Here is a 56,588-nt window from a genome sequence, read left to right as displayed (position 1 = left end):
AAAATGCGGCCGATTTTGGACGTTTGAGAGAACTCGGAGAGAACAACGAAAACCAGCCCACTCCCTGCCATTGACAAATTAACGAAGAGGCCGCTTCGGGGAGGGTTAATATGAGACACGCAACGACGATCACCGTCGCTAATCAAAAAGGCGGCACTGGCAAAACGACCACCGCCTACAATTTGGCTTACGCCTTATCCCATGAAGAAAAAAAGGTTCTGCTGGTGGATTTCGACCCGCAGGGTAATCTGACCTTATGTTTCGGCATCGAGCAACCCGACAAGTTGAACGTTAGTATGTTCAACATCATGAACGCCGTCATGGAAGATGAGCCTCTCCCCGCCCCTGACCAATACCTTCATTCCCAAGGGAACTTTGACCTCATCCCGGGCAATCCCAGCTGCGTTCAGACAAATCACATCTTGGCCGGACGACCAGCTCTGCCTTGGTCAGACTGCCCGGCTCGACCATGCTGAGACCGCAGCAGCTCGCCTTATATAGCCTCCCAAAAAAGAACGTCCCTTCTGCCAACCGGCACAAGGGACGTTCTTCGTCTCATTACACAAGTATGGAATTAATGCCCCATCATCATGGCAGTATCATTTAACCGTCAATTTTGTAGAGATTAGCGAGCCCGCCTTCTGCAGTCTCACGGTAACGGCTACTCATGTCCAAGCCTGTTTCATACATGGTCTGTACAACCAGATCAAAAGATATCTTACGGGTATTCGACAAGAAATTTGCCAGGCTCAGCGCATTGATTGCCCGCATGGCACCCACGGCATTCCGCTCGATGCAAGGAATCTGAACCAGTCCGTTAATAGGATCACAGGTCAACCCCAAATGATGCTCCAAAGCAACCTCCGCTGTATACTCAATTTGATCAATCCCCATATCTGACATGTCTGCCAGTGCAGCCGAGGCCATAGAGCAAGCAGTGCCAACCTCCCCCTGGCAGCCGCATTGAGCACCGCTGATGGAGGCATTCTGCTTGACCAGGTTGCCAATGAGCCCGCCTACGGCCAGAGCCCGGAGGACCTTCTCGTCCGGGACCTGTTTCTTTTGCTGCATATAAAGGAGTGCGGCCGGCATGACACCGCTGGCTCCACAGGTCGGGGCCGTTACGATTGCACCGGCGGCGGCATTTTGTTCGCTGACGGCGAACGCATATGCGCTGACGATCCTGTTCTCCCGGTCTCCGGGCTCTCATCAATATGCCGCTGATTATACAGAAGTTGCGCCTTGCGTTCAACCCGGAGACCGCCTTCCAGAATACCGGTGACTGAAATCCCTTCGTTGACCGAACGCTTCATCGCTTCCCAAATCCCATTGAGAAAATCCCATATCTGTTTGCCTTCACACTGCTCGACGTAATCGCTTAGGCGGATATGATTCGCTTTACAAATTTTACTGATTTCTGCAAAGCTGTTCTCTGGGTAGACTTCGGGCGCCAGCATCTCCTCCCGTCCCTCAATAACGATGTCCCCGCCGCCGATACTTAAAGCACGCATGGATGTGGTTTGCCGCCCGTCTTTATAAGCGATAAAATCAACGGTATTGGGATGCGGCAGAGTAAAATCTGCGTGTGGAACAAATTCAATCTCCGTTGGAACGGGTGACAGTGCTCTAATAATGGCCTTGTCTGTCATATGTCCTTTGCCTGTTTTGGCAAGGGAACCATAAATCAGTGCCTTGAATCGTTCGGCATCCTCATTTTCTGATTTGAAGATTCTGGCGGCTTTCTCCGGCCCCATGGTATGGGAACTGGATGGTCCCACTGCCAACCTTATAGAGTTCTGTCAACGATTTCATAGTACCCTTACACCCTTTCTGACTATTAGTCATTCCTCTGAAAACGTTCCTTGATGTTCATCAGCCTCTCATGTATACCCTCTTCATCAATGGCCATGTCATACAATTGGTGCGTAAGCTGGAGACCCTGATCGTTCGCAAGGGCTTTTTTCCATGAGCGCGACACAATCGGATGAGTAAGCTGTCTTACAGAGCGGGGGGCCTGCATGATCATCTCTGCCAGCTCCCACGCACGTGGAAGAAGCTTTTCACGAGGCAGTACCTCACTAACCAGACCAAGGTCTAATGCCGCTTGAGCATTAATGTTCATCCCCGTGTATGCGTAGTATGCCGCTTTCTTGGTTCCCAGTATATTCTGAAGTGCTAAGACGATTCCATCTCCAGGCGGTACACCGCCCAGGTAATGAGCATCGAAAAACTCTGTGCCTTCAGCACAAATGGTAATATCACAAAGCGTTCCCAGTTGCCAGTGTGAGCCTGTGCCATTGATCGCCCCAATGGTGGGAATGCCGATGCAATAGATCATATTTTCAATCATTCTGAGCGATTCATGATAGAAATCCAGTTTCCGGCTATTCGGTCAATCCATGAATTTTGTTGTCCAGACTTCAGGATTGCCTATTTGCCACAAATCTCCTGTCCCTGTAAGAATCATCACCTCATTCTCAGGGTCACGGCCAACATCTGACCATACATTGCCATATGGAGTTTGAGCCATCCAGTCAAATTGAAGCGGTCCCCCGTGAGTGAGCATACGTACTTCGAGTATGCCGTCACGGCGGGTCATGAAGAACAAGTCCTTGTACTTCTCCGAGTATTCTTCGAATCGTGTAGGTCCCGCCATATCTCTATTGAACATCTTTGCCCATTAGACGTCCTTGCATTTTTTTCAGCCGCTCCAGAGCTCCTTCTTCATCAATGGCCATGTCATACATTTGGTGGGCAAGCTGGAACCCTTGATCACTGACCAGGGCTTGTTTCCATGGACGGGATATAATGGAATGGGACAGATGTCTCGTTGAACGCGGTGCCTGCATAATCATCTCCGCAAGCTCCCATGCGCGGGGAAGAAGCTTTTCGCGGGGCAGGACTTCACTAACGATGCCCAGGTCCAATGCGGTTTGACCATTGATATTCTTGCCGGTGTATGCGTAATATGCTGCTTTCTTGAAACCGATCATGTTCTGCAGTGTGAGCAGCATTCCATCTCCGGGAGGTGTGCCTCCCAGATAATGAGGATCAAAAAAGTCCGCGTCTTCAGTACAAATGGTAATATCGCAGAGAGTTGCGAGTTCACAGTGCGTTCCCGGCCCGTTGATCGCCCCGATGGTGGGGATGTCAATGCAGAATATCAAATTTTCAAGCAGTCTCAGCGATTCATGATACTGTTCGAGCTTTTTTTGCTTCGGCCAGTCCATAAATTTTGTATTCCAGACCTCAGGGTCCCCTATTACCCATTTATCCCCTGTTCCTGAAATAATCATTACCTCGTTCTCAGGGTCGCGGCCAATATCTGACCATGCATGGGACCATGCCGTATGGGCTTCCCAAGAATGCTTGTACGGCCCTCCGTCGGTATGCAACCGTACTTCGATGATTCCGTCACGGCGGGTCATTAATAGAAATTCCTTGTATTTCTCCGAGTACTCTTCAAATTTGGTTGGTCCAATCATACGTCTCTCTGTCATTTCAATTCCTCCTGGTTTTGTTGAGATATTATCTATTACTTTCAAGCCAATCTCTGGCGAAAGCAGCGTAAGCCGCAGCCCCTTTGTACAGCACCTCATCCGAGAACATCGTCTTTGGATGGTGCACAGGGTAACCATAACCTTCCTCGGTATTGCCTGCGTTAAGAAATACTGAGGTACTTGGCACCGCTTGTGAGACAAATGCGAAGTCTTCCGATCCCATTAATTTCCCGCCGGGTATCAATTGGGTTATACCGATTAAGGGACTGGCGCCAAAAGTGTTTGCAATCGTAGTTCTCATTTGACGGTTAAGCCCGTTGTCCGTTTGCACCTCAGGACATCCCCTGGTATAGATCACCTCCACCTTTGCCTGAAAAGTTTCTCCAATACCTGCAGAAATTTCGTGGATACGGGTTTCCATTTTATCCCGCAATGTGGCGTTAAATGAACGTACGCTTCCTTTCATTCTGGCCGTATCGGGAATCACGTTGTTTGTACTTCCGCCTTCCATCACGCCAATGGTAAGGACGGCACTCTCAACTGGCGGAATTTCACGGCTGAGAATACCCTGCAGCGCCAGATGAAGATGAGCAGCCACATTTAACGGATCGACCGCGGCACTCGGCATTGCTCCATGTGCACCCCTTCCGCGGATGATGATTTCGAACCAATCAGAGGAAGCTGAGATAGCTCCACCGGCCTCAGGCACTACAAATTGCCCGATAGGAATTGGCATTCCAGTCAACACGTGTAGCATCATGGCTGCATCCACTTTAGGATTTTCGAGAATCCCATTCTCAAGCATCATCTTTGCCCCGTGCAGAGTCTCTTCACCCGGCTGAAACATAAGCTTAACCGTCCCGTGATGCTGCTCTTCGTTAGCCTTCAGATCTCCGCAGCTCCCAAGAGCATGGAAGTATGCAAGTCGTGGCCGCATGCATGCATGTTTCCGTTCAACGACGCAAAAGAAAGATCCGTTTCCTCTTGAATGGGCAGCCCATCCATATCCGCCCGGATAAGAATCACCTTCCCGGTATGTTGTCCGCCGATCGTAACCGTTAGACCTGACTCTCCTACGGGAGTGGGCTTAAGCCCCATCGACTCTAACACCTCTTTTACGTAGGCCGTTGTCCTGGGCAAACTTAAATCAAGTTCCGGAACCGCATGAAGATGATGCCTGTACATGACCAATTTTTCCTGCAGCTGATGGGCCATACCCAAAAAGTCTCCAGCTTCTTCAATCACAATGAACATCTCCCAAAACACATATTGAATGAACGTAAGAACAGAGTGAACATCCCCCTTTATATTTTAAGACTTTTTAAGAACGATTTTATCGTACTTTTAAAGGTATTCGATGTCAAGAGAAAATAAGACATTTTAAGAACACTATTTTGGGGGCTACCGGAACATTGATATATCACAATTATTGTGATATAACTCTTTTGATTGAACTGTTTATGAAAGGAATCTACCATGAAAATCAAGCTGGGTATTATCACGCCTGAGACCCATATGGACTATTTCCGTGCCATTGAAGAAGAAATGCGGCCCTTATGTCAGTTCAGGTTTCTTACAATCAGCAACTTCCGGGAAACAACAGACATCTATCTCAAAAACTTAGGTTCGGTGGATGGATTTGTGATCAGTGGCAGGATGCTTTACGAGTCAATCGATAAGGAATGCCTGGATGAAAAAGTACCTGTTCACATTTTGCAGGATGATGAAAACCTACTTTATAGGGAACTTTTCCGGCTGCTGGTTACAGAACCTGGGCTTGATATATCCAGGATCTATGTGGATTATGCGTATATAATCGAGTCCTTCAGTGAATTCCAGCAATACCTTACTCATGAGGGAAAGCCCATTGACAGCGGAGATCTGCTCGAACGGGTGGAAACAATGCTCGACAACCATATCACTCTGTGGGAAGACAAGAAAATAGACCTGTCCATCACGGCGTTCGGCCACTTTGTTCCGGAACTCAAAAAGCACGGAGTCAGATATATCTTAATCCGGCCCACTTTGGAAAACGTTAAAGAGACCATAAGCGAGATCATCAACGAAATTACCATCCTCAAGCTTAAGAGCCAGAGGGCAGTTGTTGCATGCTTATCGGCCAAAACGGCGGAGTCGCCATCTGAAGAGCAGCTTCATGAGCTGAAAGTCCTTGTCGGCAGGTTTCTGCGCAGCGTGAATCTGGCAGACACGGCCCAAATTTCAGAAGGCTTTGTCAGACTATACACCACCTACGGAAATTTCATGAAAATCACCTCTAACGCGCATAACTGCACCCTGCTGGAGTATCTGGAAGGATACATAAGCGACAAGGTGAAAATCGGGTGGGGCTCGGGGCATGAATATTTTCAAGCTAACGTCAACGCCACCAAAGCTCACAGACAGGCGGAAGCCTTTACGGGCAGCTGCAGCTTTTTTATAAACGAGGATCAAAAGGTTATCGGCCCAATGCGGAGTATGAATGTCATACAGTTCTCTGAACAGGGGGACCCGGAAATCATGGCGTTAGCCAAAACCATCGGAATAAACAACATCAATTTGCAAAAAATCATGTCCTATGCAGAAATCATGAGAACCAATAAATTATCCTCTGAGGATGTTGCTGAGTGCCTGTCCATGACCGTCAGAGGTGCAAACCGTATTCTTAACAAAATTGAAGAAAGTAAATACGTACAAACGGTATTTGAAAAACGGGACAACAGTAAAGGACGGCCCAAAAAATACTACGAGCTGTTGTTTCTGGACAAAGAAGGGCGCAAAATAAGCAGATGATACGCATTGGCAAAAAAGGCACATTTTCAAAACTGAAAACGTGCCTTTTTTGCACTTATTTACCAAGTCAAATCATTTCCTGGTCGGACGACCAGCTCTGTACATGCTGCAGGAACCGCCGCGTTGCAGGGGAAGCATATTTCATCGAGTTGACCGCGATGCCAAGGGAACGGAAGCTGTGCTCCTCCAGCTCGAGCATGGCTACATGCTCATGCTGAAACTGGGTGACCAGCTCCGGTAGGATGCTGATGCCCAGGCCTTTCTCTACCATAGCTATGATCGCATAATCATCCCCAGCGGAGAACTTGATGTTCAGCTTTATCCCGGCCTTCTCCAGTACCCGCTGCACATCATAGTCCGAGCCGGGCTTCGGAATGATGAAGTCCTCGTAGGCGATCTGGGCCTGTGGCATATAAGTGGCTTTACTCAGCAGATGGTCGGTGGAGTGAGTCGACAGCATCCGGTCCCGCTTTACCTGCTGCTTGAGCTGCTCACTCCATTTCAGATTCTCCCGGATGGGCTGAAGAACCTGTTTCCCGTTCACCGTCAGCTACACCAGAACGGCTGCGCACGAGCAGCGGGAAGCCGAATTCTTGCTCCAGGCTGCTGATCGTATGGCTGATGCCGGATTACGTGAAGCCCAGCGCCTCCGCCGCCTTCGTCAGACTGCCCAGCTCCACCACGCCAGGAACACTTCATAATGAGCAATACCTTGCAAATTTCGAGTATGCAAAAAGCCCTTGAATCTCCTCGACAGGAAACTCAAGAGCTCGTTCATTGTTAAATTGGTGCGGTCGAGAGGACTCGAACCTCCACGGTATTGCTACCACACGGACCTGAACCGTGCGCGTCTGCCAATTCCGCCACGACCGCATATAAGTTGTCGTTTATCCTCGAAAGATCAATCTTTCTTAGCGACAAGATAGATCATACCATGCTCATATCAAGATGTCAAACCTTTTATATTTGTTAATTTCCTCTTGATAAAAAAGGAATAATAAACTAAAATAAGAACATAAGTTCTTGGGAACGAATGTTCCTTTTCTTCATTCGGTTATGAATTATCATCACATTTTCCTAAGGCGGTGAATGGTAATGATCTCTTCAGATACTACTCAGCATGAATGGTCTCTTGTGAAAAGTTATCTGCTCCTTACCTTTATTCAAAAAGTATTTGAGCGGGACAGCCTAATTCTTGAAGAAAGCGGTATGCTGAAAACCCCTGGTCTTTATGTCGAAATGGTTAATGCAGGTGTAGATCGTACCGGGATCCTGCTGTCTGAAATAAAACATGAATTTAATAAATATCACATTCATGTTCTGGACATACAACAAAACCACTCCGGCGTTCACGCCACCTATATAAGTAAAGGCAATAAAGAGCAGTTCAGTATGGCAATGCCAGCGTTCCGCAAAGAAATGTATGAGCGGATGCGAGCATATCTCGGGCTCTCAACCTCTATGCCCCATACAGCTGCCCTTCCTTTACTAGAGAAACATCGCTCCGAATTACCAAACAATTCAACATCCAAACCTCTACGCATCGTTGAACGAAGTTTGGTTACATCCTCTTTGGCTTATAAGCGTAAAACGTCTCGCCCTGCTGCTTTTGCCGCAAGCGGAAGAGCATAATCCCCGCACAACCAACACGCAAAAGAAAAAAGCTTCCGCAGACACCAACTGTGCGCGGAAGCTCCATTCCATATTCATCATATATCCAAATCGATCTATAGCCGCTATGACGAAGTATAAGCTCATCAATTAATGATTCGCCTTATTGCAACGCCTTCTGTACACGCGTTACCCCTTGGCTTAGAGCATGTCCTCCACCTACTGCTGCGGCTACAGCAATGGTCTCCATAATTTCCTGATCACTGGCTCCTTTGGACCGCGCCTCGTCCACGTGATAAAACGTGCATACCTCATTGTTGGCAAATAAGCCAATGCCTAGCGCAATCAGTTGCTTGGTTTTCTCATCTAAGCTGCCGGCTTGAAAGCACTCTCCGGTAAAACGATGATATGCATGAACTACCTCGGGCAACCGATCTTCCAAATGGCTGATTTGATCCTTGTATGCATGTACTTTTTCGTCCATAACCGTCATTGACACAGCACGTCCTCTCTGTTGGATTTTCCTTCATTACTGTGTCCGATTTAGAGTTTCTGTATGCCTAATGAATCACCCAGTTATTTTTATCCAACACCCATTTGAAAACCCATTCCTAATCCAGATCTATCGGATTGTGACGCGGCTCGCTGAACGACTGGTATGTATAGCTGCGATCCAATTTGACCACACGTCGATTCTGGCGACGAATAAGCACCTGTTCCTCATCCCATGCCAGTACAATGCCCACAACATCGTTGGACTCCAATCCATCGCGTACGACACGCACCTTTTCACCGGAGAGTCGATAAGCATCCAATTCTTCGTCCATAATCATCCTTGTCCCCTCCTTATTCACTTTTTTAACATAACGATCATGGTTCTATATACATGAAAAAAGTTTAAAAAGAGACCTAAACGAATCATTTAGGTCTCTTCTCTCTTACTACTTATATGGATTGCCAACAGAGCGACAAATTATCCCGACTGATTCACACTGTGATCATGTTCTTTTGTATCATTCTTCTCATACCAGAAGTCCAGCACTTGTGCAGACAACACTCGCTGATCTACATACTCCACTTGGTGAGCAGTAAATTCTTCTTTCCAAGAGAAGGACAATTCTTCGCATAGGTTAACCAACGTCAACAACTCAGACCAGGCCACATAGCGTTTATACCAAAAAAACTGAGGATGTTCAATCATATAGGGATACAAATCGTCGAATTCCGTATGCTTACAATCCAAGGCACGCTCAAAGTGTACTTTAGCCGCTGCCAGTTTTTCCAGAAAAAACTGTTCGGTCAATTGTTCTTTCCCCATGTTGCTGCCTCCTCTCCAAAACCTTATATATATTATAAGCGAAATTGAAGCTCATGCAAAGGTTATTATTAGAAATAAGGATCAGGAGTTTTGAATTGTTACTATTCAGCAAACTCAATCTTGCCGTCAGCTAACGACGAAATTTTGACCAATGACTCTACACGAATACCCTGCTCACGGATGGTTCTCGCTCCGGCCTGAAAGCTTTTTTCCACCGCGACACCAAATCCAACCAACTCCGCTCCGGAGCGTTGAATGATTTTAACCATACCTCGCGCCGCATCACCATTAGCAATAATATCATCAATGAACAGAACACGGTCATCTTCGTAAATAAATTGACGAGACAGCATAATATCCGTAACAATACCTTTAGTAAACGAAGGTACACGTTCACACAGCGCGTCTGGATCAGCTAATAGGGTCTTTTTACGACGAGCAAATACCAACGGTACACCCAGTTCCAATGCTGTCGCAAACCCGATGGCAATGCCTGAGGACTCCACGGTCACTACTCTGGTAATCTTCTCTTCTCGGAAACGTGCTGCGAACTCTCGTCCCATTGCCATTGTCAGTTCTGGATCAACCTGGTGATTAAGCAAACCATCCAGCTTCAGCACCTGATCTGATGCAATCACGCCTTCATTTAAAATTCGTTTCTTTAATACTTCCATTACATGACCTCCCACGGCAATCCTATGCGGTAAAAGTACCATACTTCACCCGCCGCTTTCAAGCTATAGCTGCTTTCCATGCGGTCATGTGACATTTTTTTTACGCTTGTTCCAGAACCATGCAGTGATTCCTCCCGCAACGATTAAAAGAATAACGACCAGCCCTACCTGATGCGTCACCTTCTCCATTAGTTTCGCCACCTGCTCCCAATGCATGCCCACCGCATGTCCAATCCCCAAAAATGTACCGCACCACAGCAAAGCTCCTGCTGATGCATAACTGATATAGCGAAAAACGCCTAGACGGGTTGTACCTGCTAGATATGAGGATACATGTCTCAAGCCGGGGACAAAATATCCGAACAGGATTCCCCAGGTACCATAGCGCCCAAACCAATTTTCAGAAGAGGCAATCCTAGAAGGCGTAAGCCTCACCCATTTTCCGTATCGATGCAAAAGTGGTTTGCCCAGCAGACGCCCCAGTGTGTAGCTAAGCATCATACCCGTCATACTACCGAAAAATGTGACTGCCAGTGCAGCAATGAAGTTGTAGTGCCCTTGAGACACGAGCCCGCCGAAGGCGATCATTAGCACTTCGTCGGGTATCGGCATACCCGCTACTCCAAGTGCAAGCAAGCCGAACATTGCCAAATATCCGTATTCCAGTATCCATGCAAGGATTTGACCCATAAATTACGCTCCCGTCAAGCTATTCATTAATTCACTTTAATTATTTTCAGTCTCATCCAGTCATGTCCTATTTCAGTTGAACATAGTTTGTATTATATGCTCGCTGCAGCGTTATTCAAGCAGGCAAGGAGGGACTGGGAATGAAACGTAATATTCATGTTTTTCAAATTGCTTTTACATACATCGGTACAATCGTCGGTGCCGGATTTGCTACCGGACAAGAAATTCTGCAATTTTTTACGCAGTATGGTCGTTGGGCTACACTCACTATTATGCTATCCACAATCATATTTGTATGGTTGGGTACGAAAATGATGCTGATCGCTCATGATATTTCAGCCAAATCCTACGAGGACCTGAACAAACATCTTTTTGGTGCCAATGCCGGGAAATGGATTAGCTGGTTCACACTCATCGTGTTGATTGGCGTAAACAGCGTCATGCTGGCAGGAGCCGGCTCTGTTTTTGTAGAGCACCTTCACCTGCATTACCAAACCGGACTGCTTATTACACTGATTGGTACTTATTTGCTGCTAAGTAAAGGCATTAAGGCCATCTTGCACATGAACACCGTGGTTGTCCCTCTGATGATCATCATGTCTCTTCTGCTCGTTCACAGCACGCTCTCCATGCCCAATCCTCAGAGTTTTATTACGAATACGACAGATCACAGTACATTTCGAACCTTGCTCTCTCCACTGCTGTACACGTCCTTTAACCTAACTATGGCCCAAGCCGTACTTGTACCACTTGGCAGTCAAACCTTTTCCCGAAGAACCATCCGCTGGGGCGGAGTTTTGGGCGGAGTTGGTGTCGGGTTTATGCTGATGGCTGCACACTTTGCCATGTCAGCACATATGCCGGGTATTCAGCAATTTGAAATCCCTATGGGAAGCATTGCTTACCGTCTGGGTGCCTTTGTCGAAATCATATACATTCTACTCATTTTCATGGAAATCTTCAGTACCTTTGTAGCCGACATTTATGGAGTCAGTCTGCAAATTCGTCAGCATGTCCAAATTTCGCCCAAGCTCATCACACTATTCATTATGCTGACCTGTTTTTTAATCAGTCAGTTCGGCTTCAGTTCACTGTTATCTGTCCTTTATCCTATTTTCGGAATGCTCAGTCTGATGTGGGTTAGCAAACTGATCATAGCAGGACGCAGGAGACCTTTTCGTTCCTCACGTCCTCGCTCCAGCTTTCGGCATTCCGATTCCAAACCAGGTGGTACTCGTCATGGTTAATGTGGAAATTTCAAATACATTTTCTTCAACTCGTTAACCGCCCGACTTAAAGAATAGCTTGATTTAGCTTTATCGCAGGCAGATCTAGCCAGCTCATAACGATAGGCAGGGTCAGCAATGACCTTTTCTAATGCGTCTGCCAGTGCCCTCGGATTGTCGGGTGGCACGAGCAGACCATTTACCCCATCTTCAATCTGCTCCGGTATTCCTCCCACTTCTGTACCTACCAATGCCAGACAACTTAACGCTGCTTCCGCAAATACCGAACCAAAGGCCTCCGCCCGAGAAGGCAAGACAAATACATCAAAGAAAGGCATAAACTCTTCTGGATGAAGGGTATATCCATAAAAAATCGTCTCATGGTATATATCGAGCTGTCGCGCCATCTCTTCCAGCTCAGGGCGAACCGGGCCGTCTCCAATAATATGAAGCACAAAATCCAGATTTCTTTTTTTAAGTTCAGCACAGGCCCGCAATAAAATATCCAGTCCTTTCGCCGGAACAAGGCGACAAACGGTTATGAGCTGTGTCACTTCATTTTCGTGTGGAATGGGTTTGAAGCGCTTCTCATCATATCCATTTGGAATGACTGCAATGTCTTGCGGATTCTGAACGTAAGGAGTTAAGTAATGCTGAAAAGAATGAGATACCGCTATCAGGCGATCCGCCTTCTGCTCCATTTCCCCATACAGTGACACCAAGAATTGGTGTTCAGGCCCGTTCTCCTCTATTTTCCCGTTTAGAATTAACTCCTTTTCATAGGAAGAGTGAATCGTCTGTACGAGCGGAATGTCAGGAAAAACAGTTTTCATGGCGATTCCGGCAATCGGATGATGAGCATGAATGAGGTCATAGGGCTTCTGAATACGAAGCCGGGTCCACCACAAATAGTCACGGTACGTCTGAATATATTTTTGAACGATTGGATATTGTTCATATCTCGTCCAGTCAAAGGTGTCAAAAGTTACTTCGTCCCTACCCTTGTTACGAATCCGTTTAGGGATTGAAAATAGCTCCATTTCCCAACGGGGGGATGTAAATCGCTCTTGCAGATATGGAATCATGGATGAAACGCCTCCCGGTTGCTCGGGTGGGAAAAAGAGAGCCTGTAGCAATTTCATGACGTGCTTCCCCTTTCAAGCATTAAACTGCCCGGATCATAGATTGTATGTATAGGTTTCCGGATTTTCTGAAAGATGATATATTGAGAATAAATGTTAGTCACAAAAGAAAATTATAACATTTTAAATAGGATAAATCCTGTCTATTGTATCGGAACGATATCAACCGTTCAATAGATTGACTATTTTTGCAAATGGAGTCGGTGATGTTGACGTTGTTGTCCTTATCGGGAACCTTGGGTTCCCCATCTCTGGCCGGGGCCGTAAGTGCAGCCTGCGGTTTGTATATTATACTCATGATGGCACTGATGTGCGTGATCATATATAGCAGACAACGAAAAAAAGCCTATATCCTTTTTTCGGTTGCCGCTATTATTATTATGACATATGAAGCCATGAATCTCTATTCAGCAGGTGGAGGCAAGATGCAACTCCAAGGAATCGTGTGGAAAAATATGCTGGAGGCGTCTGCCTTCGTGCTCATCAATGCCGCCGTATTTCAACTCTACCGGAAGCTGAAACGTGTGCAGACATGGACCTTGCTGCTGCTGGGTGCGTTATTGATATTGCCGGTTATTGCCTGGACTGCAGGTTTGTTGCCCGCTTGGATCAGCGCATCGAAACTAGTTGGGTTCACTCTGTTTTATCGAGTACTGGTACTTATACTGAGCCTTGTGTTCATCACCCCACGAATCGGACAGCCAAAGAAGTATGTAGCGGGCTTATCCATGTATTTGCTCTGGCTCGGCTATTTGTGGCTGCGAAATGACATCCCTGAAGAAGCTGGAAGATCAAACACAGTCCTATATATGTCATTTTTACCATTGCTGTACTACACTACGTTATTCCTCATCCTGTTTGAACGGATTGTGGAGCTGCTCCAAAGGATTTACCGTTCTTCCATCACCGATGGCCTGACAGGGCTATATAACCGTAAATATTTTTCGGGACGACTACGACGATATATGGATCAAGGAATCCGCGTGTCGGTCATTTTTTGCGATATTGACAATTTCAAAAAGTTGAATGATACGCAGGGCCATGCTCGTGCGGATGAAGTACTCAAACAGGTGGCACAGATTATGGAGGATGAACTGGATGAAATCGGACTGACCGGACGATACGGTGGCGAGGAACTGGTCGCAATGGTTGTGGATCGACGTGCCAAGGTTGGACATGTTGCAGAACGTATCCGCGAGCGGGTCGCGGAAGAAAGCATTGTCACCATCAGTGTCGGACACAGTACAGTGAAGAAGGAAATGAACCCGGATGAACTGGTCAAGCAGGCCGATCAAGCGATGTACATATCCAAAACGACAGGTAAAAACAAGGTTACAGCTTATACAGCAGCCGAAGTGAAAAAGAGTCGGGCAGCACGCGCACAATAATTCGTAAACTGCGATTCAGTGTTGAACGTTGAGTTTGAATAATTCTCTGTCTGGTTGTCTATATCATAAAATGACGCACAGGAATTTCATAAGAGCCTGTGCGTCATTTATATTTAATCTCCCATCAAACTTCTGACGTTGCAGGTGCTATATCCCGGCCGATCCATGCCAGTTCTTCACTAGTCAGCTCTCGATAACTGCCCAGTGGAAGCTGTTCATCCAGCTTTAATGGCCCCATAGCTATTCTTTTTAAATAGGTAACCTTTTTACCAACCGCTTCGAACATACGCTTCACTTGATGAAACTTCCCCTCATGGATTACAAGTGAAATATAAGAAATGACTTCCCCATCTGCCTGGTGCGGATGTTCATGGCGAAGAATGGTCAACTGTGCAGGAAGGGTAACATACCCATCATCCAGTTCCACTCCTGCTGTAAATTGATGAATATCCTCCTCCGTGACATCACCCGACACGGTAGCCTCATACGTTTTAGGGACATGCCGCCGTGGAGAAAGTAGTTCGTGCGCTAGCTTACCGTCGTTGGTCAACAACAATAGCCCTTCTGTATCTTTGTCTAAGCGTCCTACTGGAAAAGGCTCAAAGTGTCGTTCCTCCGCGCTCAGCAAATCCAGCACCGTCCGCTCCCTCGTATCTTCAGTTGCAGATATAACGCCCGGTGGCTTGTGCAGCATGATGTAAATATACTCCCGAAAAACAACACGTTCCCCGTTCACTTCAATCTGATCCTGGTATGGATGAACCTGTAAGCCGCTATCCTTGGTGATCCTCCCGTTTACCGTGATCATCCCTTGCTTCACCTGTCGCTTGATATCACTACGGGAGCCATATCCCATATGGGTCAAAACTTTATCCAAACGTTGCGTTTGTCTCCCTTTTCCACTCATACCGATGTCCACCTCCAACCTGTAGGGTATTCATTTTTGAGCATGCCGTCCTGCCATTTGCCCCACCCAGCCGAATAACCATCAATGCACACGAGAGTATAGCCTTTGGGCTGGACTTCGTTCCGCAGTGCCATTCTCTCAACGGGGATGGACAAGGTCTCCCCTTTTAAATACCGGATGGCCTCAGCATCTGAACTGGAGAGATTGATGCTTCTAGCCGCCTCTGAAGGGCGTAATGCCACCGCCAGCGGGTGTGAAGGCACAAAGCGACCATTCTTGTCGGTACCCATAAACCAGCCTGGTCGCACCACCTTAAGGCCGTCCAAACGATGTGATGCCAATGGCGACTGATAAATACGATCTCCATAGACCACCGTATAGCCTGTAAAGGACACCTCCAGCTGATCCTTCACAAATTGGTGATAGGACTCCAGCACATCTTGTGGGGAGCGTGCAGCGGATTTTACATTCTCTTTGCCAGAACGAGACTTATTGCCACCCAAGCCGCGCGCGGACTTTCCTTTACCGGACTTCCCTTCCATTCCTTTTCCACTTCGTTTAGGCTCACCAGTCGCATGTCTTCCTTGACCGCTTGGCGTCAGTGCTTCCTTGACGGACAAAAACTGCTTCTTCCGTGGATACGCTGCATTTATGTTCAATGCCCTGTCATTCTTGCCCTCAAATGGAGTCAAATCCCCGGATTCAGTGTGATCTTCAGTCCCAGTGACACGACCACCTTGGTGTTGCAACACAGCGATAAAATGGCCTTCACCCTCTACGAGATGCGGCCAAAGGCGTGCTGTTCCCCGCAGTTCGGGGTGTGATGCCGAGACCTCTTCACTCATCCATTCCGGGTGGCCTGGTGCAAAACCTGCTTCCGATGGAACAGGGACTACGTCAAAATCGGGATGAGCCTCCAGAAATTCTGCGATCATTCCTTCATTTTCTTCTGGTGCAAAGGTGCAAGTCGAATAGACAATTCTCCCTCCTGTGCTCAGCATCGAGGCCGCTACACGCAAAATGTCCCGTTGCATGACTACACATTTATCCACCGAATGCGTTTCCCATTGTTTTGCCATATCCTCATCTTTGCGGAACATACCTTCTCCCGAGCAAGGTGCGTCAATTAGTATCTTGTCAAAAAAATGAGGAAAGGCATCGGCGATTCGATCCGGGCTTTCATTCAGTACCACGGCATTACGCACACCGTACAATTCCACATTTTTAGCCAACGCTTTGGTTCGGTCCGCGCTAATATCATTGGTCACCAATACGCCGCTTCCTTGTAGTTTGGCAGCTATTTGGGTCGATTTCCCGCCCGGTGCGGCGCACAAGTCCAATACAGCTTCATCTTGAGCTACATTGAGCAGTTCAACCGGAGACATTGCACTCGGTTCCTGTATATAGTACAGTCCCGCATGGTAGTAAGGATGTAACCCCGGCTTCGTACCGTGAGGAATGTAAAAACCCGTGGCACACCATGGAATCGGCCGCAGTTCGAACGGAGAACGTTCCTTAAAGTCCTTCACCGGAATTTTTAACGTATTGACGCGAATCCCGGCATGGGGCGTGTGGTCATAGGCGGTCATAAATGCTTCAAATTCGTCGCCGAGCAGTTGCTCCATGCGCTTTACAAATGCTGTGGGGAGCTGTACACCCATAATCGTAATCATCCTGTCCTTTTAAAATAAATTTTATTGTACCATATTCAACCTGTTATCCTGCAATATCGGTGTGATTTACAAACTTTCACTACAATCTGTAATGTTGTATAATAATGAGATTCATAGCTACATATTTTGAATTTTGATAGGAGAGATTGCATTGAACGCACAAAAATCCAACAAAAAAAAGCTTATACCTGTCATCGGCTTTTTTGTTGTGCTGGTCATTTTGCTTGGAGTACTGCTCGCTTTAAATTCAGGCACTAAAAACAAGCTGTATGGCGTTTCCACAGCCTCGTTAAATCCTGCTACTCAAGAGCTGCTAAATGACCCGAACTATCAGCAAATTATTAAGCCGGAAGATCTACAGAGTAAAATTGACAAAAAGGAAAACTTCTTCGTCTATCATTTCGCGTCCGACTGTGTGCATTGCCGCGCCACTACCCCTAAGCTCTTGCCTTTGAGCAAGCAGGAGAACATTACGATGCACGAATTTAACCTGCGTGAGTATGAGGATGGCTGGGACAAGTATAAGATTGAGTATACCCCTACGCTCATTTATTACGAAAAAGGCGTGGAAAAGGAACGTATGGTAGGCGGATTGAAGGAAAGTCCTTCGGACAATGGGTACACACTCGACGATTTCAAAGCCTTCTTTGAGAAATATAAAAAGAACGTAACCTCCTAGTCAAACGTTCACAGACCTGGAACGATAAAGCAGCCCGATCCTCATGAAACGGATCGGGCTGCTTGCTTATCATGTGCTTCAAACTCAAGGCGTATCCTTCGTTTCCGCCGAGACAGAGCCTGAGCCGTCAGCGGCCTGTCTTCGCCTAATTGAAGCTGCCAGCGCCTGCTGACGCTGCTCATGCTTCTCCCCACGCCGAGGACCTCTCTGCTGCGGGATGTTGACTGGAATGGACGACGATGCCTTCTCCACGGCCCGACGCAGCCCGGGCTCGACGATTTCTATCGTCAAATCCCGATAAACCGGCGGTTGGTGCTGAAGCTCTTCCGTACCGCTCATATCTGCTTCAGCAAGCTGACGGGCGCAAACGCGCGCCTCGTCCACCAGCTTCGCCATATTAATGCCCAGCGCCTGCGAAGGAGCATGCTCCAGCCTGTGGACCGCACTATTCAGCATCATATGTCCACCACGATAGTTACCATTCCGGAAATGATACAGTCCTACAGCAACTTGCAGCAAGCCTTTATATACAGGGTCACGGTCCAGCTTAAGCCACAGCTCTTCCAGTACCTCATGACATTCAAAGTAATCCCGATCCCGATTGAAGTATACCAAATAAGTCACGTACAGCGGTTCGTAGGAAAGGTTTTCCATTTAATACTCATCCCTGTCTTCTTCCTTGGTAGAGGCTTCTAGCATCTCTTTGACCTCATCGTGAAGCAGCTTGATTCCTTCCATGTCGTGCCGTTCCCACAGTTCATTAAATCTGCGCTGCGCATCAATCGTTTCACTGATCTTATGGTAGAAATACAGCCGGTGCATACCTGTTAGCACTTTAGAAACGATATTGGCTTCATCCTCGAACTTTTTCTGCGCTTCCAATATTTCAAGACGCATAGAAGACATCTCATTATCCAATACAAAGGCTGCCTCAGCTGCCTTTTTCAATCGTGTGCGCATATTATCAGGCAAGCTTTCACGATACTTATAGCTAAGAGAATGCTCTATGGTTGCCCAAAAATTCATAGCCAAAGTACGGATTTGAATTTCTGCCAGCACAATCTTCAGCCCCACTGCTGTTTGAACCGGATACTCCACAATCATATGAAAGCTGCGATAGCCGCTATCTTTATAATTGGTGATATAGTCCTTTTCATACAGTACGGTCAAATCCTTACGTCTTCTGATATATTCGGCCACCCGCCGAATATCCTCTACAAATTGACACATAATGCGAATGCCTGCAATATCCTCGATTCCCGTCTCCAGCTGATCAGAAGGAACCTGTAATCTCTTTGCCTTATCGAGGATGCTTGATATTTTTTTAACCCGTCCGGTTACGAATTCGATAGGAGCGTATTCCTCGCGCTTTTTCAGCTCCGCACGCATTGTTTTGAACTTGACCTTAAGCTCTTCCACCGCCTGATCGTATGGCAGTAAAAATGTTCCCCAGTCTCTTCCGTCCATCCCCGTACCTCCTGTCTCTTCCGACAACGCTTTTTTATCTGTGATCTGCACCAACAGCCTCGGTAATGTGTCTAAAGCCGTCCTTTCGAAGCAGCTCACGCAGGCCAGCATGTATAGCCCTATTTACTTCCGGCCCTTCGTAGATCAATGCTGTATAAATTTCAATCAGGCTTGCGCCTGCTTTAATTTTGTCATAGGCATCACGACTCGTGAAGATGCCGCCTGATCCGATAATAGGCAGCTTACCTTCCGTCTGGCGGTACACCCGTCCGATGACCTCTGTGGAACGGTCACGCAGCGGCTTACCACTCAGCCCTCCTGTTTCACTCGCATTTCGGTGCGTCAGACCAGCTCTGGATATTGTTGTATTGGTCGCAATAATGCCGTCTACTCCACTGGCAGCAATCGCATCTGTCATATATTCCAATTCCTCATCCGATACATCTGGCGCAATTTTAACCAGTACAGACTTGGCATTGCCATACTTTTTCGCCTGAACTCCCATCTCTGCCCGAACCGCTTCCAATAGCGACTTCAGTTCATTACCATGCTGGAGCTTTCGTAAATCCGGCGTATTCGGCGAGCTAATATTCACTACAAAGAAGTCCGCATACGGATACAGTGCGGAAATACACTTTTCATAGTCCTTATGAGCATCCTCATTGGGCGTGATTTTATTTTTGCCGATATTAACTGCGACCGGAACAGGTCGATGTTTGAGTGCAGCCAGACGTTTGGCCATGCTCTCAGCACCCAGATTGTTAAAGCCCATCCGATTGACTAACGCCTCATCGGGAGGCAGTCGGAACAACCGGGGCCGATCATTGCCGGGCTGTCCCACAGGTGTCACCGTTCCCACTTCCATAAATCCAAACCCGATGGAAGAAAAACCAGTAACCGCTTCTGCATTTTTATCCAGTCCTGCAGCCAGTCCAATCGGGTTGGGAAAATGAATGCCAAACAGATCAACGGCAAGATCCTCCGTTTCCTTGACTCCGTACATCCCTCGCAGTGTCGCTGCTCCACCAGGGAATGAGCCCGCATGTTTTAAGCCGTCAATGACTACATGATGGGCCGTCTCTGGACTCATTTTAAAAAAAACAGGTTTCGCAATCCTTCGATACAACACGATTCATCCACTCCGTTCTATGCCCTTGCACAATCCTAAAAAAACATCTCTACAAAATAGTTTAGCTTTTTCCATACCAAAAAGAAAGTAATTTGCGAGGTGTAGCTCCAGAACAATTCAGTTGTCATAGAGATGTCATTGAAAATGTATAATCAAACCATTTACAATGGACATAGTAAGACAAGACCTTAGCCCGTTAGAAAAGAGGGATTGCTGATATGAAGACCAAGCGCAAGCCGCCTAGTCTGCAAAAGAAAAAGGATGAGGTGAACAAGAAAGCGATTGTATGGACCGCCGTCAGCTTTGTTCTCCTCATCATTGTGATTATTCTGGTCATTGTTTTAGCACAAGCAGGAAATCGTTAAACACCAAGTAGCAATAGCATCAAAACGTTAATTTAGCCAGTGATAGGTTTTGCGGGGATTCGTCTGGTCATGCTGCGGCTCACTTGTAAATCGAGAACCAGGCACAAGCACTTGATCAGGCAATTCCCCGTTACCAATAACTACCTCCGTACCCGAAGGTACGAGTGCAAACAATTCCTCCACATCCTCTTTACCCATTCGGACGCAACCCAACGACTCATTTTTGCCAATGCTGTCCGGCTCGTTCGTGCCATGAATGGCATAATTCGTTGCAGACAGTTGCATTCCACGGCTGCCAAACTCACCGTTGGATTTGCCGTTCGGATTTACTACTTTATCGGTAATCACAAACTTCCCTTCTGGTGTTCTTTCTCCGCCCAAACCGATAGGATAATTTCGAATAAGTACATTGCCACTTACCAGGGCGAGCCTGTGCTTGGATTTGTCCACCACAATTCGCAGCGGTTGCCCCAGAAAAGGTCGTCCGTGCAATGACGATGCCAGTAATGGACTACTTTCGGCCGACGAGTCAGCGTCTAAATCTACTGCCTTCCCTGTTCCCTGTCCTGGTGAAGCAAGTAAATTACGCATAGGTGTAAAAGCCTTCTTCATCCCGTCTGTCGTACCGTACATCGTGTTAGCGGGAAAGTCTCGAGTCAGTTCATCAAGACTCTGGGGAAGACGTTGATGCTGTGAGCGAAAAGCACGCATGGAGCTATTCAACACAGCTAATTCCTCCTGTCCAGCAGCCCATTTTAGACCTGCTTTGCGAAGATTTTCACTGTCTGACGGCTTGCAAGCACACGCAGCGGCATCGTAAGACTGAACAGCTAATCCACCGTTTCCTTTGTTCTGTACACTAAGTAATGGCTTCATACCCTCTCTCCAGAGCAGCCATGAGCCCCCTTGCTCCATACCCAACACTGTAGTCTTGGACGGCAGTCGGCTAGTCTTAGCCAACAAATCAGTAAGCCCCGTTCCAGCTCCACTCCCTTTTCGAGCTTGAGCCGTAAACACACCACCAACCACACCGATCTGGGCCATCTCCTTCGGATCAGCAGTGGCCACTTTCGTAACTTCAATATTATCAATTGCTGACTGCTCAGTTCCAGATGGAACAGATGCATTTTCATTTGAAGGTCTCGGTGAATTGGCTGAAGGAACCCATATGAGCAGTAGTACCATTAACGCAGTTAACAGGTGGCGTGTTCGAGTCGTCCTTCGCTCCTTCTCCTTGGACATTTGAACCAGTTTATCCTGATATTCCATCCATACGTCTGCCGGAATCTGTTTATGCTCGAAGGCTTCGAACACTTCTCCTGCGCGATTAAAGCAATAATTTGCTTTGCCCTCTTGACCGCTGCTCTCATACTCTTTGCCGAGTAAATACCAGGCCATTTTATTATCAGGGTGTTTTTTTACATACGATTTAAGATGAGGCGAATGGTTCATCGGATCCTCCTGATCGTGTAATCTTGCATACTTCCTATTATGTATATCGGCAAAAATAGACTCGATGGACAGCACATAAAAAAACGTCTATCGACGCACTTTCACGGAAGCTAGACCGCGCTTGGCAGAAGTTTTTCTTGCGATTATAGAATAGTTCACCTCCGCTGAACCATTCTATAATCTAAAAAAACAGCACCGACAGCTTACTTTCACCGTTATACGGCGAAGGGAGCTGTCGGTGCTGTGCCTTCAAAGAAGCCTACGCTTAACCTTCTTTATTGAACGGCTCGTCTGCTACTTTGATGGAATCTGTAGGGCAACCATCGCAAGCATCCTGCATATCATCAAACAAATCTTCTGAGATTGCCTTGATGCCTTGGTTTGCATCCCCTTCAAAGATCACTTCTGCCAAACCTTCATCATCATAATCATAAATGTCTGGTGCTGTAGCGCCACAGGCTCCGCAAGCAATGCATGTATCTTTTTCTACCCAAGTGTATTTAGCCATAACTTTTCTCTTCCTCCTATACAATCAAACAAACCAGCTTTTGCATTCTATTCACATATTAATACAAACCCAATATTATTACAAATTATTTTCCTTTATCCTTCATGCAAAAAACACTTATAACGTAAGCTTCTGATGTTTGCAATAAATCACCCAGAAGTTCACTCCGGAGTTGGTAGATTGTCTTTTTGCAGCGAAGTTCCGCGCAACTTGGAGTTGCGAAGAAGTACCGAAGGATCATCTCCCAGCATCCCAGCGGTCAAAATTGCATTTTCACCAAACTTATCGCGCAGTGCATCCATCGTCTTCAATAAGCTTTCTTTCTTAGGCTGATCCTGGTATTCAAATAGATCCATTTGAACGGCCGCTTCCTCCTTTGGAATGAGCTGCTGTAGCGTAATCCCCAGCAAGCGCACAGGCTTATCTTCTCCCCAATGGCGACGATACAACGCACAAGCTTCCTTATATATGTCCTCTGCACTTTCCGTAGGAGTGCTCCTTACTTGAGAACGCGTAAAGGTCTTCATATCCGGCGTCCGAATCGTCAGTTGTATACCTCCTGCCAGCATACCGTGTCGTCGAAGCCGCCGGGCTACCTGATCACTAATGTTAAGAAGTACCCGTTGGGCTTCTTCCAGCTTTACCACATCCATAGGCAGGGTAGTCGTGTGACCAATGGACTTGTTTGGCTCCCGTTCAGTGCTGACTGGAGAATGGTTAATCCCATTAGCGGCCAATTTTAACCACGAACCCGTCACACCAAATACGCCAACCAGCATATGCTCATCAGCCTTAGCTAGTTGTCCAATGGTGCGAATGTTCATTTGTAGAAGCTTATCTGCCGTTTTGCGGCCCACACCAAACAATTGACCACAAGGAAGGTTCCACAAAATGTTGGGTACATCACGCAAACGTAGAATAGATATCCCGCGTGGTTTTTTCAGATCAGAGGCCATTTTGGCCAGCAACTTGTTGGGAGCAACTCCAATTGAACAGGGCAGACCCAGTTCGTCCTCTACTCTGCGCTGGATTTCCTCAGCAATTTCCATAGGTGTTCCAAACTGTTTGGAGCCAGAAATATCCAGATAGCACTCATCGATTGAAGTTGCTTCCAGCATAGGCGTATATGAATAGGCAATACTCATAAATGCCTTGGAATAACGACGATACAAGTGAAAATCAGGCTGTATTACGATGAGCTGCGGACAGATCCGACGAGCCTGCTGAACGACCATCCCTGTTGAAATGCCCAATCGTCGAGCTTCATAAGAGCAGGTTACAATTACACCTTTGCGCAGCTCACTACTGCCTGCCACCGCGGTAGGCAGTCCCTTATATTTCTCCGGCTCCTCCGCTGCATGAACGGAACAATAAAATGCATTCATATCCACATGCAGAATAACTCGTCCACCAGCCGGATAATAAGCACTGACATCTTTCATGCTCAACCCTTCTTTTTAACTGTAAATTCACCCGTCATCGCGGAATATGTGTTTTGATTTTATACTTGAAATACCCTTAAATGCTATTTCTATTTTACATTAAAAATAAAGGTTTTGCGGCTAAAAATGATAATTATATATTACAATTGAAGTCATAAGTTGATATAATCGACTAACATACAAACACGACCAACTAACGCTTTCCTGTTTTTAAGCGTTAAACAACTAAATTAATGTGCTTAAAAAAAGCAGAGCATCACCAATCTGAGCAATCCGCAAAGGAGGAGTCCCTCATGTCCACCGCTATTTCTATCTTTGACACAACGCTGCGAGACGGCACTCAAGGAGAAGGAATTAGCTTGTCTGCTGATGACAAATTGAAAATCGCCAAAAAACTCGATGATCTCGGTGTTCATTATATTGAAGGCGGGATTCCCGGAAGCAACAGCAAGGATATCGAATTTTTCAAACGGGTACAAGAGCTGGGCCTTCAGGCAAAGATTGTCGCCTTCGGCAGCACGCGCCGCAAAGATAGCATCGCAGCACAGGATGTCAATCTACAACGAATTCTGGAATCCGGCGCTCAGGCTGCTACACTTGTGGGTAAATCATGGGATTTTCATGTACACACCGCCCTACAGACGACACTGGAGGAAAATCTGTCTATGATTTACGACTCCATCGCCTTTTTAAAGCAAGGGGGCATGGAGGTTATTTTTGATGCCGAACATTTTTTTGACGGATATAAAAACAATCCCGAGTATGCAATGGCCGTTATGAAAAAAGCAGAAGAAGCAGGCGCGGATTGGCTCGTGATGTGCGATACAAACGGCGGTACCCTACCGCATGAGATTCAGGAAATTGTCACTATGCTGCAAAGCCAGATAACGAGGTCGCAGTTGGGTATTCATACACACAATGACTGCGAATTGGCAGTAGCGAACTCTTTAAGTGCTGTACAAGCAGGCGCAAGGCAGGTTCAGGGTACCATCAACGGCTACGGTGAACGGTGTGGTAATGCTAACCTGTGCTCCGTCATTCCTAATTTGCAGCTCAAGCTGGGCTACGACTGTCTAGATACTGAGAAGTTAAATCAACTCCACAATACAGCCCGCTTTGTGAGCGAAGTCGCCAACGTCAATATGCCTGTGAACCAGCCTTATGTAGGCAATGCAGCTTTTGCCCATAAGGGGGGCATCCACGTGTCAGCCATTCTGCGCGACTCGCGAACTTATGAGCACATCGCTCCTGAACTCGTGGGGAACAAGCAACGGGTCTTGGTCTCCGAACTGGCCGGGCAAAGCAACGTGGTATCCAAAGCGCAAGAGCTGGGCATCACCCTTGACCCATCTAGTGATGAGGCACGTGGCGTAATTAGCCGCATCAAGGAACTGGAGCATCAGGGGTACCAGTTTGAAGGCGCGGATGCTTCGTTGGAACTGCTCATTCGTGAAGCAGGTGGTGAAGTGAAGGAAATGTTCTCTTTTGAATCCTTCAAAGTGCTGGTAGAGAAAACTGCCGGCCGCCCGGTCGTATCCGAGGCATTTTTGAAACTGAATGTCGCAGGGACGAGTGTCTATACCGCAGCTGAAGGTAACGGTCCTGTCAACGCGCTCGATAACGCACTCCGCAAGGCTCTTTCTCAATATTTCCCTGCCTTGCGGGACATGCATTTGGCTGACTACAAGGTACGTGTGCTTGACGAAAAGGATGCCACCGCCGCCAAGGTACGTGTGCTCATTGAGTCTAAAAATTACGAGGACGTCTGGAGTAACGTAGGTGTATCCGAAAATGTAATTGAAGCCAGCTGGGAAGCTCTCTTGGACAGTTTCCGTTACGCATTATTGGAAGCACCGACTCCAAAAAACGATCAGGCAGAGCTTACTCATCATGGATTAGTTAATCACTAATCAGGTGCTCGCATGAGCTTTTAAGGTGTCTTTGGGGGTCTACTCGGCTCCCAAAGACACCTTCTTTTTTTCAAGAGTTTCTATTTTGCGTTCCAACTCCTGCTCACTGAGCATGCCGATTATGATTTCGCGGACCTGTCCATGATGATCAACCATTACATGGGTTGGAAAAGCTACCCCTCCAAATCGTTCAAACAATGCTCCTTGCTCATCAAGTAAAATGGGAAATTTGAGATCCAAAGAGCGGGAAAACTTCTGTACATCCTCCAATCGATCATAGCGAGTTACATTGATACCATACACATCCACATCATCTTTGTACTTACTATACAACTCATTCAGCATAGGCGCTTCTAATCGGCACGGATCGCACCACGAAGCCCAAAAGCTAATAACCAAAGCTTTATTGCGCGTGGCCCCTACATCGTAGGTCTTGCCGTTTAACCCCTTTAAAATCATAGAAGGAAGCCGCTGCCCAGGCTTTATCTTTTTCATTACCTCTACCGCATCTGCTGTTTCATCCTCTACCTCTTTCTCAGCTTTAAGTCTTTCTCTACCGTATTCCTCTTTTAATGGTGCATTTTCCATGGACAGGATTGCTGCATAAGTTGTGTTTTCAATAACTCCCCACGAAGCCCCAACCACAACCAGCATAACCATCGCTCTGATGAAAAGAAATCTTTTCACAGTCTTATCACCTGTCTTTCGTCTAAATAACCCTTACCTTCTTCATAGGATGCCCATACTGTTCCCACCTCTAACCTTCTAAATCTGAACAGGACGCAAAAAAAAACAGCAAACCCACGAAATCGCGAACTTGCTGTTTTTATGCTATGCCTTGTACTGAATCAGGCATGACTTAAATGCGCGTAGACATCTGCCAAATTGGTCACATTACGCTTCAACATTTCCTGAACATAAGCAACCCACAGCTTAGCCGTCATTTTCGCATCCTCTAACGCATGGTGCCGTCCTTCAATCGGAATGGATTGATAGGTCAACAATTCATCCAAACTGTAGGTTTGATGTTGCTGTGGCTCAAGCCATTTGGCAAGCATCATCGTATCCAGAACACGGTGAGTCAATTGAACTTTAGATGTTTTCCATAACGCAGCATTCAAAAAGGCCTTGTCATGAGCGCTAGCATGTGCCACAAGTACTCGCCCACCTACAAAGGACATAAAGTCGTGCAGTCCGTTCATAAGCGGTGGAGCTTCATCCGTCATTTCCCGGGTAATCCCAGTTAGCTCGGTAATATGCTCAGGAATCACAGTCCGTGGATTAACAAGCGTATAAAACTGCTCTTTTTCCATAATCATGTCCCCGACAACCCGAATCGCCCCGAACGATAAAATCTCATCTCCATGCTGTGCTGAAAATCCCGTTGTCTCCAGATCAAAAACTACCGTCTCCAAACGATCCAGCGGGGTCCGCAATACTTCAGAGCGCCGTTGCTCCCGGGTTAAGGAGCGAATAAACGCCATCTGCTGAGCCGTAGGAGCCCCCATTACAGATGCGATCGCAGACGGCACTCCTCCTCTGCGGAGAGCGCTCCAGAAGCCACTTCCCTGCGCTGGTTCCTTCATGACCTTCTCCCTTCCATAAATCGCAACTGCCTTTGCAACGCACGATGCAGCCGCCGTACTGTCGAAAGCGCCTCGCGCAACTCATGCCAGCCTTTACTTTGTTTGAGCGGCTTTACAGCCAGGTAGCCATTGCTGACCAGCAATCCATCATTCTTCTTCACCGGAGTAGCCATTCGAAGCTGAAGCGCGATCCGAAAGGCTCGCTCGCAAGCATCGAGTAAAGGCAACGGCGCCGCTTCCAATGATGCGAGACGACTGAGCCTTTTGAGGGTGGAGGTTTCCTCTACACCATGTTGCAACGCCAAAAAACGGACTGCGTTCACCAGCGGAATGTACAAGCCGTATTTCACATCAAAATCGCCCGCATGCTCACCGAAGCGCTCGGTAACAATCTGACCTAAAATATTAAGTGTCGCTTTATGCCTCACCGTGTTCCGAAGTACCGCCGAGGGTAAATCAGGATGTTTTCGGAACAACTCATAAAAACTTCGTTTCCAGTTTGCAGATAATTGCTCATCCCCAGCGATATGCCTCATATCAGACGAGATAATCAGATAACGGATTGGCTCCCAAGCAAAATCGTCCGACCATTTTGTTAGCTGTTCTTGCCATCCGGACAATGTTTGGCGCCACAACGGCTCCGAGCACATTACTTTCCCCTCACATTTGGGATATCCCAAATACTCTAACATCGCAGTCACTCTGCGACCAAACTCTCTAAAATACAATTCTTTATCAGCAGATATTGTGTCACTGATAATCATACCGTTATCCTGGTCACTCCACAGCGTCGATTCCGAGCGTCCCATGCTTCCGAAGGCTATAAATGCATAAGGGACGGGAGGAGGGCCGAAGCCATCCTCAACCATCCCTTTTTCACACATTTGTACAGCTCTGGCCGCGATGCGGTCATGCATTTCATTCGCCGTTCGTAACCAGTCTGATAACGGAGCGGAGGCTTGGGAAGCCAGCAGCCATTTTTGAGAGTCGACCCTGGCCTGCCTTAGCGATTCAGGCGTATCTGCTTGATCAATCGCTTCAGCGGAACTCACCCAAGAGGCCATATTTTGCAGTTCCATACTTCCATCTCCTCCGTACTGGTTCTTTATATTTTACATATTAGTTCACAATTCCAGAACGCTTTTCAGCCTCGGCAACCAACTTCATTTGCTCAGGATAGCCGTACGTACCGTGTTCACTGATATCCAGTCCCATCGTTTCTTCCTCTTCCGTAACGCGGATACCCATAATCGCTTTCATCGCACCCAGAATAATGAAGGAAATGACGAACACGAAAGCCAAGGTGCCAATCAGTCCAAGCAGCTGTACTCCTAATTGGGTAAATCCACCACCATAGAACAGACCCGCTTGACCTACACCTGTTATTTTTACAAGCTCAGGAGTAGCGAAGAACCCTGTGGACACTGCGCCCCACATCCCTGCAACACCATGCACGGAGAAAGCATATACCGGGTCATCTACTCTTGCACGCTCGAACCATTGCGCTGTAAAGAAAGTGACGATCCCTGCAACTGCACCAATGACCAGTGCCGCCCAAGGGGCTACAAAGGCACAAGAACCAGTAATAGCAACCAAAGCCGCCAGCACACCGTTTAGCATAGCAGGAATATCTGCTTTTCCATATACCATCCAGGATACGAGCAAAGCGAAAACCCCACCTGCCGCAGCAGCAATATTGGTAGTCAAAGCCACATATCCAAAGAATCCGTCGTTCATAGCCGATACAGCACTACCTGGGTTAAACCCAAACCAACCAAACCAGAGAATAATAACACCCAAGATAGAGTACACCTGATTATGACCAGGGATAATGTTCGGCTTGCCATCTTTATTGAACTTGCCCAGACGCGGTTTGAGCAGCAGTGTAGCGACGAGTGCCGCCGTAGCGCCTGTCAAATGGACTACCGTCGAACCGGCATAATCCTGCATGCCTAACTTACCAAGCCATCCGCCGCCCCACACCCAGTGAGCTACAACCGGATAGATCACGATAGAGAACAAAATACCGAAGATAATGTATACACTTAATTTTGCACGCTCTGCCATTCCCCCACATGCGATAGAAAGTGATACCGCAGCGAAAGCAAAGTGGAACAAAAACATAATTGTAATCGGAACATCCAGACCTGAAAGAGCATCAAACGATGCAGCAGCATTCGTACCACTCATGAAGAAACCTGTCAGTCCCATAAATCCGTTGCCGCCATCATTACCAAATCCGAATCCAAATCCAAGTGCCCAGAAGGACAAAGCCGCAACACCTGTGGTGAGAATCGTTTTACCAGCGACATGGCCTGCATTCTTCATTCGTGTCGAGCCTGCCTCCAGCAATGCAAATCCCGCTTGCATAAAAAATACAAGTATAAATGCCAAGAACGTAAAGGCCGTGTTTAGCCCGGCTTGAAGTTGAATATTTGTCGGACCGTCAGCAGCAAACGCACCTACCGGAAAAGCTAATACTGTCAGCATGGCCAATAATACAACTAACCACTTTTTTCTCATGAAGCCCACTCCCTCGAATGTTAAGTTTCTTTACATTTCGTGAAATTCTTATTGTCATTATAATCAGAATACATGAAAGTTGACAAGATTTTTTTTATTATGTTAAAAAAATATGGTCCCAAACACTTCATGTCATATTTACTAACTATAAAAGTAGCTTGTTTCTGTCCAGAAAAAAGCATGACGTTTGACTGTATGGTTGGGAATCATGTAAAATATTCTTTATATACACTCCGTTTGCAAATGCTAATATTGAAGGTTGAACGAAGAGCGCGAGGTGAAGACAGATGGGAATATGAAGCTGTATCGAATTGGTGAGCTAGCCAAGGCGGCTGGTGTCAGCGAACGAACTATTGATTATTACACAAAGCTTGGTTTGATCACACCTGAAGAACGATCATTGAAAAATTATCGGCTTTATAATGATGAAACCTTAAACAGGCTTGAACGTATTAACCAAATGAAACAAGAGAAGTATAGCCTTGAGGAAATCAGACAGACACTGATTAAATGGAACTCGGTCGCGGGGGAAGAGCACGTCACTGACAAACTAACGAGTCTAGAGATGCACATGCAGCGTCTAGAACGTGAAGTCAATGAACTACAGCCTCTTTTGGGGCAGCTCAAGCCCGTTCAAGCGCGCAAGTTGCTTACTGGTCTACTACCACAAAGCGCCGCTTGTATCGAAGCTCTGAAGTATCTGCTGGAGCATAGTTCTATGATGTAGATGCCCGGGCTATGACGAACAATAATGGAGGGTTGCTTTATGATGGGTATGTATATATTGATTATTCTTGCGTTCGGATTATCCTTATGGGCGCAATTCCGTGTAAAAGGTACTTTTAATAAATGGTCTGATGTCCCAAATGAAAATGGGTTGACCGGTTATGATGCAGCTCGGCATATGCTGGATCGCAATGGTTTGCATGATGTACCTATTGAACCAGTACCTGGTGCGTTATCTGACCATTATGATCCGATGCAAAGAGTCGTACGGCTGTCCGAGCCCGTTTATTATGAAAAATCGATTTCTGCAGTTGCCGTAGCTTGTCACGAGGTCGGTCATGCCATTCAACATAAAGAGCATTATCCCATGCTAGCACTCCGTCATCGGATCTTTCCGATCGTAAACTTCGCTTCCGGGATTGCACCATTTCTGCTGATTGCCGGTTTCTTATTCAGCTACACGAACCTGATTGGCTTGGGTATTATCTTTTTCTCGGCTACTGTCGCTTTTCAATTAATTACATTACCGGTTGAATTTAATGCTTCCAACCGCGCCCGGGAAATTATGGTTTCCGAAGGGTTTATCCGTAGTGATGAAGAACGGGGTATCGCCAAAGTATTAAATGCTGCTGCATTAACTTATGTGGCTGCAGCTCTCGTTTCCTTGCTGGAACTAATTCGCTTAATCGGTATCTTTAACAGCCGGGATTAATTGCTTGTGTTGCAAAAAAGGTTGTTCCTCCACCAAGTTAACGGTAGAGGAACAACCTTTTTTTCTTTATCTAAAACCAACCAGCTATACTCACTGCCCTAAATCCGCTTTTGCACTTCCATTCGGAGTAGCAACACTACCTTTAAGACCAAAATATTGCAACAAAAAAGTTCGGAATGACTTTGCAACTAATGGTAGCTTGTCATCTTTGCGATGAATCAAGCCTATAGTTCGCGTGACCTCTGGATCAACAATTGACACTCTTGCAGGTTGAAGCGGGTTGGTCTGAAACAACGCCATTTCAGGCAAAAGACTGACTCCCATACCAGCCGCAACTAATCCGCGAATCGTATCTGTCTCTTCACCTTCAAAAGCAATATCTGGCGTAAATCCTGCCTCCAGACAAGCCTGCCAGACAATCGGGCGTAACGAATATCCATCTCTGAACAGGATGAATTTTTCTCCTTTAAGCTGACTCAGCGTGATGTGTTTGGCCGTGGCTAAAGGATGATTGGGCGGGAGAACAGCAAACAACTCCTCGGTCAGCACCACGTCCCCCTCTACATGATCATGACGATCTGGAAAAGGAGATACAAAAGCCAAATCCACCTCACCCGCTAACACATCACGAATTAAACTCGGGTACATCCCCTGTTTAAATCTGAATTTAACATTGGGATACCGCTTTCGGAATTCAGCCACCACCGTAGGAATAAGATGAATCCCCAAACTGTGCGGAAAACCGATGCGGATTTCGCCCCCCTCAGGGTCCAAAAACTCATGAACCTCCAAAACAGCTCGCTCTAGATCTTTTATAATCGTCTCAACCCGTTTGCAAAATAGCTGTCCCACTGGCGTTAGCTGCAAATTGCGACCCTTTTGCATAAAAAGATTAACTCCCAGCTCCTCTTCAAGCTGATGAATTTGCCGGCTTACCGCAGATTGCGCCACATGTAGCTCCTCGGCTGCCTGAGTGACATGTTCTTTTTGCGCTACCTTCATGAAGTATTGCAACTGTCGTAATTCCACTCCGATATTCGCTCCAATCTGTTTTTCAACATCCGGAAGAAGACGTCAATCGAACATCATCCTCTTTCTTACCCTGCTAACTTACGGTAAAACTGTCTTTAGTGACGTTTGCGTTGGCCAGTCAATCTGATCATTAATCCATAAAGGAAAAACCCACTGAGTAATCCCCCGAAGTGAGCCGTCCAGTTAATGTTCGCTACAGCGAAAGAAAACAGGATACCAAACCCAAGCAGCGTGTACAGCGTTTTGCGCGAGGCGTCATCCATCAGTGACCGCTGGAACAGGGCAACGTATAGGAATGCTCCATAGATGCCATAAATCGCTCCTGAGGCTCCTACAGAGACTGTCGTTTCCGCCATCATGTTGTAATGCGCGATGGACAGTATGTTCCCTACAATGCCCGTGACCAGATACAATAGCACATAGCGGAAGGCCCCCAGCAAACGCTCCAGCGGAGGAGCGAATACGAGTATGGCGAAGGAATTGAACAGAAGATGATCAAACCCTGCATGTAAAAACATGGCTGATACATATCGCCACAGCTGATCAGTGAATGGCGCTTCATTAATCAAAGCTCCATATCGGATCAGCGTCAAACTATTTTCCGATCCACCCTGTACGGTGAGTACAATAAACATCACAATATTAATGAGCAAAATCAGACAGGTCACTGGGTAAAACCGCAAATAACTTTTCCAGTTCTCATAACGTAAAAAAATCAAGGCAATCCTTCCTTCATGGGTGTCTCCACCTTATTCAAATTGGACAATGTCTTTTATAAAAGATTATAATAGATTTCGGCAACGATAACCAATGCTAAAAACCAAGGAGGCTATTACATATGGCACAAGAACGTACAGGAGCTGCTACTTTTAAAGGCAATCCTTTGACACTCTTAGGACCTGAACTGAAGGTTGGAGACCAGGCACCTGATTTCAAATTACAGAAAAACCTGCTAGAAGCAGCTACGCTCCAAGACTTTGCGGGCAAAGTCAAATTGATCAGTGTTGTTCCTTCTTTGGATACAGGCGTGTGTGACGCACAGACTCGACGTTTTAACCAAGAAGCTGATTCCCTTGGGGATCAAGTCGTGGTGCTAACTGTCAGCGTCGATCTGCCTTTCGCTCAAGCTCGTTGGTGCGGTGCTGCCGGTATCGACCGCGTATTGACACTGTCCGACTATAAGGATCATTCCTTCGGCGAAGCTTATGGTGTGTTCATCAAGGAATTCCATTTGGATCATAGAGCTATTTTTGTAATTGATCAAAATGACAAAATCGCTTACGTAGAATACTTGAGCGAAATGTCCGAACATCCTGACTATGACCAAGCGATTGCAGCAGTGAAAAAACTCGTCTAAATCAGACGAATATTAAAAAAGCGAGTGAAGGGTTGCCTTCCTCGCTTTTTTTGACGTTTATCTGCCACATCACTGCTCACACATCTACAATTACTGCACGACCTTATGAGCGGACAGCTTCTTGTCAATCACAGCGAACAGTTGCAAAATGATGCGGTAATTCGCGCCCAAGTCCCCTAGCGATCCGCGTGAAGCAGAATAAATATCCACCGCACTCCGAACTGGCGAGACGGACAATATGGAAACGGTAATGTCGACGGTTCTACCGAACGCCGTTCGCTTCTCTAACGTAATCTCACCTACAGATGCTACCTCATGGAGTACCTTGTAGCCAGGAATTTTTTTCAAAATAGATGATACTTCTTCCCAAGCCTTGTCTCTCGATAAGTTATAATAGCGTGTCTTCATTTGGGGGTCCTTGACCCGGTCGCTTGTACCTTCTTGGCTGCGCACAATCCCTACCAGAGTCCTCTTCAACGACAAGACATTTCCTCCTTCACGATAATCGTTGCCATAAATGCAGCACATCGGTTTTTTTGCTGCAAGCGCTTTATAAAAACGTTAAACAACAAAAAGTTAACCGACCATACCTGTGGTATGCGACCTTAGTACCTCATGTCTTAGTTTAACATTGTTGCATACAAAAAACACCCTGTTTCTGCACGAAGCATGAACAGAGTGTATTCATTATCTTTGGAGTACCCGCCGATGCCGTCCGACCATAGCGTCTTCTGAACCTGCTTTAGCAGGTGGGTGACCGCAGAATAAACTTTTGAAGTCCCCTTGTCAGGAATTGACAGGGCTTTTCAGCTATTCATCCGTATAGATCTCCCTAGACATTGTCATTGGTTCAAAACAACAAATGACCGTAACGTACATCGCAGGATGTGACCTTATTATAGCGCTTCTCACTCAGAAAGTAAATGCTAGGAGAAATATGATTTATTTTTAGAGGTTATCACTTTTTTTGTCTTCAATGCTTGCCGTATCTTCATCTTTCTGCTTCATCTTTTCCATTTGATCCTGCATTTTGAGGAACGTTCCGTAAAAATTAAAGAAAGCGAACCAGGCAACCACGCTGCCAATGAAGAATAGGAAAAGCACAGGATATTTGACTCCGATAAATATAACAACAGCGCTGCCGAGCAGGGTAGAAAATACACGAAATGGTCGAATCAGCGTCAGTAACACCGCATTTTTAATAATTTGTCCGGTAGACATATGATAATGAGCCACCATCGAAAAGAAGTTAAACATAGACACAAGCAAAATAATGATAAGAATAAGCATAATTACGCCGACGATTTGCAAGTTGCTGAGTTGTGTCATATACACGGTATAATCCACATACATGATGACAAACAGCAACGTGTAAAAGATACCCCCGATCAAACTTTGCTTATAATTCTCTTTATACCCTTTAAAAAAGGTACGAAACACGCCCGTATCGGTATCGCCCATTACCCATTTGCGAACCACTGTAAACATAGCCGATGTGGCTGGAAATAAAGTAAGCGGTGCCAAAATAGCCATCGCCCAATTCATTTGTAAAGACTCATTAGCCAAATTCTGATTCATTACAAGTAGTTTCAGTATGAGGCAGAACACAAAAGGCGACGAACATAACACCCATAACAAATTTGTAGCCGCCAGTCGGGTAATCCACTCGGTCAGGCGGTAAATACCACCCATAGCTCCTTTAAACTCCAATGTCAGTCTCTCCCTCCGCAAGCCTTGGCAGTTCCAAGACTCATGTTGCTATGCCTATAAATTCCGGCTCTTGACTATATCATACCGTATTTCAGCCCTAATACGCCAGTGAAATCAATACGTGACCCATTAAAGCAGACCTCTAAAAGGTTCATACATACTGATTAATCATAACAAAAAAGCCGAAGCTTCATCTGCTTCGACTTTTCATTATTTCATTTCTTATTCGGAAGAGGAATCTTCACGTCTTGCAGGACGACGAGTTTCTCCATTGCTGCTCGGGCGTGGTTTGCGATCTCCACTGTAGCGGCTTCCGGAATCACGGTTGTAGCCACCACCTTCTTTGCCACGGTTGTAACCGCCATATCCACCTTTGCTTCCACTACCGCCGCTACCGCCAGAACGGTTGGAATTGTAACCACCGTTGCTGCGACCGCTATAGTTGGAAGGCTTGCGACCGCCAGAACGTACATCTGGTTTACGACGTTTTGCACGGATCGGATCTTCTGGAGTCAGTTCAATCGATGCTTCTCTCTTCTCACCAGTCATCAGCTTCAGAGCTGCGGAGAGAAGTTGTACAGAATCATATTGCTCCAGCATTTGAATAGCCAAACCTTTATACTCGTTCAGCTCACCGCTTTCTACAGCCTCTAAGAGACGTTCAGCAATGATACGTTGTTTACCTTCCAGAGCTTCAGCCAACGTTGGAAGCGGCTTGCGTGGAATGCGGTGACGAGTTACACGTTCGATAAAGTGCAAATGGTCAATTTCACGAGGCGTTACGAAAGACCAAGCTTCCCCTTCTTTACCTGCACGTCCAGTACGTCCAATACGGTGAACATAGCTTTCTGGATCTTGCGGAAGGTCAAAGTTCACAACGTGAGTTACGCCGGAAACGTCCAAACCACGGGCAGCTACGTCAGTCGCTACGAGCACGTCGATGCTTCCGTCACGGAATTTACGCATTACAGCATCACGTTGGTTTTGAGACAAGTCACCGTGTAAACCGTCTGCAGAATATCCGCGTTTTTGCAGAGCTTCAGCCAGCTCGTCTACCCGACGCTTGGTACGACCAAATACGATAGCAAGTTCTGGGGATTCCATGTCGATCAAACGGCTCAATGCTTCGAATTTTTGACGCTCAGGAACTTCGATATAGGCCTGATCAATCAGTGGAGCACTAACTTGTTTAGGAATAACTGAAACATGCTCAGGATTTTTGAGGAATTGCTCAGCCAATCTTTTAATATTAGGAGGCATTGTAGCCGAGAAAAGCATCGTTTGACGCTCGTCTGGAACTTGCTTCAGAATGGATTGAATATCTTCCATGAAGCCCATATCCAACATTTCATCTGCTTCATCCAAAACAACTGTGTTTACATCTTCCAGCTTGATGGTTTTGCGATTAATATGGTCAAGCAAGCGTCCTGGCGTACCAATAATAATTTGAGGTTTCTTTTTCAAAGCACGAATCTGGCGTACGATATCTTGTCCACCATAGATTGGCAAAGTACGAAGACCTTTGAAACGGGAGAGTTTTTCGATTTCTTCAGCTACCTGGATAGCAAGCTCACGTGTTGGTGCCATGATCAGGGCTCTGATTTTTTCGTCGCTTCTAGAAATTTTGTTAATCAGCGGAATACCAAACGCAGCGGTTTTACCAGTACCTGTTTGGGCTTGGCCAATCATGTCTCTGCCTTGCAGTGCAATCGGGATGGATTGGGATTGAATTGGTGTTGCTTCTTCAAAGCCCAGTTCTGTAATCGCCTGAATTACTTTCGGTTCAAGATCAAATTCTGCAAATGTCGTCAAATTTATTCAAACTCCTTCATAATGGTGGATGTGGTGGACAATCCACAATGTTGTCTGTATTCTTAAGTAGCGATATTATTGTATAAGTTTTCCCCAATACAGTGACAGTTTATTTAGACCTATAACTGTATCTTTCTGTAATAAATTTGGGGAACCTATCCGATACATCTTAAACGAATTTATCCTTTTTAAAACAGTTTAAATTTTAAGTGTTTCTCTGGACATAGGTCCCTACTCAAGAATATCCACATCGCATTATAGCACAGAACAATTCATGAATACCAGCAAGTTGCTTCCCGTATAATTTAAATGAGGTGAAAATAAGTTGTTAAAAATAGTGTTAAACTGCTTAACTGTCATTCTTGGAGCCGCTGCCATTGCATGCGGTTTTAATCTGTTTCTCGTGCCACACCACTTGCTGAGCGGGGGAGTAGCTGGTCTTTCCATGTTAATTGGCTACTTCACAAAATTTGATATCAGCGCGATGTATTTTATTATCAATATTCCGATGCTTATTGCAGGCTGGTTTATTTTAGGCAAGCGTTTTATTAGCCTGAGCATTTTATCCGTTGTCGTTACAACGTGGATTTTGGCCTGGGTGCCGGTGCAATCTGTCGTGTCGGACCCCCTACTAGCCTCCGTTTTTGGTGGGGTGATGATCGGCGTTGGAGCAGGAATTTCCTTTCGGGTAGGGGGTTCTACGGGCGGTTTTGACATTATCGGTTCCATCGTCACTCGTTATCGTGACTTCCCCGTAGGAACTGTACTTGTTGGCATGAATGGACTGGTCATTCTTGCAGCAGGATATTTGAACGATGATTGGAATATTGCACTTGCGTCCATGCTATCTATTTTTGTGACTGGCAAGGTATTGGATCAAATCTATGTCAGTCACACGAAGATTACCGTCTACATTATTACAGAACACACCGACAAGCTACTGGAGCGGATGTTGACCACACCACGCGGTGTTAGCAAAATAAAAATTGAAGGCGCATTTTCACATACCGAAAAGGACATGCTGATGACTGTCACGACACGCTACGAGCTAGTTGAATTAAAACGGATCATTAAAGAAGTGGACCCTTCAGCTTTTGTCAATATTGTGGAAACGGTTGGGGTGATGGGTTCATTTCGCCGAAGATAAGCACAAACCCAAGTGTCAAAATACAGTTTCTGTGGTACACTATATGTGCGCTGTTCCCATAGTATATAAAGACCAGCTTTACCTGCTATTTCACAGGCACTTTGCTTTTCCGAATCGTATTGAATGATTCTTTTGGAATGATTCCGAGCAGGAAAGGGTGATTTTTGTGGAAATGGAAACGGTAAAACTGTCCGACATTGTCTTAAGATGGTACCCGGAAATGCTCCCTTCTCTCAAAAAGGATGAGCTGAACTCGATGATTGTGCTTCGGGACGGGATGGCCATACTCAAGCCAACGGATGCGCTAGAAATTATTCAGTACAGTATTTGCGAGCATCAAGACAATAATTATCTTCAATAAATTTCTTTACCAAGTGCCGCTTCTTCCGGTTACATCTACAACCGCGAAGAGAGCGGCATTATTTATGCATTTTTATGGATTCAATGAACACAGGTTGGGTTAATCATGTAAGACTGTGCCTGATGATTCCAGTATTGGTTACAAGCGTGTTGTTTTTCGATACATAACTTTACGTATAATCAGGTAAGCGACATACATAAGGGAGAGAGTTAGGAAATGAATATGATTTGGGCAATTATGCTATTGGCGATGGGGATAGGCGGAAACGGCGATCAGTCAGCCAACGCTCCAAATGTAAAAGATACGGTGGTAACAACAATTAGTAGCGCCATGATCCAGGCTCAGCACAATAATATGAAGGTGGATGCCTCCAATCCCCCAGTTAAAATTGACCCACAACCGACGACTCCTGCTATAAAGGGCATCTATGTCACGGCTTATAGCGCAGGCGGTTCGCGTATGACTCAGCTGCTTGAACTGCTTGACAAGACAGAGCTCAATTCCATGGTTATTGATATTAAAGACGATGCAGGTTACATCACTTATCCAACGACCAATCCCGAGCTGCTCAAATTGGGCAAGCCGCAAAAATTCATTCGGGATATTTCCGGTTTGATGGACCGATTGAAAAAGCATAATGTTTACCCGATTGCTCGTATTGTCGTATTTAAAGATACGGTACTAGCTAACAAAAATCCCGAGATGTCTTTCCGTAACCCTGACGGCTCTGTCTGGAAAAACGGCAAAGGAGACGGGTTCGTCAATCCCTATAATAAAGAAGTATGGGATTATAATATCGCCATCGCTAAGGAAGCAGCCAAACTTGGTTTTAAGGAAATTCAATTTGACTATGTACGTTTCCCCGAAGGCTTTGAGAAAAGAGCAGACAAGCTGAAATATACCAAATCAGATCAATCCCGCTCGGATGCAGTCGCTGAATTCGTACAATATGCCCGTAAAGAGCTTGCTCCATTAGGTGTACGAGTATCGGTAGATATTTTCGGATATGCCGCATCCGTTCCTGCTGCGGAGGGGATCGGACAGGATTTCACTAAAATCTCCGAAAATGTGGATGTCATTTCGCCCATGGTTTATCCAAGTCACTACACCACAGGCTGGTTCGGTGTAAAAGACCCCGATAAGAATCCATACCAGACGATTAAAGGCTCCATGGCCGATACACACAAAAAGCTTGATCCGACGGGCAAGCTAAAGCCAATTATTCGTCCTTGGATCCAGGATTTTACCGCAAGTTGGTTGGGGAGCGGACATTATGCTAAGTATGGAAAAACTCAAGTAGAGGACCAAATTCGAGCGCTTAAGGATATGAAAGTGAACGAATATTTACTTTGGAATGCCACAAACCGCTATACTAGCGGAGTAACATACAAATAATTTATCTCTCCGGACTTTTTATTATTTTATATAAAATTTAGAAATTATATAATCATTTCGAAGGCTGTCCCGTTGTTTGGCGAACGGGTGCAGTCTTTTTTATTACTGTTCAAATGTATCGGTATCCCTTACAATAAATACTTACATGTTATGATACATACGAATAATCAATCCCTAGTAAATGAGGAAAACAAAAATGCAATTGACTCTAACAACGGGACAGAAATGGAAGCAACTTTTCTACATTTTGTTCCCTATCCTGATTACCCAGCTTGCACTATCTGCCATGACTTTTTTTGATACGAATATGTCGGGACACTTTTCCCCTGCCGATCTGGCTGGAGTAGCCATTGGAGTAAGTCTATGGGTTCCTGTACAAACAGGCCTTAACGGAATACTTATGGCTATCACGCCCATTGTATCTCAATTGGTAGGAGCACAGCGCAAAGATAAAGTCTCCTACTATGTCATTCAAGCACTTTGGCTCTCTCTCGCCCTGTCTATGGTCGTTTTGATTGCTGGCATCATTTTGGTCAAGCCTATTTTGAACGGTATGAATTTGGAATTGAGAGTTCATAATGTGGCCCTGTACTATCTTTGTGCGATGGCTTTCGGGATTGTTCCTCTATTTGCCTACACTGTGCTCCGAAGCTTTATGGATGCATTGGGACAAACCCGCTTTACGATGTTCATCACGCTCATGTCGTTACCCATTAATGTATTGTTGAACTATCTACTTATTTATGGAAACTGGGGTTTTCCGCGTCTGGGGGGTGTAGGCTCCGGGGTGGCAACGGCAACCACCTACTGGATCATCATGCTGGTCGCCGGTATCACTACGCATCGTGGAAAAATATTTACCGAATACCGAATCTTCAGCAAAATATACGGGATTGCCGCTGGTGCTTTGAAAGAGCTCATCAAGATTGGCGTACCGATTGGATTTGCTATATTTTTTGAGACTGCCGTCTTTTCAGCCGTCACTCTCTTCATGAGTAGCTATAATACAGCTACCATAGCCGCACATCAGGCCGCCATGAACTTTGCATCTACGCTGTATATGATTCCACTCAGCATTTGCATGGCACTTACGATTCTAGTTGGCTATGAAACAGGGGCTGCTCGTCCGCGGGATGCCAAAGCTTATAGTGTAATGGGGATTAGCAGCGCAGTAGGTCTATCACTGATTACAGCTATTGTACTGCTTATCTGGGGTGAACAGGTCGCTCGACTTTACTCCACCGATCCGCAGGTCATTCAATTGGCACAGCATTTTCTAATCTATGCGATTTTCTTTCAGATATCTGATGCTGTCGCTACACCTACACAAGGAGCGCTACGCGGGTATAAAGACGTCAATCCAGCCTTTTTGCTCACATTCCTCTCCTATTGGGTCATTGGGCTTCCTGTAGGATATATACTGGCACGCTGGACTTCATTGGGGCCCTACGGCTACTGGATCGGTTTGATAACAGGGTTGGCAGTAGGCGCTATTTTACTTCTCTGGCGTCTGGTGAGAGTACAACGTCGTTTCGCCGAAAAAAAACAACACGCAGAGGCTATTTAGCCTTTGCGTGTCTCGATTACATATGCTGCGCCTAAAGTTATTCGTTTTTTCTCCACAATAGCCACTTCGTTCAGCTTGGGAGGATATAGAAAGTGTCTCTCCACATGTTGTTCAATCTCTTCAAATGCCTGTTCTTCATTTTCAGCAGCGAGAATGACGGTCAGCGCTCCTTCCGAACTGTCCACTTCGATTTTGAATAGGTACATATATGACTACCTCCTGATAGGACTCAAAGCTAAAAAAATAGCGGATGACTCGGGTCATCCGCATACTTTTGATCATTTCCAATATCAGAGCCGATCTATTTTACATAAAGGCTCTTATTATTGGGACAAACGCAAGGCCAGCTCATAAAGCTCCATATTGAAATCTTTTTTGGTATTTACAACCTTGTCAATATCTGTAGCTACCAACTTACCGTCGATCATTCCGCAAGCCTTGTCAGATATGCCCTCGATCAATTGGCGAACAGCAAAGTCACCCAAACGGCTCGCCAGGTTGCGGTCAAACGCTGTTGGTGTGCCTCCACGTTGGATGTGTCCAAGCACTGTAACACGAGGCTCATAATCCGGACAGTTTTCTTGGATAACTTGTGCTACTGTTTCGCCTTTGCCTACACCCTCAGCAACGATAATGATACTGTGGCGTTTACCATGCTTAAAGTTTTGTTTCATCCGGTCGGATACTTCGTTCAGGTCAAATTCTACCTCAGGCACCAAAATCGTTTCTGCGCCAGAAGCCAGACCCGCATGCAGAGCAATATCACCACAATGACGTCCCATAACTTCCACGATAGAAGAACGTTCATGGGATGACATCGTATCACGCAGCTTGTTGATTGCGTCCACTACGATACTAACCGCCGTATCAAAACCAATAGTGTAGTCCGTGAAGGAAATGTCGTTGTCAATCGTACCCGGAAGACACATCGTTTTAATGCCTTGCTTGGTCAGTTTGTTAGCTCCTTGGTAGGAACCGTCGCCACCAATCACGACTACGCCGTCAATTCCACGGTTACGCAAAATTTGAGCGCCTTTTTTCTGCCCTTCTTCAGTCGTAAATTCCAGGCATCTTGCAGATTGAAGTACAGTTCCCCCACGTTGGATGATATCTCCGACGCTTCTCAGATCCATTGGAAAAATATCGTCGTTCAAAAGGCCTTGATACCCACGTTGAATCCCGAATACCTCCAGTCCAAAATACAATCCGCTACGTACGACGGCGCGAACTGCCGCGTTCATCCCTTGTGAATCTCCACCACTTGTTAATACTGCAATTTTCTTAACTGCTGTCATGATTTATGACCTCCTCAAAATAATCATATAAGCCTTCTTATCCATCGACTGTTTAATAAGAAAAACAAACGCATGAGCGGACTATTTTTCATTAAACGTCTCGAAACAGCGCGAACGTCCTGCTGCTCGCTAACTTTAGGGTCGGATAAATATAAAGCCAGCAATCCCTCGATAATCATCCGGTGAAAGGAGCTGGCAGGGACATCTGCAATATCAGCCCGCGCCCGATTCACAACGTAGGCGATCCGGTCTAGCACCATGTCGGTATCTTCATAATAATTGCAAAAGTTAAGATCTCCGCCCTTCCGGTCTTCGTCTTGATCGATTAGATAATCCAGCAAAATATGAAGACTGCACACATGTGGAAAATACGATGCATGTATTGAGGCAGCCCCTGCATCTGTCAGATGCTGGTCGCTGGCAGCAAGAAACAGCATAAAGACCCCCAGAGTTGAACCGGTAGCCGCAGCAAACTCATTCCAGCGCAACTCTGGTGTACGGTCTTTATGAAGCGACCACCAATCCAAAAGCGCTTGTTCCCGCAGCTCGGGTTTAATATGCTTGTATACTTGCAAATCCGTGTATAATCGAGCCAAATCCTGAACGTAAGGCATAGCCGCCTCATAGCCCGGAAGCCTGCTTACACAAGACTGACAGGTTGTCACCAGCCTGGTCAAATAACCGCCATCCTCCTGCTCACGACGCAACTCATAATAATTCACTGGCCTAGCCGTCGGATTAACTGCATCCAGCATAGCCTGATGCAGTAGCCTGAAATCATCCGGGTCCATGGACGTACTGCGATCACACAGGTTGTCCAGATAATCACTAATGGTCTGATACGCTACGATCAGCGGAATTAGCGTCTGCCGGGCAGACATATTGGCAGCGGCATAAACCGCTCCACCCACGCAGTGAAATGTCTTATCCGCTATGCTCGCAAGCGCCTGGCTTCGCAGCTCAGGGTCCGGAATTTGTTCGGCCTTGCTCTTCCAGTTACTCAATTCTAGTTTCGTTTCAGGGAGAATGTGCTTGTACATTCGGCTCATTAGACCTATGGGGCCTCTCGGTACTTGATAACGTCCTTGCTCAACATAACTCAAATGACGGTGCCTCCACATTGTTGTCTACGTAATTATACCTATCCAAACCATATCCATTATAATATGATCGTCCTTTTAGCACAAATGAACAACCTCACTTTTTTCTTTAAAATTCAAGGAAATGAGCTATTCTTACAAAAAGAATTTTATACCTGTAATGTTTTATTAGTCAAAAATAGGAGTTACACAAAATCTATCCTTATAAGACTTTAATCGCAAATAGTATAAATGGCCTACCTATCCCTTGTCCTCTGCGGGCTTCATGGCTTGGATTCCCTCTCCCATGCTTGCCTGCTTCCATTTCCCGAAAGCATAATAGTAAATGACTGCTACGGCAGAAATAGCAAAACCAACAGGAAAGCTCCACCATACAGCATCTAGACCATACTCATCGACAAATACATAGGCCAAAGGTATACGAATGCCCCATAATGAAATAATGGTAATTAAAAGCGGTATCATGACGGAACCCGTCGATCGAACAACACCTGTAATGACATTGGTAACACCGAATATAACAAAAGACCACAAGGTGATCAGATTAATCCGCATACCCAATTCCAATGCACCCCCTGTAGAAGGAAGGAACATGAGCAAGGCCTGACGATTAAACACGTAAATTAATACCACAGCTCCACCAGTCAACACAAAATTATACACAATCCCAATCCAGGTTGTCATGCGCACTCGATCCCAACGTCCGGCTCCGATATTTTGAGCGGCAAAGGAAGATACAGCTGCACCTAACGCCATTGCTGGCATCTGCACATAGCTCGACAAATTATTGGCTGCTGTATAAGCTGCTGCTGCCACTGTCCCGTAGCCGTTTATAATATTTCCGTTGAAGCGGCAGTCAATGCGGCTTCTCCCAGAAACTTCCCCACCCAGATCGAATTGATCGTTCCATTCAGGGATTGCAGAATGTTTCCGAACAGCATCGGCAAAGAGAACATAAACAGCGTTTTGGCAATAGGACCTTCAATCAGGGAAGGCTTACGACTAGCCTCTGCTGCACTCATTTTCTCAACTCCTTCAATTTGAAATGTCTTCTGCCTAGTTTTATTACGTATAATACCCTATTCCTGCTCAATCTTCTCATATCATAAACGTATTTACGCAAAAAAGCGCAGTCCCTTAAATTAAAGGAACTGCGCTCTCAATTCATAGTTTAACCGTAATATATAAGACATCCGTAGAAACGGAACCATTCTTACAATTCAGTTACACTTACAGTTTGATTACGTTAGCTGCTTGGGGTCCACGGTTACCTTCAGTAATTTCGAATTCAACCGCTTGACCTTCTTCCAAAGTTTTAAAGCCGTCGCCTTGGATTGCGGAGAAATGTACGAATACGTCCTCGCCACCATCCATTTGAATGAAGCCATAACCTTTTTCTGCGTTAAACCATTTAACTGTACCTTTCAAGTGAACAACCTCCTAAAAATACCGCCATCTATGGCGAATATCCATATTATACTTCATGCTTTTTCACAATGCAATTGATGTTTTTCCGGGTTTTTCGGGCTGGAATGATTTGCTTTTGCGGCGGAAACTGCGGTATCATGAACCAAAACATCTATAAAATCGGAGACATGCATATGATGAAAAAACACGAAATATACAAAAAAGACAATTGGAACATGATGACTGTCGAGGTGCAGGGCCGTTACATCGTTCTACGGGAAATATCCGATGATTGGGGCGAGGAAGCCCACACGTTTTTAAGCCGTCCGGCGCTAATGCATTGGGCTCAAAATCGGTTTCCCAAGCAGTCCTTTCAAGATAATGAGGAAGAGTGGCAGCGGATCATGAACGCTTTCAAACAGGTCTAGCCTATTCATGGTGTCCAACAGCTATCTCATCTTCATTATTCTGGCCTTCACGCTGGGCGGAGTGCTGATCATGAAGCGTGATACGATACCGACTCCTCTCAAAAAGTGGATGGCCCTCACCGCTGTAATCATGGTTTGCCTTGCCTTTTATCTCATTGTATACAGCTTATTAAATATAGGTTCCAACCCACAGTAAGGAAAATTATACTTTCGGGCGTAAGAGGTCATACTATGGCAAAACAAGCCATGGTATAAGGAGGATCTGCCGTTACATGCATCCTGTAAAACCTCTTGCCCTGCTGCTTACGGTAAGCGTGGCGGTTTCTTCGTTTTGGCATCCGTCCCTTACTGCCGCAGCTCTACCCCACATTACGTTCGATCAGAGGAGGCTCTCCATGAGTGAAATTGTAAAACGCGCTAATGCGCCAGTGGAAAATACATGGAAACTGGAAGATTTGTTTCCCAACCGCAAAGCATGGGATCAAGAATACGAAGAAGTCAAACAACTAGCCAAAAAGGCTGAACAATTCCAAGGCAAGCTCAATTCAGCAGAGTCGATTGGTAGCTGCTTTAAATTGGAAGATGAATTGTCGCTTAAAACCGAGCGTGTATATGTGTACGCACATCTGCATCATGATGAGGATACAGCTGAACCTACATACCAGGGTCTTTCGCAAAAAGCCAAAAAATTAGGCGTTGAGGTTAGCGAGTCTCTTTCTTTCGTGACGCCTGAAATTTTGGCATTGCCGGATCATCAGCTCGATGCCTTCATTGAAGATCCGAAGCTTGCAGATTATCGGTTTACACTTCAAGAAATGAAGCGGGAAAAGGCACATATTCTGGGCAAGACAGAAGAAGCGTTGCTCGCTCAGGTTGGCAATCTGGCTCAAGCCCCGCAAACGATTTTTGGCATGCTCAACAATGCCGATCTGAAGTTTCCAAAAATCAAGGATGAAAACGGCAAAGAGGTTGAGCTGACTCATGGCAGCTACATTCAATTCCTCGAAAGTCCGCACCGCGAAGTTCGCGAACGTGCTTTTAAAGCGGTATATGACACATATGCCAAAAATAAAAATACAATTGCTTCTACACTAAGTGCCAATGTAAACAAAAATATTTTTTATTCTCGTGTTCGCAAATACCCTTCTGTACTGGAAATGTCACTGTACGGTGACAATATTCCGAAGGAAGTGTATACGAATCTCATTGATACCATTCATGAAAGCTTGCCCCTGCTCCATCGCTACATCAAGCTGCGTAAAAAGTTGTTAGGTGTGGATGAGCTCCATATGTATGATTTGTTCGCTCCACTTGTGGACGAATACAAGATGGACATTACGTATGAAGACGCCAAAAAGCAAACAAAGGAAGGCCTTAAGCCACTGGGCGCGGACTATCTGGCTTCGTTGCAAAAAGGCTATGATGAGCGCTGGATTGATGTATACGAAAACGAAAACAAACGTACTGGTGCATACAGTTGGGGAGCTTATGGTACCCACCCATATGTGCTGCTGAACCATAAAGATAACCTGAACAGCATGTTCACACTTGCTCATGAAATGGGGCATGCGTTGCATTCGTACTATTCAGACAACGCATTGAAGTATAGAGATGCACAGTACACCATTTTCCTGGCTGAAGTGGCATCCACAACCAATGAAGCGTTGCTAATGGACTACCTGCTGAACAAATCAACCGATCCGAAAGAGAAAATGTACCTTCTCACCTACTATGCAGATCAATTCCGCACAACGGTATTCCGTCAAACCATGTTTGCGGAATTTGAGAAAATTGTACATGAACGCGCTGAACAGGGAGAATCCCTTACACCGCAGCTTTTATCAGAGATTTACTATGATCTGAATGTGAAATATCACGGGCCCGGTATGAAGGTAGACAAAGACATTGAAATGGAATGGGCACGGATCCCTCATTTTTATAACAGTTTTTACGTCTACAAGTATGCTACTGGCTTCTCGGCAGCAACCAGTTTCTCGAAACAGATTCTGGAGGAAGGCCAGCCAGCCGTTGACCGTTACTTGGGCTTCTTGAAGAGCGGTGGCAGCGATTATTCAATCAATATTTTGAAAAAAGCTGGCGTTGACATGTCCTCTCCGCAGCCGATCCGCGAAGCGATGAGCGTATTCGAAGAAGTCATTACAGAAATGGAAAAGCTAACTGAAGGAAAGTAAAACCGTGCGCACTTAAAATCCAGCATTGAAATGATGCACGGATAAATCCCTTGTCCATGGCGGGCAAGGGATTTTATAATGTAACGGGAGGAGGTGGCATTTTGAAAACACAATGGTCTTTGATCGCAGCTCTTGTTATTGCTTTGTTAACAGCTGTATTTGCTGTTATTAATGTGAATTCGGTTCAAGTGAACCTTCTATTCAGTATGGTTAGCATTCCTTTGATTTTGCTTATTCTTGGTTGCACTCTTCTAGGTGGACTTATTGTCGGTTCTTTCGGTATTTTCCGCCAATATAGGCTTCAGAGAGAGATTAAACGTCTGACTACTCAGCTTCATACACTACAAGAAGAGCACACATCCACGGTGGAAGCAAACGCGGATGTGACCTATAACTCGACGGGTTCTTCCAGCACAGGGTCTACATTCGACCAAGATATAGAGCAACCGTCCTCTAACCCTGATCGGTTGTCCAAATGAGGAGGAGCAACAAATGACGATTCAATTAAATGAAGATTATATGATGAACTTTTTAAATCAGCTACTGAACACACCCAGTCCCAGTGGGTATACACACCATGTGATGGAGCTGATTCGTAAAGAAGCGGAAAGCCTCGGGGTACAAATCGAATGGAATGCAAAAGGCGGTGCCATCTTGACTCTGAAAGGTCAGGAAACGGACCATACGGTGGCGCTGAGCGCACATGTGGATACATTGGGCGCAATGGTGCGTTCCATTACAGCACAAGGCACCCTACGTCTGACATCCGTCGGCGGCTTCATGATGAACAGCATTGAGAACGAATACTGCCTTATTCATACCCGAAGCGGACAAACGTATACAGGCACTATTCTGTCCAGCCATCCATCCGTGCACGTCTATGATGATGCACGGAGCTTTGAGCGCAAAGAGAGCCATATGGAGGTACGGATTGACGAGCTTGTCGGGTCAAAAGAAGACGTGCTTCAGCTCGGTATTGCGGTGGGCGATTTTATTTCGTTCGATGCGCGTCCAGTCGTAACACCCAGTGGATTTATCAAGTCACGCCATCTGGATGATAAAGCTAGTGTAGCTGCACTGTTTGGTTTACTGGAATCTGCTGTACATGGAAACTGGAAGCCTCGACATACCGTTAAATTGCTCATTTCCAACTATGAGGAAGTGGGGCACGGAGCGGCTTACATACCCGAAGGAATCAGTGAGATGATAGCTGTCGACATGGGCTGTATGGGTGAAGATCTGAGCTGCAAGGAAACGGATGTTTCTATCTGTGCCAAGGATTCCTCCGGACCTTATGACTATACTATGACGACTCGTCTGATTGAGCTGGCCAAAGAGCTGAATATTCCGTATGCGGTAGATATTTATCCGCACTACGGTTCGGACGCTTCGGCTGCACTAAGAGCCGGTAATAACATCCGTGCTGCGTTGATCGGCCCTGGCGTACACGCCTCCCATGCCATGGAGCGCACGCACAAGCAGGCCGTGGTGAACACTGCACGTCTGCTTGCAGCTTACGTGACAGTTTAATTCGAACGATAAAAACCGACCTGTTCCTCTGGAGAATAGGTCGGTGAAGGCTTAGCGAAAGGAAATCACAGCTATGGATCTGAAAAAACTACGTTACTTTATCGCAGTAGCGGAAGAACTACATTTTAACCGTGCTGCGAAAAAACTGAATATCACCCAACCTCCCTTGAGCCAACAAATTCAAAGCCTTGAAGAAGAGCTTGGCGTGAAGCTTTTGGAACGAACCAAGAGACAAGTTCGACTTACGTCAGCAGGAGCGATATTTTTAGAAGAATCCAGAAACATGGTTGCACAATTGGAAAGATCCATCAAGATCACACAGCTTGCAAGTCAGGGGAAATTCGGACAATTATCCATCGCTTTTGTAGATTCAGCCTCTGGTAGTCTGATGGTTAATGCCTTGAAGAAATTCCGAGAGCGTTTTCCAGATGTGAAGCTTACGTTATTTGAAATGACATCTGTCCAACAACTGAAAGCTATACACGAGGGCAAAGTTCATGTGGGCTTCCTGCGCTGTGCAGATCCATCTATACATATCACTTCTCGTCTTTATACCAACGAATCACTCATGGCCGTTCTTCCTCAAACACATCCGTTAGCCCACCATTCAACCTTGTCTTTACGTTCATTAGCGGACGAATCTTTTATCCTGTCTCCGCCTCATATGGGAGCTTCTTTTCATAACCTCATACTGGACTTTTGCGGACAACACGGATTTCAGCCTCAAATCGTACAGGAAGCCGTTCAAATGTATACGATCGTTAACTTGGTAGCGGCAGGTATAGGTATCTCCATTGTTCCCTCTTCCGTTTCTGTCTTTCAACGCAGTGATGTCGTATTTCGTTCCTTTCAAGAAGAGTCTCCGTCCATCCCACTTTATGCTGCATGGAAAACAGGTACACACGAAACTGTTCTGACTCATTTTCTGGAAGTGGTTGAAGAAACAGCTTGTAACGAAGAGTTAGACATGTAAATCTCCTTGATCGTATATCTTACCCTGTTTTTCTCGGATCACGTTCAACAATACCATTTAAAATGCTATCCAATTGTCTCATGACCTGCTCATCTAGACGGACACCCGCCGCTTTTACGTTCTCTTTAACCTGCTCGGGCTTGGAAGCACCGATAATAGCTGAGGACACTTGCGGGTTTTGTAAAACCCATGCGACTGCAAGCTGGGGTAGCGTCAGTCCGCATTCTTCTGCAATCGGCTGAATTTTCTTTACTGCCAAAAGGACTTCTTTACGTAACCATTGTCCAGCCAAACGTTCGAAAATTGGTGACCCTGCTGTCGTAGAAGCTCTTGATCCCTCGGGTAACGGCTTGTCTGCTGCATATTTACCAGAAAGAATACCTTGTGCCAGAGGTGACCAAACCACCTGTCCAATCCCTTCCTGCTCACAAGCGGGAATCACTTCAGCTTCAATGACACGCCACAGCATGGAATATTGGGGCTGACTTGCCACGAAAGGGACCTTTAATTCCTTAGCCAGAGCGGCTCCTTGCTTTATCTGCTCTGCTGTCCACTCGCTTACTCCTACATACAAAACCTTCCCTTGCCGCACCAAGTCGGATAAGGCCAAAAAAGTTTCTTCAAGCGATACGGTTGGATCAAAACGGTGTGCATAATATACATCAATATAATCCGTTTGCAGGCGTCGAAGAGAAGCATGGCAGGCCTCCATGATATGTTTGCGAGACAGCCCTTTATCATTCTGTCCGGTACCTGTGGGATGAAAAACCTTAGTACATAATTCAATACTTTCACGGCGTATTCCCTTTAAAGAATGACCTAAAACCGTTTCCGCCATGGTATCCGAATACACATCAGCAGTATCAAACGTGGTAATCCCTGAGTCTAGTGCAGCGTTTACACAGGCTTGCGCTATAGTATCATCCACTTGAGCACCGTGGGTGATCCAGTTTCCCAATGCGATCTCACTTAACATTAATCCACTTTTTCCAAGTTTACGATATTCCATTTTCAATTCCTCCCTTCCATATGCACTCCATTATACCCACCGTAATTTAATATTAGAAATATATAATTCACGCACTTTTAATATGAAAAACATATTAATAATTCGATAAAAAAAGCAAGCCTCCACTCTGAATGGTGACTTGCTTTTGTATTTTTAAGATTTACTTTGTTCAATCTGCTCGGCCAGCTCATTCAGGTAGGTCCAGCGTTCCATTTGGTGCTCCAGATGCTGTTCGGCCTTCACTTGCTCAGCCATGAGCTCCTGTAGTCGTGCTGAATCACTGAAAGACTCTTCCATCTGTCGCTGAATGTCGGCCAACTTCTGTTCGGCTTGTTCAATCATTTCATCAATTTGCTCATATTCCCGCTGTTCCTTGAAGGTGAATTTGAGCTTGGTTTTACTTGTCTCCTTGACTGAATCAGAAGGACCCGCAGACTTAGGCGCGGAAGAGCGATTCGAGGAAGCCGTACTCGTAGAGACAGACGTATTCACAGAAGATTGAGCATTTTTACTAATCCATTCTGCATACTCGCTATAGTCCCCTACATGTACTCGTACCTGTCCATCCCCTTCAAACGCCAGTATTTTGTCCACTGTCCGATCCAGGAAATAGCGATCATGAGAAACAATAAAAACCACACCTGGGAATTCATCCAGATAATCTTCCAAAACGGAAAGGGTCTGAATATCCAGATCATTTGTTGGTTCATCCAGCAATAGCACATTCGGTGCCGACATTAGAACACGAAGCAGATACAAGCGCCGTTTTTCGCCTCCAGACAGCCTGGAAATAACCGTCCATTGCGCGCTTGGTGCGAACAGGAAACGTTCCAGCATTTGTGCAGCTGTAATCGTCGAACCGTCTGCTGTACGAATCACTTCGGCTTCTTCCTTAATATATTCAATGACACGTAATGATTCGTTCATTTCCTGATGTTCCTGAGTAAAATAGCCAAGCTTCACCGTCGGTCCCAGCACAACGTTGCCGGAATCCGGTTCTATATGCTGGGCAATCATTTGGAGCAGAGTGGATTTCCCACTACCGTTAGGACCTAGGATACCAACACGATCACCAGGAACCGCAATGTAGCTCAAATCCTGTATCAGCTTACGGGAATCTACCGATTTGGACAGATGCTCGATCTCCAATATCTTTTTACCCAGACGTGTGGAGGCGACGGACATATCTACAGATCCAGAACGAGCTTCCGGTTGCTGATCCCTAAGCTGCTCATATCGGTCAATACGCGCTTTCTGCTTGGTGGAACGAGCCTTTGCTCCACGGCGAATCCAGGCCAGTTCATTACGCAGCAGGTTCTTCCTTTTTTGTTCCGTTGACGCTTCCCGCTCCTCACGTTCTGCCTTCAACTCCAGAAAACGGGTATAGTTAGCCTCATAACGGAAAAGGCGGCCATGATCCAGCTCCAACATGACATTTGCAACTCTATCCAGAAAATAGCGATCATGCGTGATCATTAACAACGCACCACGTCTTTTTTGCAAATATTGCTCCAACCATTCAACGGACTCATTATCAATGTGGTTTGTAGGCTCGTCAAGAATGAGCAGCTCGCAGGGTTGGATCAAAGCCGCCGCCAAAGCCACCCGCTTGCGCTGCCCGCCGGATAGAACGCCCATACGAGACTCAAACTGAGTGATCCCCAGCCGGGTAAGTATATTTTTGGCCTCACTCTCTAGCTGCCATGCCTGGAACGTATCCATTTGCTGACTTGCTCGCAATAGACGGTTTTGAAGCTCCTCGCTACCCGGATTTAACTCCAACAACTCCATGGTTTCCGTATATTCTCGGACCGCTTTCATCTCAGGCTGGTTGCCATGAAAAATATGCTGGAGTACCTTCATTTCGGGATCAAACTCCGGATTTTGTGCTAGATACTGAATTCGCACATCGTTGTTCACTGCAATATTGCCATCATCTGGCGGCTCTAATCCTGAAATTACCCGTAAAAACGTTGATTTACCGGTGCCATTTACACCGACGACTCCTATTTTGTCACGTTCATCCATACCAAAGGAAGCATCCTCAAACAACATTTTCTCGCCATAGCTTTTCGTTATATGTTCAACGGTCATAATATTCATACGGATTCCCTACTCTTCCCCAATTTTGTGATGCATCCTGTTTATTTTAACACAGACATAGCCAATGATTAAAAAAACCGTTACCTGAACGAAGTCAGTACGGTTTTTTAGCAACAAGATGTGTCAGGATTTTTGTATTCCGGCTTTACAGCCATGCATAAATAAGTTCGCCACTAATTCAGCCGTCTGATCCACGTCACATTCGCGGAAATCTTGATTCAATAAAATATCCATTTTCAGGCGTTCCAACATACCAATGAATGCCTTCGCATGAAACTCGGACTGCTGTACACCCTCTGACGCCAGTTTATTGTTGACCAAATCAGTATAGTCCTGAATAAATCCCCGCATAAACTCCATTAGATCGGGATCACTGTTGGGGGTCATAAAAAATAATTTAGTATGCTGCTTACGCTTGTAATAGTAGTGCAGATGCAAATTCGCCATCCGCAGCAGTCCTTCTCCCAAAGTACGATTAATTAATGCACCTTGCATTTCGGCTAGGTATTGCTCGCAATCTCTACGTGTGACTGCTGTAAATAGCTGCTCTTTGCTTTTAAAGTACAAGTATACTGTGCCTTTGGCAACTCCCGCTTGTTCTGCAATCTCGGAAATTTTGCTTTCATAGAAGCCTTTGGTGCCAAAGACGGCGTAAGCTGCGTCCAAAATAGCTTCATATTTATCTCTGTGTATATCGCCCATCTTAGCACCTCCTTATACAAGGATTGAAACATGGTCAATTCTTATAACAGTTAATTCCTTGTAACGATCTCCAGCTCTGTGTTCAGAGTATTAAAAAAATACCTGCAAGAGCGACCAATCCTCCGAAAATAGAACTAATGCTATTCACCCGATCATTGCTCATCCAACGCCAGCCTCGTACATAGACCGTCGTTTGTCCACAATGTGAGTCTACTTCTACTTCTCGTCCGCAAACCGTGCAGGAACGCATCATTTGCACTGTAGCACCTAGATAGGAATCAGCAAAGGCCCCCGCGCTACCGGATATACCTCCAACCAGTGCCCACAGCCATAACGGCAAGCTCGGCGTTCCTATGGCGTGTCCAAAGCCCCATGCACCTATGCCGATCAGTACACCCCCAGCCAAGGCCGCAGCCGTTCCCAATACAGAGACTCCACCTGAGGTTCCGGGTGCCAGCACCTTCCCGTTAAGCACCGAGCGAGGTGGCCTACGACTCAGGCTGCCAAATTCCGTTGCCCACGTATCGGATGTGACCGTAGCCATGACACCGACAAAAGCCAGCTGCCACGTAACATGGGGCCATATCGCATAACCCAGGCATAACAGCATACCTAATCCACCATTGGCCCATACTTGGCCTGCATCCCGGTTTCCGGTTTTGGCATACGATTTTTCCAGTTCAGCCTTGCGCTCCTTTTTGAACCTCGACAGAAGGGTCGACGTGATAAAGAACAAGAGCAATGTGCCGAACCAGAACAGGTTACCCGCCCCATAATATACAGTTCCCATCAGTACAGCCGCGGCAAAGCCAGATAAGGTTAAGGATTTTTTATAAAATGCAGCTCCGGCCACCACAGCAGCACAAAGCAATCCGATGATCCAGTCCATGATATACCCCCGCTTTTGAAATGAATCTCCGTTTTTCTTTTTTCGTTCTGATATTATTGTACAACGCTCTACGCTTATATAAAAGCCGTGTCCCATGCTTTGGCACAGGACACGGCCTTCACAATGCTTATCTACGGGAATCTCTCTTTACTCTCATCCACCAAGAACTTCCCTTTTTTAATCCTCTTCATGGATGCCATTCACAAATTTATGCGATGGTGAAGCTTCCCTGACGATCACTTCCCCAGAAAAGCTCAAAGCGATCCCCACTTGCTGTAGGCCCTACTCCTGCTGGAGTACCTGTGAAAATAATATCTCCCTCGCCCAGTCCATAATGAGTCGCTATATATTCAACGATATGCTGAATAGAAAAAATCATATCCTTAACATGTCCACGCTGCACTTCCTGTCCATTTTTGAGCAAGGAAAAATCCTGCTGCTCCAGCATGTCCAATTTTTCTAAAGGCAGGAATGGTGTCACGGGTGCAGACGATTTAAAGCCTTTGGCGGCGGTCCATGGGTGGCCTTTTTTCTTGAGCACACTTTGTACATCACGCAGGGTAAAATCAATCCCGAATGCAAATGCGTTCAGACATGTATCTGCGGACATGCCTGGTTCGTATTTACGTCCTACAGCCACAACCAGCTCAGTCTCAAAATGAATATCTCCTTGCCCCTGAGGAAGCTCCAGCGTGGCGCCATCCAGCGGCACGACTGCATGAGACGGCTTCAAAAAAATCATCGGTTCTGCGGGAACCTCATTACCCAGCTCCTCCGCATGCAGCTTATAATTGCGTCCGACACAGTAAACATTACGAATATCCACGTTCATCACGATCCGTCACCCTTCCCGCGTATGTAGTTCAATTGATTAACGAATAAGTTTACGTATATAGTGCCACATCCGGTGCTTGGAAAGCAAAAAAACCTGCTCCCAGCGATCCGGCCAATTGGTGCAAATCATCAATTCAGGATGCAATGAGGACAATCTTCGCATTATACGGCGGTCATCCACCGTCCACGCCATAACAGTAATACCGCGTGCGGTGAGATCTTTCATCAGGTTTCGATCCAAACGCGGATAGCCCATGGATAAAAAAGTGCATTGTAGCTGCTCCAGTTGCATTGCCAAATCATCTGGGCGCGCATCGATAATCAATC

General features: G+C 46.0%; 62 protein-coding genes, 1 tRNA gene, 1 other RNA gene and 2 pseudogenes (1 of these 66 running past the window's edge). 21 read left to right on the top strand and 45 right to left on the bottom strand.

The window, feature by feature from the left end; translation table 11 throughout:
• The first annotated feature begins 110 nt into the window (after positions 1–110).
• Positions 111–476 (top strand): ParA family protein, encoded by a 366-nt coding sequence (locus ACUYLD_RS04155; protein WP_254349431.1) that lies wholly within the window; start codon positions 111–113, stop codon positions 474–476.
• 127 nt (positions 477–603) lie between these two features.
• Here ACUYLD_RS04155 and ACUYLD_RS04150 read toward each other — a convergent pair whose 3' ends face one another.
• From ACUYLD_RS04150 to ACUYLD_RS04125, 6 genes and pseudogenes are all read right to left on the bottom strand, one after another.
• Positions 604–1,128, bottom strand: a complete 525-nt coding sequence (locus tag ACUYLD_RS04150; protein WP_446674581.1) for an L-serine ammonia-lyase, iron-sulfur-dependent, subunit beta — start codon at positions 1,126–1,128, stop codon at positions 604–606.
• On the bottom strand, positions 1,122–1,778 hold the full coding sequence (locus tag ACUYLD_RS04145; protein WP_446674470.1) for a serine dehydratase beta chain: 657 nt from the start codon (positions 1,776–1,778) through the stop codon (positions 1,122–1,124). The genes ACUYLD_RS04150 and ACUYLD_RS04145 overlap by 7 nt, the downstream gene beginning before the upstream one ends.
• 59 nt (positions 1,779–1,837) lie before the next feature.
• Positions 1,838–2,350 carry an enoyl-CoA hydratase/isomerase family protein gene (locus ACUYLD_RS04140; RefSeq protein WP_446674469.1) on the bottom strand — a complete coding sequence of 171 codons (513 nt, stop codon included), beginning with the start codon at positions 2,348–2,350 and terminating at the stop codon, positions 1,838–1,840.
• A gap of 42 nt (positions 2,351–2,392) precedes the next feature.
• Complete coding sequence (locus ACUYLD_RS04135) at positions 2,393–2,671, bottom strand: hypothetical protein (protein ID WP_446674468.1); 279 nt, start codon at positions 2,669–2,671, stop codon at positions 2,393–2,395.
• Positions 2,661–3,500, bottom strand: coding sequence for an enoyl-CoA hydratase/isomerase family protein (locus ACUYLD_RS04130; protein ID WP_446674467.1), 840 nt, complete (start codon positions 3,498–3,500; stop codon positions 2,661–2,663). The genes ACUYLD_RS04135 and ACUYLD_RS04130 overlap by 11 nt, the downstream gene beginning before the upstream one ends.
• A gap of 28 nt (positions 3,501–3,528) precedes the next feature.
• Positions 3,529–4,505, bottom strand: a pseudogene (locus ACUYLD_RS04125) (M20 metallopeptidase family protein).
• A gap of 471 nt (positions 4,506–4,976) precedes the next feature.
• On the opposite strand from ACUYLD_RS04125, the gene ACUYLD_RS04120 reads away from it, so the two are divergent.
• Positions 4,977–6,290, top strand: coding sequence for a transcriptional regulator (locus ACUYLD_RS04120; RefSeq protein WP_307349558.1), 1,314 nt, complete (start codon positions 4,977–4,979; stop codon positions 6,288–6,290).
• Between the two features lie 67 nt (positions 6,291–6,357).
• Here the strand turns inward: ACUYLD_RS04120 and ACUYLD_RS04115 are convergent, their stop codons facing one another.
• From ACUYLD_RS04115 to ACUYLD_RS04105, 3 genes are all read right to left on the bottom strand, one after another.
• A complete protein-coding gene (locus ACUYLD_RS04115; protein ID WP_446674466.1) occupies positions 6,358–6,834 on the bottom strand; it encodes a LysR family transcriptional regulator substrate-binding protein in 477 nt (158 codons plus the stop codon).
• A gap of 2 nt (positions 6,835–6,836) precedes the next feature.
• Entirely contained in the window at positions 6,837–6,989 is a 153-nt protein-coding gene (locus ACUYLD_RS04110; RefSeq protein WP_254349426.1) for a hypothetical protein, read from the bottom strand.
• A gap of 87 nt (positions 6,990–7,076) precedes the next feature.
• Positions 7,077–7,163 (bottom strand) — tRNA-Leu (locus ACUYLD_RS04105).
• Between the two features lie 222 nt (positions 7,164–7,385).
• On the opposite strand from ACUYLD_RS04105, the gene ACUYLD_RS04100 reads away from it, so the two are divergent.
• A complete protein-coding gene (locus tag ACUYLD_RS04100; protein ID WP_446674465.1) occupies positions 7,386–7,922 on the top strand; it encodes a hypothetical protein in 537 nt (178 codons plus the stop codon).
• A 142-nt stretch (positions 7,923–8,064) separates the two neighbouring features.
• Here ACUYLD_RS04100 and ACUYLD_RS04095 read toward each other — a convergent pair whose 3' ends face one another.
• The 5 genes from ACUYLD_RS04095 to ACUYLD_RS04075 all read right to left on the bottom strand — a co-directional run bounded on the left by ACUYLD_RS04095 (position 8,065) and on the right by ACUYLD_RS04075 (position 10,583).
• Complete coding sequence (locus ACUYLD_RS04095; RefSeq protein WP_165176713.1) at positions 8,065–8,394, bottom strand: carboxymuconolactone decarboxylase family protein; 330 nt, start codon at positions 8,392–8,394, stop codon at positions 8,065–8,067.
• Positions 8,395–8,512: 118 nt separating this feature from the next.
• Positions 8,513–8,734, bottom strand: coding sequence for a hypothetical protein (locus ACUYLD_RS04090; protein WP_061828588.1), 222 nt, complete (start codon positions 8,732–8,734; stop codon positions 8,513–8,515).
• 140 nt (positions 8,735–8,874) lie between these two features.
• Complete coding sequence (locus ACUYLD_RS04085; RefSeq protein WP_007429850.1) at positions 8,875–9,219, bottom strand: hypothetical protein; 345 nt, start codon at positions 9,217–9,219, stop codon at positions 8,875–8,877.
• A 101-nt stretch (positions 9,220–9,320) separates the two neighbouring features.
• Positions 9,321–9,893, bottom strand: a complete 573-nt coding sequence (locus ACUYLD_RS04080; protein WP_274484883.1) for a xanthine phosphoribosyltransferase — start codon at positions 9,891–9,893, stop codon at positions 9,321–9,323.
• An 84-nt stretch (positions 9,894–9,977) separates the two neighbouring features.
• Positions 9,978–10,583, bottom strand: coding sequence for a DedA family protein (locus ACUYLD_RS04075; RefSeq protein ID WP_235308041.1), 606 nt, complete (start codon positions 10,581–10,583; stop codon positions 9,978–9,980).
• Positions 10,584–10,723: 140 nt separating this feature from the next.
• Here ACUYLD_RS04075 and ACUYLD_RS04070 point away from each other — a divergent pair, with 140 nt between their 5' ends.
• The gene (locus tag ACUYLD_RS04070; RefSeq protein WP_028542811.1) at positions 10,724–11,830 is read left to right on the top strand and encodes a YkvI family membrane protein; all 1,107 of its coding nucleotides are present in this window, start codon (positions 10,724–10,726) and stop codon (positions 11,828–11,830) included.
• Here the strand turns inward: ACUYLD_RS04070 and ACUYLD_RS04065 are convergent.
• Positions 11,827–12,951: a glycosyltransferase family 4 protein gene (locus ACUYLD_RS04065; RefSeq protein ID WP_235308040.1), complete on the bottom strand. Its 1,125-nt coding sequence runs from the start codon at positions 12,949–12,951 to the stop codon at positions 11,827–11,829. The two genes, ACUYLD_RS04070 and ACUYLD_RS04065, sit on opposite strands and share 4 nt — an antisense overlap.
• A 206-nt stretch (positions 12,952–13,157) precedes the next feature.
• Here ACUYLD_RS04065 and ACUYLD_RS04060 point away from each other — a divergent pair, with 206 nt between their 5' ends.
• Entirely contained in the window at positions 13,158–14,339 is a 1,182-nt protein-coding gene (locus ACUYLD_RS04060; protein ID WP_446674464.1) for a GGDEF domain-containing protein, read from the top strand.
• Between the two features lie 124 nt (positions 14,340–14,463).
• Here the strand turns inward: ACUYLD_RS04060 and ACUYLD_RS04055 are convergent, their stop codons facing one another.
• Positions 14,464–15,246 carry a pseudouridine synthase gene (locus tag ACUYLD_RS04055; RefSeq protein ID WP_446674463.1) on the bottom strand — a complete coding sequence of 261 codons (783 nt, stop codon included), beginning with the start codon at positions 15,244–15,246 and terminating at the stop codon, positions 14,464–14,466.
• Positions 15,243–16,907, bottom strand: coding sequence for an RsmB/NOP family class I SAM-dependent RNA methyltransferase (locus ACUYLD_RS04050; protein ID WP_446674462.1), 1,665 nt, complete (start codon positions 16,905–16,907; stop codon positions 15,243–15,245). Before ACUYLD_RS04050 ends, ACUYLD_RS04055 begins: the two co-directional genes overlap by 4 nt.
• A gap of 163 nt (positions 16,908–17,070) precedes the next feature.
• Here ACUYLD_RS04050 and ACUYLD_RS04045 point away from each other — a divergent pair, with 163 nt between their 5' ends.
• Positions 17,071–17,598 carry a thioredoxin family protein gene (locus ACUYLD_RS04045; RefSeq protein WP_013309735.1) on the top strand — a complete coding sequence of 176 codons (528 nt, stop codon included), beginning with the start codon at positions 17,071–17,073 and terminating at the stop codon, positions 17,596–17,598.
• Positions 17,599–17,682: 84 nt separating this feature from the next.
• On the opposite strand, the gene ACUYLD_RS04040 is transcribed toward ACUYLD_RS04045, so the two are convergent.
• Genes ACUYLD_RS04040 through ACUYLD_RS04030 form a run of 3 tightly spaced genes read right to left on the bottom strand, consistent with a single transcriptional unit; the run spans position 17,683 to position 20,194 of the window.
• Positions 17,683–18,252: a DUF309 domain-containing protein gene (locus ACUYLD_RS04040; RefSeq protein WP_446674461.1), complete on the bottom strand. Its 570-nt coding sequence runs from the start codon at positions 18,250–18,252 to the stop codon at positions 17,683–17,685.
• Positions 18,253–19,065, bottom strand: a complete 813-nt coding sequence (locus tag ACUYLD_RS04035; protein ID WP_023988035.1) for a GTP pyrophosphokinase — start codon at positions 19,063–19,065, stop codon at positions 18,253–18,255.
• 34 nt (positions 19,066–19,099) lie between these two features.
• Positions 19,100–20,194 carry a quinone-dependent dihydroorotate dehydrogenase gene (locus ACUYLD_RS04030; protein WP_061828594.1) on the bottom strand — a complete coding sequence of 365 codons (1,095 nt, stop codon included), beginning with the start codon at positions 20,192–20,194 and terminating at the stop codon, positions 19,100–19,102.
• A 218-nt stretch (positions 20,195–20,412) separates the two neighbouring features.
• Here ACUYLD_RS04030 and ACUYLD_RS04025 point away from each other — a divergent pair, with 218 nt between their 5' ends.
• Positions 20,413–20,559 carry a hypothetical protein gene (locus ACUYLD_RS04025; protein ID WP_023988033.1) on the top strand — a complete coding sequence of 49 codons (147 nt, stop codon included), beginning with the start codon at positions 20,413–20,415 and terminating at the stop codon, positions 20,557–20,559.
• A 27-nt stretch (positions 20,560–20,586) separates the two neighbouring features.
• Here the strand turns inward: ACUYLD_RS04025 and ACUYLD_RS04020 are convergent, their stop codons facing one another.
• The 3 genes from ACUYLD_RS04020 to ACUYLD_RS04010 all read right to left on the bottom strand — a co-directional run bounded on the left by ACUYLD_RS04020 (position 20,587) and on the right by ACUYLD_RS04010 (position 23,961).
• The gene (locus tag ACUYLD_RS04020) at positions 20,587–22,011 is read right to left on the bottom strand and encodes a L,D-transpeptidase (RefSeq protein ID WP_446674460.1); all 1,425 of its coding nucleotides are present in this window, start codon (positions 22,009–22,011) and stop codon (positions 20,587–20,589) included.
• A gap of 265 nt (positions 22,012–22,276) precedes the next feature.
• On the bottom strand, positions 22,277–22,519 hold the full coding sequence (locus tag ACUYLD_RS04015; protein WP_013309730.1) for a ferredoxin: 243 nt from the start codon (positions 22,517–22,519) through the stop codon (positions 22,277–22,279).
• Positions 22,520–22,680: 161 nt separating this feature from the next.
• Entirely contained in the window at positions 22,681–23,961 is a 1,281-nt protein-coding gene (locus ACUYLD_RS04010) for a DNA polymerase IV (protein WP_023988030.1), read from the bottom strand.
• A 293-nt stretch (positions 23,962–24,254) separates the two neighbouring features.
• Between ACUYLD_RS04010 and cimA the strand changes: the two genes are divergently transcribed.
• Complete coding sequence (gene cimA / locus ACUYLD_RS04005; protein WP_069291637.1) at positions 24,255–25,871, top strand: citramalate synthase; 1,617 nt, start codon at positions 24,255–24,257, stop codon at positions 25,869–25,871.
• Positions 25,872–25,910: 39 nt separating this feature from the next.
• Here cimA and ACUYLD_RS04000 read toward each other — a convergent pair whose 3' ends face one another.
• The 4 genes from ACUYLD_RS04000 to ACUYLD_RS03985 form a co-directional block, all read right to left on the bottom strand.
• Positions 25,911–26,558, bottom strand: a complete 648-nt coding sequence (locus ACUYLD_RS04000; protein WP_069291636.1) for a TlpA family protein disulfide reductase — start codon at positions 26,556–26,558, stop codon at positions 25,911–25,913.
• A gap of 161 nt (positions 26,559–26,719) precedes the next feature.
• The gene (locus ACUYLD_RS03995; protein ID WP_061828597.1) at positions 26,720–27,457 is read right to left on the bottom strand and encodes an exonuclease domain-containing protein; all 738 of its coding nucleotides are present in this window, start codon (positions 27,455–27,457) and stop codon (positions 26,720–26,722) included.
• Positions 27,454–28,536 (bottom strand): DUF294 nucleotidyltransferase-like domain-containing protein, encoded by a 1,083-nt coding sequence (locus ACUYLD_RS03990; RefSeq protein WP_446674459.1) that lies wholly within the window; start codon positions 28,534–28,536, stop codon positions 27,454–27,456. Before ACUYLD_RS03990 ends, ACUYLD_RS03995 begins: the two co-directional genes overlap by 4 nt.
• 40 nt (positions 28,537–28,576) lie before the next feature.
• Positions 28,577–29,980, bottom strand: coding sequence for an ammonium transporter (locus ACUYLD_RS03985; RefSeq protein ID WP_039270006.1), 1,404 nt, complete (start codon positions 29,978–29,980; stop codon positions 28,577–28,579).
• 295 nt (positions 29,981–30,275) lie between these two features.
• Here ACUYLD_RS03985 and ACUYLD_RS03980 point away from each other — a divergent pair, with 295 nt between their 5' ends.
• Positions 30,276–30,707, top strand: a complete 432-nt coding sequence (locus ACUYLD_RS03980; protein ID WP_023988024.1) for a MerR family transcriptional regulator — start codon at positions 30,276–30,278, stop codon at positions 30,705–30,707.
• 39 nt (positions 30,708–30,746) lie between these two features.
• Entirely contained in the window at positions 30,747–31,418 is a 672-nt protein-coding gene (locus ACUYLD_RS03975; protein ID WP_023988023.1) for a zinc metallopeptidase, read from the top strand.
• 90 nt (positions 31,419–31,508) lie between these two features.
• On the opposite strand, the gene ACUYLD_RS03970 is transcribed toward ACUYLD_RS03975, so the two are convergent.
• The gene (locus ACUYLD_RS03970; RefSeq protein ID WP_039270004.1) at positions 31,509–32,447 is read right to left on the bottom strand and encodes a LysR family transcriptional regulator; all 939 of its coding nucleotides are present in this window, start codon (positions 32,445–32,447) and stop codon (positions 31,509–31,511) included.
• A gap of 98 nt (positions 32,448–32,545) precedes the next feature.
• A complete protein-coding gene (locus ACUYLD_RS03965; protein WP_446674458.1) occupies positions 32,546–33,169 on the bottom strand; it encodes a rhomboid family intramembrane serine protease in 624 nt (207 codons plus the stop codon).
• 119 nt (positions 33,170–33,288) lie between these two features.
• Here ACUYLD_RS03965 and tpx point away from each other — a divergent pair, with 119 nt between their 5' ends.
• A complete protein-coding gene (tpx, locus tag ACUYLD_RS03960; protein WP_023988020.1) occupies positions 33,289–33,807 on the top strand; it encodes a thiol peroxidase in 519 nt (172 codons plus the stop codon).
• 90 nt (positions 33,808–33,897) lie between these two features.
• Here tpx and ACUYLD_RS03955 read toward each other — a convergent pair whose 3' ends face one another.
• The 4 genes from ACUYLD_RS03955 to ACUYLD_RS03940 all read right to left on the bottom strand — a co-directional run bounded on the left by ACUYLD_RS03955 (position 33,898) and on the right by ACUYLD_RS03940 (position 37,329).
• Entirely contained in the window at positions 33,898–34,290 is a 393-nt protein-coding gene (locus tag ACUYLD_RS03955) for a DUF1499 domain-containing protein (protein WP_013309718.1), read from the bottom strand.
• Positions 34,291–34,502: 212 nt separating this feature from the next.
• Positions 34,503–34,697, bottom strand: a non-coding RNA gene (gene ssrS, locus ACUYLD_RS03950) — 6S RNA.
• 58 nt (positions 34,698–34,755) lie between these two features.
• Positions 34,756–35,517: a YesL family protein gene (locus ACUYLD_RS03945; RefSeq protein ID WP_446674457.1), complete on the bottom strand. Its 762-nt coding sequence runs from the start codon at positions 35,515–35,517 to the stop codon at positions 34,756–34,758.
• Between the two features lie 222 nt (positions 35,518–35,739).
• A complete protein-coding gene (locus ACUYLD_RS03940; RefSeq protein WP_029516709.1) occupies positions 35,740–37,329 on the bottom strand; it encodes a DEAD/DEAH box helicase in 1,590 nt (529 codons plus the stop codon).
• 325 nt (positions 37,330–37,654) lie between these two features.
• Here ACUYLD_RS03940 and ACUYLD_RS03935 point away from each other — a divergent pair, with 325 nt between their 5' ends.
• From ACUYLD_RS03935 to ACUYLD_RS03920, 4 genes are all read left to right on the top strand, one after another.
• Positions 37,655–38,476 (top strand): YitT family protein, encoded by an 822-nt coding sequence (locus ACUYLD_RS03935; RefSeq protein WP_025722295.1) that lies wholly within the window; start codon positions 37,655–37,657, stop codon positions 38,474–38,476.
• A gap of 172 nt (positions 38,477–38,648) precedes the next feature.
• On the top strand, positions 38,649–38,837 hold the full coding sequence (locus ACUYLD_RS03930) for a hypothetical protein (protein WP_080683009.1): 189 nt from the start codon (positions 38,649–38,651) through the stop codon (positions 38,835–38,837).
• 216 nt (positions 38,838–39,053) lie between these two features.
• On the top strand, positions 39,054–40,232 hold the full coding sequence (locus ACUYLD_RS03925; RefSeq protein ID WP_446674456.1) for a putative glycoside hydrolase: 1,179 nt from the start codon (positions 39,054–39,056) through the stop codon (positions 40,230–40,232).
• Positions 40,233–40,428: 196 nt separating this feature from the next.
• Positions 40,429–41,799: an MATE family efflux transporter gene (locus ACUYLD_RS03920; RefSeq protein ID WP_341161793.1), complete on the top strand. Its 1,371-nt coding sequence runs from the start codon at positions 40,429–40,431 to the stop codon at positions 41,797–41,799.
• Here the strand turns inward: ACUYLD_RS03920 and ACUYLD_RS03915 are convergent.
• The 6 genes and pseudogenes from ACUYLD_RS03915 to ACUYLD_RS03890 form a co-directional block, all read right to left on the bottom strand.
• Positions 41,796–42,005: a DUF3906 family protein gene (locus tag ACUYLD_RS03915; RefSeq protein ID WP_013309710.1), complete on the bottom strand. Its 210-nt coding sequence runs from the start codon at positions 42,003–42,005 to the stop codon at positions 41,796–41,798. The two genes, ACUYLD_RS03920 and ACUYLD_RS03915, sit on opposite strands and share 4 nt — an antisense overlap.
• A gap of 117 nt (positions 42,006–42,122) precedes the next feature.
• Positions 42,123–43,094, bottom strand: a complete 972-nt coding sequence (gene pfkA, locus ACUYLD_RS03910) for a 6-phosphofructokinase (protein WP_061828603.1) — start codon at positions 43,092–43,094, stop codon at positions 42,123–42,125.
• A 23-nt stretch (positions 43,095–43,117) separates the two neighbouring features.
• Positions 43,118–44,197, bottom strand: coding sequence for a tetraprenyl-beta-curcumene synthase family protein (locus tag ACUYLD_RS03905; protein ID WP_061828604.1), 1,080 nt, complete (start codon positions 44,195–44,197; stop codon positions 43,118–43,120).
• 237 nt (positions 44,198–44,434) lie between these two features.
• Positions 44,435–45,034: pseudogene (locus ACUYLD_RS03900) on the bottom strand (MATE family efflux transporter); the annotation flags it as partial.
• Positions 45,025–45,216: an oligosaccharide flippase family protein gene (locus ACUYLD_RS03895; RefSeq protein ID WP_231109379.1), complete on the bottom strand. Its 192-nt coding sequence runs from the start codon at positions 45,214–45,216 to the stop codon at positions 45,025–45,027. The gene ACUYLD_RS03895 and the pseudogene ACUYLD_RS03900, both read right to left, overlap by 10 nt.
• Positions 45,217–45,424: 208 nt before the next feature.
• Entirely contained in the window at positions 45,425–45,622 is a 198-nt protein-coding gene (locus tag ACUYLD_RS03890; protein WP_013309706.1) for a cold shock domain-containing protein, read from the bottom strand.
• Positions 45,623–45,795: 173 nt separating this feature from the next.
• On the opposite strand from ACUYLD_RS03890, the gene ACUYLD_RS03885 reads away from it, so the two are divergent.
• The 6 genes from ACUYLD_RS03885 to ACUYLD_RS03860 all read left to right on the top strand — a co-directional run bounded on the left by ACUYLD_RS03885 (position 45,796) and on the right by ACUYLD_RS03860 (position 50,724).
• Positions 45,796–46,029 carry a hypothetical protein gene (locus tag ACUYLD_RS03885; RefSeq protein ID WP_013309704.1) on the top strand — a complete coding sequence of 78 codons (234 nt, stop codon included), beginning with the start codon at positions 45,796–45,798 and terminating at the stop codon, positions 46,027–46,029.
• A gap of 7 nt (positions 46,030–46,036) precedes the next feature.
• A complete protein-coding gene (locus tag ACUYLD_RS03880; RefSeq protein WP_025715827.1) occupies positions 46,037–46,225 on the top strand; it encodes a hypothetical protein in 189 nt (62 codons plus the stop codon).
• A gap of 199 nt (positions 46,226–46,424) precedes the next feature.
• Complete coding sequence (pepF, locus tag ACUYLD_RS03875) at positions 46,425–48,221, top strand: oligoendopeptidase F (protein WP_069291632.1); 1,797 nt, start codon at positions 46,425–46,427, stop codon at positions 48,219–48,221.
• A 56-nt stretch (positions 48,222–48,277) separates the two neighbouring features.
• Positions 48,278–48,700 carry a LapA family protein gene (locus ACUYLD_RS03870; protein ID WP_165175848.1) on the top strand — a complete coding sequence of 141 codons (423 nt, stop codon included), beginning with the start codon at positions 48,278–48,280 and terminating at the stop codon, positions 48,698–48,700.
• Between the two features lie 13 nt (positions 48,701–48,713).
• Positions 48,714–49,751 carry a M42 family metallopeptidase gene (locus tag ACUYLD_RS03865; protein WP_348622071.1) on the top strand — a complete coding sequence of 346 codons (1,038 nt, stop codon included), beginning with the start codon at positions 48,714–48,716 and terminating at the stop codon, positions 49,749–49,751.
• Between the two features lie 73 nt (positions 49,752–49,824).
• Positions 49,825–50,724, top strand: a complete 900-nt coding sequence (locus ACUYLD_RS03860) for a LysR substrate-binding domain-containing protein (protein ID WP_446674455.1) — start codon at positions 49,825–49,827, stop codon at positions 50,722–50,724.
• Between the two features lie 19 nt (positions 50,725–50,743).
• Here ACUYLD_RS03860 and ACUYLD_RS03855 read toward each other — a convergent pair whose 3' ends face one another.
• The 6 genes from ACUYLD_RS03855 to ACUYLD_RS03830 form a co-directional block, all read right to left on the bottom strand.
• Entirely contained in the window at positions 50,744–51,733 is a 990-nt protein-coding gene (locus ACUYLD_RS03855; protein ID WP_446674454.1) for an aldo/keto reductase family protein, read from the bottom strand.
• 153 nt (positions 51,734–51,886) lie between these two features.
• On the bottom strand, positions 51,887–53,836 hold the full coding sequence (locus ACUYLD_RS03850) for an ABC-F family ATP-binding cassette domain-containing protein (RefSeq protein WP_341161802.1): 1,950 nt from the start codon (positions 53,834–53,836) through the stop codon (positions 51,887–51,889).
• A gap of 123 nt (positions 53,837–53,959) precedes the next feature.
• Positions 53,960–54,538 carry a TetR/AcrR family transcriptional regulator gene (locus tag ACUYLD_RS03845; RefSeq protein WP_446674453.1) on the bottom strand — a complete coding sequence of 193 codons (579 nt, stop codon included), beginning with the start codon at positions 54,536–54,538 and terminating at the stop codon, positions 53,960–53,962.
• A gap of 82 nt (positions 54,539–54,620) precedes the next feature.
• Positions 54,621–55,427: a DUF92 domain-containing protein gene (locus ACUYLD_RS03840; RefSeq protein ID WP_025722307.1), complete on the bottom strand. Its 807-nt coding sequence runs from the start codon at positions 55,425–55,427 to the stop codon at positions 54,621–54,623.
• Positions 55,428–55,635: 208 nt separating this feature from the next.
• Positions 55,636–56,259, bottom strand: coding sequence for a fumarylacetoacetate hydrolase family protein (locus ACUYLD_RS03835; protein ID WP_069291625.1), 624 nt, complete (start codon positions 56,257–56,259; stop codon positions 55,636–55,638).
• A gap of 39 nt (positions 56,260–56,298) precedes the next feature.
• Positions 56,299–56,588, bottom strand: the final stretch of a protein-coding gene (locus tag ACUYLD_RS03830) for a glycerophosphodiester phosphodiesterase (RefSeq protein ID WP_440722933.1). The gene runs 481 nt beyond the window's last position; only the last 290 of its 771 coding nucleotides appear in the window; its start codon lies beyond the right edge, outside the window; its stop codon occupies positions 56,299–56,301.

Source organism: Paenibacillus sp. SER-28 (assembly GCF_052906305.1).
Note: the sequence above shows the minus strand (reverse complement) of the source record. Positions and strands in the feature narration are given on the sequence as shown.

Bases quoted from the DNA above. Each gene is read 5' to 3' on its own strand.
- ACUYLD_RS04155 (WP_254349431.1), top strand. From the start codon at position 111: ATGAGACACGCAACGACGATCACCGTCGCTAATCAAAAAGGCGGCACT.
- ACUYLD_RS04140 (WP_446674469.1), bottom strand. From the start codon at position 2,350: ATGATTGAAAATATGATCTATTGCATCGGCATTCCCACCATTGGGGCG.
- ACUYLD_RS04135 (WP_446674468.1), bottom strand. From the start codon at position 2,671: ATGTTCAATAGAGATATGGCGGGACCTACACGATTCGAAGAATACTCG.
- ACUYLD_RS04130 (WP_446674467.1), bottom strand. From the start codon at position 3,500: ATGACAGAGAGACGTATGATTGGACCAACCAAATTTGAAGAGTACTCG.
- ACUYLD_RS04120 (WP_307349558.1), top strand. From the start codon at position 4,977: ATGAAAATCAAGCTGGGTATTATCACGCCTGAGACCCATATGGACTAT.
- ACUYLD_RS04110 (WP_254349426.1), bottom strand. From the start codon at position 6,989: ATGAAGTGTTCCTGGCGTGGTGGAGCTGGGCAGTCTGACGAAGGCGGC.
- ACUYLD_RS04100 (WP_446674465.1), top strand. From the start codon at position 7,386: ATGATCTCTTCAGATACTACTCAGCATGAATGGTCTCTTGTGAAAAGT.
- ACUYLD_RS04095 (WP_165176713.1), bottom strand. From the start codon at position 8,394: ATGACGGTTATGGACGAAAAAGTACATGCATACAAGGATCAAATCAGC.
- ACUYLD_RS04090 (WP_061828588.1), bottom strand. From the start codon at position 8,734: ATGATTATGGACGAAGAATTGGATGCTTATCGACTCTCCGGTGAAAAG.
- ACUYLD_RS04085 (WP_007429850.1), bottom strand. From the start codon at position 9,219: ATGGGGAAAGAACAATTGACCGAACAGTTTTTTCTGGAAAAACTGGCA.
- ACUYLD_RS04080 (WP_274484883.1), bottom strand. From the start codon at position 9,893: ATGGAAGTATTAAAGAAACGAATTTTAAATGAAGGCGTGATTGCATCA.
- ACUYLD_RS04075 (WP_235308041.1), bottom strand. From the start codon at position 10,583: ATGGGTCAAATCCTTGCATGGATACTGGAATACGGATATTTGGCAATG.
- ACUYLD_RS04070 (WP_028542811.1), top strand. From the start codon at position 10,724: ATGAAACGTAATATTCATGTTTTTCAAATTGCTTTTACATACATCGGT.
- ACUYLD_RS04065 (WP_235308040.1), bottom strand. From the start codon at position 12,951: ATGAAATTGCTACAGGCTCTCTTTTTCCCACCCGAGCAACCGGGAGGC.
- ACUYLD_RS04060 (WP_446674464.1), top strand. From the start codon at position 13,158: ATGTTGACGTTGTTGTCCTTATCGGGAACCTTGGGTTCCCCATCTCTG.
- ACUYLD_RS04055 (WP_446674463.1), bottom strand. From the start codon at position 15,246: ATGAGTGGAAAAGGGAGACAAACGCAACGTTTGGATAAAGTTTTGACC.
- ACUYLD_RS04050 (WP_446674462.1), bottom strand. From the start codon at position 16,907: ATGGGTGTACAGCTCCCCACAGCATTTGTAAAGCGCATGGAGCAACTG.
- ACUYLD_RS04040 (WP_446674461.1), bottom strand. From the start codon at position 18,252: ATGGAAAACCTTTCCTACGAACCGCTGTACGTGACTTATTTGGTATAC.
- ACUYLD_RS04035 (WP_023988035.1), bottom strand. From the start codon at position 19,065: ATGGACGGAAGAGACTGGGGAACATTTTTACTGCCATACGATCAGGCG.
- ACUYLD_RS04025 (WP_023988033.1), top strand. From the start codon at position 20,413: ATGAAGACCAAGCGCAAGCCGCCTAGTCTGCAAAAGAAAAAGGATGAG.
- ACUYLD_RS04020 (WP_446674460.1), bottom strand. From the start codon at position 22,011: ATGAACCATTCGCCTCATCTTAAATCGTATGTAAAAAAACACCCTGAT.
- ACUYLD_RS04015 (WP_013309730.1), bottom strand. From the start codon at position 22,519: ATGGCTAAATACACTTGGGTAGAAAAAGATACATGCATTGCTTGCGGA.
- ACUYLD_RS04010 (WP_023988030.1), bottom strand. From the start codon at position 23,961: ATGAAAGATGTCAGTGCTTATTATCCGGCTGGTGGACGAGTTATTCTG.
- cimA (WP_069291637.1), top strand. From the start codon at position 24,255: ATGTCCACCGCTATTTCTATCTTTGACACAACGCTGCGAGACGGCACT.
- ACUYLD_RS03995 (WP_061828597.1), bottom strand. From the start codon at position 27,457: ATGAAGGAACCAGCGCAGGGAAGTGGCTTCTGGAGCGCTCTCCGCAGA.
- ACUYLD_RS03990 (WP_446674459.1), bottom strand. From the start codon at position 28,536: ATGGAACTGCAAAATATGGCCTCTTGGGTGAGTTCCGCTGAAGCGATT.
- ACUYLD_RS03985 (WP_039270006.1), bottom strand. From the start codon at position 29,980: ATGAGAAAAAAGTGGTTAGTTGTATTATTGGCCATGCTGACAGTATTA.
- ACUYLD_RS03980 (WP_023988024.1), top strand. From the start codon at position 30,276: ATGAAGCTGTATCGAATTGGTGAGCTAGCCAAGGCGGCTGGTGTCAGC.
- ACUYLD_RS03975 (WP_023988023.1), top strand. From the start codon at position 30,747: ATGATGGGTATGTATATATTGATTATTCTTGCGTTCGGATTATCCTTA.
- tpx (WP_023988020.1), top strand. From the start codon at position 33,289: ATGGCACAAGAACGTACAGGAGCTGCTACTTTTAAAGGCAATCCTTTG.
- ACUYLD_RS03930 (WP_080683009.1), top strand. From the start codon at position 38,649: ATGGAAACGGTAAAACTGTCCGACATTGTCTTAAGATGGTACCCGGAA.
- ACUYLD_RS03925 (WP_446674456.1), top strand. From the start codon at position 39,054: ATGAATATGATTTGGGCAATTATGCTATTGGCGATGGGGATAGGCGGA.
- ACUYLD_RS03920 (WP_341161793.1), top strand. From the start codon at position 40,429: ATGCAATTGACTCTAACAACGGGACAGAAATGGAAGCAACTTTTCTAC.
- ACUYLD_RS03915 (WP_013309710.1), bottom strand. From the start codon at position 42,005: ATGTACCTATTCAAAATCGAAGTGGACAGTTCGGAAGGAGCGCTGACC.
- pfkA (WP_061828603.1), bottom strand. From the start codon at position 43,094: ATGACAGCAGTTAAGAAAATTGCAGTATTAACAAGTGGTGGAGATTCA.
- ACUYLD_RS03895 (WP_231109379.1), bottom strand. From the start codon at position 45,216: ATGAGTGCAGCAGAGGCTAGTCGTAAGCCTTCCCTGATTGAAGGTCCT.
- ACUYLD_RS03885 (WP_013309704.1), top strand. From the start codon at position 45,796: ATGATGAAAAAACACGAAATATACAAAAAAGACAATTGGAACATGATG.
- ACUYLD_RS03880 (WP_025715827.1), top strand. From the start codon at position 46,037: ATGGTGTCCAACAGCTATCTCATCTTCATTATTCTGGCCTTCACGCTG.
- pepF (WP_069291632.1), top strand. From the start codon at position 46,425: ATGAGTGAAATTGTAAAACGCGCTAATGCGCCAGTGGAAAATACATGG.
- ACUYLD_RS03870 (WP_165175848.1), top strand. From the start codon at position 48,278: ATGGCGGGCAAGGGATTTTATAATGTAACGGGAGGAGGTGGCATTTTG.
- ACUYLD_RS03865 (WP_348622071.1), top strand. From the start codon at position 48,714: ATGACGATTCAATTAAATGAAGATTATATGATGAACTTTTTAAATCAG.
- ACUYLD_RS03860 (WP_446674455.1), top strand. From the start codon at position 49,825: ATGGATCTGAAAAAACTACGTTACTTTATCGCAGTAGCGGAAGAACTA.
- ACUYLD_RS03855 (WP_446674454.1), bottom strand. From the start codon at position 51,733: ATGGAATATCGTAAACTTGGAAAAAGTGGATTAATGTTAAGTGAGATC.
- ACUYLD_RS03850 (WP_341161802.1), bottom strand. From the start codon at position 53,836: ATGAATATTATGACCGTTGAACATATAACGAAAAGCTATGGCGAGAAA.
- ACUYLD_RS03845 (WP_446674453.1), bottom strand. From the start codon at position 54,538: ATGGGCGATATACACAGAGATAAATATGAAGCTATTTTGGACGCAGCT.
- ACUYLD_RS03840 (WP_025722307.1), bottom strand. From the start codon at position 55,427: ATGGACTGGATCATCGGATTGCTTTGTGCTGCTGTGGTGGCCGGAGCT.
- ACUYLD_RS03835 (WP_069291625.1), bottom strand. From the start codon at position 56,259: ATGAACGTGGATATTCGTAATGTTTACTGTGTCGGACGCAATTATAAG.